The 55,670-nt window shown below is 65.1% G+C and carries 53 protein-coding genes and 1 pseudogene; 39 read left to right on the top strand and 15 right to left on the bottom strand.

Annotated features, from left to right (window positions below; genetic code table 11):
• Window positions 1-102 precede the first annotated feature (102 nt).
• Window positions 103-1,038 (bottom strand): carbohydrate kinase family protein, encoded by a 936-nt coding sequence (locus AC1DYM_RS17730; protein WP_477340562.1) that lies wholly within the window; start codon window positions 1,036-1,038, stop codon window positions 103-105.
• A 270-nt stretch (window positions 1,039-1,308) separates the two neighbouring features.
• Between AC1DYM_RS17730 and AC1DYM_RS17725 the strand changes: the two genes are divergently transcribed.
• The 18 genes from AC1DYM_RS17725 (at window position 1,309) to AC1DYM_RS17640 (ending at window position 24,290) form a co-directional block, all read left to right on the top strand.
• Complete coding sequence (locus tag AC1DYM_RS17725) at window positions 1,309-2,355, top strand: rod shape-determining protein (protein ID WP_036139600.1); 1,047 nt, start codon at window positions 1,309-1,311, stop codon at window positions 2,353-2,355.
• A gap of 41 nt (window positions 2,356-2,396) precedes the next feature.
• A complete protein-coding gene (mreC, locus tag AC1DYM_RS17720) occupies window positions 2,397-3,425 on the top strand; it encodes a rod shape-determining protein MreC (RefSeq protein ID WP_477340560.1) in 1,029 nt (342 codons plus the stop codon).
• A complete protein-coding gene (gene mreD, locus AC1DYM_RS17715; protein WP_063572784.1) occupies window positions 3,422-3,913 on the top strand; it encodes a rod shape-determining protein MreD in 492 nt (163 codons plus the stop codon). The genes mreC and mreD overlap by 4 nt, the downstream gene beginning before the upstream one ends.
• Window positions 3,910-5,931, top strand: coding sequence for a penicillin-binding protein 2 (gene mrdA, locus AC1DYM_RS17710; protein ID WP_477340558.1), 2,022 nt, complete (start codon window positions 3,910-3,912; stop codon window positions 5,929-5,931). The genes mreD and mrdA overlap by 4 nt, the downstream gene beginning before the upstream one ends.
• Before the next feature lie 2 nt (window positions 5,932-5,933).
• The gene (rodA, locus tag AC1DYM_RS17705) at window positions 5,934-7,049 is read left to right on the top strand and encodes a rod shape-determining protein RodA (RefSeq protein WP_046967880.1); all 1,116 of its coding nucleotides are present in this window, start codon (window positions 5,934-5,936) and stop codon (window positions 7,047-7,049) included.
• Between the two features lie 62 nt (window positions 7,050-7,111).
• On the top strand, window positions 7,112-8,143 hold the full coding sequence (gene mltB / locus AC1DYM_RS17700; protein ID WP_477340556.1) for a lytic murein transglycosylase B: 1,032 nt from the start codon (window positions 7,112-7,114) through the stop codon (window positions 8,141-8,143).
• A complete protein-coding gene (locus tag AC1DYM_RS17695; RefSeq protein ID WP_477340554.1) occupies window positions 8,140-9,546 on the top strand; it encodes a septal ring lytic transglycosylase RlpA family protein in 1,407 nt (468 codons plus the stop codon). Before mltB ends, AC1DYM_RS17695 begins: the two co-directional genes overlap by 4 nt.
• A 37-nt stretch (window positions 9,547-9,583) precedes the next feature.
• A complete protein-coding gene (locus AC1DYM_RS17690) occupies window positions 9,584-10,807 on the top strand; it encodes a D-alanyl-D-alanine carboxypeptidase family protein (RefSeq protein ID WP_477340552.1) in 1,224 nt (407 codons plus the stop codon).
• A gap of 12 nt (window positions 10,808-10,819) precedes the next feature.
• A complete protein-coding gene (locus AC1DYM_RS17685; protein ID WP_046967883.1) occupies window positions 10,820-11,110 on the top strand; it encodes a DUF493 family protein in 291 nt (96 codons plus the stop codon).
• A 95-nt stretch (window positions 11,111-11,205) separates the two neighbouring features.
• Entirely contained in the window at window positions 11,206-11,874 is a 669-nt protein-coding gene (gene lipB, locus AC1DYM_RS17680) for a lipoyl(octanoyl) transferase LipB (protein ID WP_046967884.1), read from the top strand.
• A gap of 13 nt (window positions 11,875-11,887) precedes the next feature.
• Window positions 11,888-12,886 carry a lipoyl synthase gene (lipA, locus tag AC1DYM_RS17675; RefSeq protein ID WP_477340549.1) on the top strand — a complete coding sequence of 333 codons (999 nt, stop codon included), beginning with the start codon at window positions 11,888-11,890 and terminating at the stop codon, window positions 12,884-12,886.
• A 31-nt stretch (window positions 12,887-12,917) separates the two neighbouring features.
• Window positions 12,918-15,233: a carboxy terminal-processing peptidase gene (locus AC1DYM_RS17670; RefSeq protein ID WP_477340547.1), complete on the top strand. Its 2,316-nt coding sequence runs from the start codon at window positions 12,918-12,920 to the stop codon at window positions 15,231-15,233.
• 112 nt (window positions 15,234-15,345) lie between these two features.
• The gene (locus AC1DYM_RS17665) at window positions 15,346-16,194 is read left to right on the top strand and encodes a mechanosensitive ion channel family protein (protein WP_477340545.1); all 849 of its coding nucleotides are present in this window, start codon (window positions 15,346-15,348) and stop codon (window positions 16,192-16,194) included.
• A 270-nt stretch (window positions 16,195-16,464) separates the two neighbouring features.
• The gene (gene aceF / locus AC1DYM_RS17660; protein ID WP_477340543.1) at window positions 16,465-18,165 is read left to right on the top strand and encodes a dihydrolipoyllysine-residue acetyltransferase; all 1,701 of its coding nucleotides are present in this window, start codon (window positions 16,465-16,467) and stop codon (window positions 18,163-18,165) included.
• A gap of 15 nt (window positions 18,166-18,180) precedes the next feature.
• A complete protein-coding gene (gene lpdA, locus AC1DYM_RS17655; protein WP_477340541.1) occupies window positions 18,181-20,028 on the top strand; it encodes a dihydrolipoyl dehydrogenase in 1,848 nt (615 codons plus the stop codon).
• A gap of 62 nt (window positions 20,029-20,090) precedes the next feature.
• Window positions 20,091-20,549: an REP-associated tyrosine transposase gene (locus AC1DYM_RS17650; RefSeq protein ID WP_477340539.1), complete on the top strand. Its 459-nt coding sequence runs from the start codon at window positions 20,091-20,093 to the stop codon at window positions 20,547-20,549.
• Between the two features lie 194 nt (window positions 20,550-20,743).
• Window positions 20,744-22,072 (top strand): APC family permease, encoded by a 1,329-nt coding sequence (locus tag AC1DYM_RS17645; protein ID WP_477340537.1) that lies wholly within the window; start codon window positions 20,744-20,746, stop codon window positions 22,070-22,072.
• Between the two features lie 118 nt (window positions 22,073-22,190).
• Window positions 22,191-24,290, top strand: a complete 2,100-nt coding sequence (locus AC1DYM_RS17640; protein WP_477340535.1) for a beta-agarase — start codon at window positions 22,191-22,193, stop codon at window positions 24,288-24,290.
• Here the strand turns inward: AC1DYM_RS17640 and AC1DYM_RS17635 are convergent.
• The 4 genes from AC1DYM_RS17635 to AC1DYM_RS17620 all read right to left on the bottom strand — a co-directional run bounded on the left by AC1DYM_RS17635 (window position 24,273) and on the right by AC1DYM_RS17620 (window position 26,382).
• Window positions 24,273-24,455 carry a DUF2061 domain-containing protein gene (locus tag AC1DYM_RS17635; protein ID WP_477340533.1) on the bottom strand — a complete coding sequence of 61 codons (183 nt, stop codon included), beginning with the start codon at window positions 24,453-24,455 and terminating at the stop codon, window positions 24,273-24,275. The genes AC1DYM_RS17640 and AC1DYM_RS17635 overlap by 18 nt on opposite strands.
• A gap of 107 nt (window positions 24,456-24,562) precedes the next feature.
• Window positions 24,563-24,973: a hypothetical protein gene (locus AC1DYM_RS17630; RefSeq protein ID WP_477340531.1), complete on the bottom strand. Its 411-nt coding sequence runs from the start codon at window positions 24,971-24,973 to the stop codon at window positions 24,563-24,565.
• 10 nt (window positions 24,974-24,983) lie between these two features.
• Window positions 24,984-25,451, bottom strand: coding sequence for an Mpo1 family 2-hydroxy fatty acid dioxygenase (locus AC1DYM_RS17625; protein WP_477340529.1), 468 nt, complete (start codon window positions 25,449-25,451; stop codon window positions 24,984-24,986).
• A 34-nt stretch (window positions 25,452-25,485) separates the two neighbouring features.
• Entirely contained in the window at window positions 25,486-26,382 is an 897-nt protein-coding gene (locus AC1DYM_RS17620) for a phosphoribosylaminoimidazolesuccinocarboxamide synthase (protein WP_477340527.1), read from the bottom strand.
• Between the two features lie 219 nt (window positions 26,383-26,601).
• Between AC1DYM_RS17620 and AC1DYM_RS17615 the strand changes: the two genes are divergently transcribed.
• From AC1DYM_RS17615 to AC1DYM_RS17570, 10 genes are all read left to right on the top strand, one after another.
• A complete protein-coding gene (locus AC1DYM_RS17615; RefSeq protein WP_046967895.1) occupies window positions 26,602-26,913 on the top strand; it encodes a c-type cytochrome in 312 nt (103 codons plus the stop codon).
• Window positions 26,910-27,725, top strand: coding sequence for a co-chaperone DjlA (gene djlA / locus AC1DYM_RS17610; RefSeq protein ID WP_477340524.1), 816 nt, complete (start codon window positions 26,910-26,912; stop codon window positions 27,723-27,725). The genes AC1DYM_RS17615 and djlA overlap by 4 nt, the downstream gene beginning before the upstream one ends.
• Before the next feature lie 224 nt (window positions 27,726-27,949).
• Window positions 27,950-28,624 carry a ribulose-phosphate 3-epimerase gene (rpe, locus tag AC1DYM_RS17605; RefSeq protein WP_063573953.1) on the top strand — a complete coding sequence of 225 codons (675 nt, stop codon included), beginning with the start codon at window positions 27,950-27,952 and terminating at the stop codon, window positions 28,622-28,624.
• A gap of 88 nt (window positions 28,625-28,712) precedes the next feature.
• A complete protein-coding gene (locus AC1DYM_RS17600) occupies window positions 28,713-29,459 on the top strand; it encodes a hypothetical protein (protein ID WP_477340522.1) in 747 nt (248 codons plus the stop codon).
• 43 nt (window positions 29,460-29,502) lie between these two features.
• Window positions 29,503-30,282: a hypothetical protein gene (locus AC1DYM_RS17595; RefSeq protein WP_477340520.1), complete on the top strand. Its 780-nt coding sequence runs from the start codon at window positions 29,503-29,505 to the stop codon at window positions 30,280-30,282.
• 621 nt (window positions 30,283-30,903) lie between these two features.
• On the top strand, window positions 30,904-31,593 hold the full coding sequence (pdsR, locus tag AC1DYM_RS17590) for a proteobacterial dedicated sortase system response regulator (RefSeq protein WP_325469320.1): 690 nt from the start codon (window positions 30,904-30,906) through the stop codon (window positions 31,591-31,593).
• Window positions 31,594-31,713: 120 nt separating this feature from the next.
• Window positions 31,714-33,711 carry an ATP-binding protein gene (locus tag AC1DYM_RS17585; protein ID WP_477340517.1) on the top strand — a complete coding sequence of 666 codons (1,998 nt, stop codon included), beginning with the start codon at window positions 31,714-31,716 and terminating at the stop codon, window positions 33,709-33,711.
• Between the two features lie 151 nt (window positions 33,712-33,862).
• Window positions 33,863-35,338, top strand: coding sequence for an anthranilate synthase component I (gene trpE / locus AC1DYM_RS17580; RefSeq protein ID WP_477340515.1), 1,476 nt, complete (start codon window positions 33,863-33,865; stop codon window positions 35,336-35,338).
• 178 nt (window positions 35,339-35,516) lie between these two features.
• The gene (locus tag AC1DYM_RS17575) at window positions 35,517-36,191 is read left to right on the top strand and encodes a hypothetical protein (protein ID WP_477340513.1); all 675 of its coding nucleotides are present in this window, start codon (window positions 35,517-35,519) and stop codon (window positions 36,189-36,191) included.
• Window positions 36,192-36,414: 223 nt separating this feature from the next.
• The gene (locus tag AC1DYM_RS17570; RefSeq protein ID WP_046967901.1) at window positions 36,415-36,900 is read left to right on the top strand and encodes a DUF4019 domain-containing protein; all 486 of its coding nucleotides are present in this window, start codon (window positions 36,415-36,417) and stop codon (window positions 36,898-36,900) included.
• A gap of 94 nt (window positions 36,901-36,994) precedes the next feature.
• Here AC1DYM_RS17570 and AC1DYM_RS17565 read toward each other — a convergent pair whose 3' ends face one another.
• Window positions 36,995-37,594: a TetR/AcrR family transcriptional regulator gene (locus AC1DYM_RS17565; RefSeq protein WP_477340511.1), complete on the bottom strand. Its 600-nt coding sequence runs from the start codon at window positions 37,592-37,594 to the stop codon at window positions 36,995-36,997.
• A gap of 99 nt (window positions 37,595-37,693) precedes the next feature.
• Between AC1DYM_RS17565 and AC1DYM_RS17560 the strand changes: the two genes are divergently transcribed.
• Both AC1DYM_RS17560 and AC1DYM_RS17555 read left to right on the top strand, forming a co-directional pair.
• Window positions 37,694-38,455: an alpha/beta fold hydrolase gene (locus AC1DYM_RS17560; protein ID WP_477340509.1), complete on the top strand. Its 762-nt coding sequence runs from the start codon at window positions 37,694-37,696 to the stop codon at window positions 38,453-38,455.
• Between the two features lie 60 nt (window positions 38,456-38,515).
• Entirely contained in the window at window positions 38,516-39,562 is a 1,047-nt protein-coding gene (locus tag AC1DYM_RS17555) for an aldo/keto reductase (protein ID WP_477340507.1), read from the top strand.
• Between the two features lie 119 nt (window positions 39,563-39,681).
• Here AC1DYM_RS17555 and AC1DYM_RS17550 read toward each other — a convergent pair whose 3' ends face one another.
• Entirely contained in the window at window positions 39,682-40,680 is a 999-nt protein-coding gene (locus AC1DYM_RS17550) for an alpha/beta fold hydrolase (RefSeq protein ID WP_477340505.1), read from the bottom strand.
• A 151-nt stretch (window positions 40,681-40,831) separates the two neighbouring features.
• Here AC1DYM_RS17550 and AC1DYM_RS17545 point away from each other — a divergent pair, with 151 nt between their 5' ends.
• Window positions 40,832-41,182, top strand: a complete 351-nt coding sequence (locus AC1DYM_RS17545) for a hypothetical protein (protein WP_477340503.1) — start codon at window positions 40,832-40,834, stop codon at window positions 41,180-41,182.
• Between the two features lie 178 nt (window positions 41,183-41,360).
• On the opposite strand, the gene AC1DYM_RS17540 is transcribed toward AC1DYM_RS17545, so the two are convergent.
• The 4 genes from AC1DYM_RS17540 to AC1DYM_RS17525 all read right to left on the bottom strand — a co-directional run bounded on the left by AC1DYM_RS17540 (window position 41,361) and on the right by AC1DYM_RS17525 (window position 46,618).
• Window positions 41,361-42,737 (bottom strand): leucyl aminopeptidase family protein, encoded by a 1,377-nt coding sequence (locus AC1DYM_RS17540; RefSeq protein WP_477340501.1) that lies wholly within the window; start codon window positions 42,735-42,737, stop codon window positions 41,361-41,363.
• A 69-nt stretch (window positions 42,738-42,806) separates the two neighbouring features.
• A complete protein-coding gene (locus AC1DYM_RS17535; RefSeq protein ID WP_477340499.1) occupies window positions 42,807-43,505 on the bottom strand; it encodes an HAD family hydrolase in 699 nt (232 codons plus the stop codon).
• Window positions 43,506-43,510: 5 nt separating this feature from the next.
• Complete coding sequence (locus AC1DYM_RS17530; RefSeq protein ID WP_477340497.1) at window positions 43,511-45,007, bottom strand: LysM peptidoglycan-binding domain-containing protein; 1,497 nt, start codon at window positions 45,005-45,007, stop codon at window positions 43,511-43,513.
• Window positions 45,008-45,247: 240 nt separating this feature from the next.
• The gene (locus AC1DYM_RS17525) at window positions 45,248-46,618 is read right to left on the bottom strand and encodes a Do family serine endopeptidase (protein ID WP_477340495.1); all 1,371 of its coding nucleotides are present in this window, start codon (window positions 46,616-46,618) and stop codon (window positions 45,248-45,250) included.
• 364 nt (window positions 46,619-46,982) lie between these two features.
• On the opposite strand from AC1DYM_RS17525, the gene AC1DYM_RS17520 reads away from it, so the two are divergent.
• From AC1DYM_RS17520 to AC1DYM_RS17495, 6 genes and pseudogenes are all read left to right on the top strand, one after another.
• A complete protein-coding gene (locus AC1DYM_RS17520; protein WP_477340493.1) occupies window positions 46,983-49,130 on the top strand; it encodes an adenosylcobalamin-dependent ribonucleoside-diphosphate reductase in 2,148 nt (715 codons plus the stop codon).
• A gap of 20 nt (window positions 49,131-49,150) precedes the next feature.
• Entirely contained in the window at window positions 49,151-50,302 is a 1,152-nt protein-coding gene (locus AC1DYM_RS17515; RefSeq protein ID WP_477340492.1) for a hypothetical protein, read from the top strand.
• A gap of 58 nt (window positions 50,303-50,360) precedes the next feature.
• Window positions 50,361-51,140: a TSCPD domain-containing protein gene (locus tag AC1DYM_RS17510; protein ID WP_477340490.1), complete on the top strand. Its 780-nt coding sequence runs from the start codon at window positions 50,361-50,363 to the stop codon at window positions 51,138-51,140.
• Between the two features lie 205 nt (window positions 51,141-51,345).
• Window positions 51,346-51,468, top strand: a pseudogene (locus tag AC1DYM_RS17505) (hypothetical protein); the annotation flags it as partial.
• Window positions 51,469-52,092, top strand: coding sequence for a restriction endonuclease (locus AC1DYM_RS17500; protein ID WP_477340564.1), 624 nt, complete (start codon window positions 51,469-51,471; stop codon window positions 52,090-52,092).
• A 24-nt stretch (window positions 52,093-52,116) separates the two neighbouring features.
• Window positions 52,117-52,266, top strand: coding sequence for an EAL domain-containing protein (locus tag AC1DYM_RS17495; RefSeq protein WP_477340488.1), 150 nt, complete (start codon window positions 52,117-52,119; stop codon window positions 52,264-52,266).
• Window positions 52,267-52,548: 282 nt separating this feature from the next.
• On the opposite strand, the gene AC1DYM_RS17490 is transcribed toward AC1DYM_RS17495, so the two are convergent.
• Window positions 52,549-52,713, bottom strand: a complete 165-nt coding sequence (locus tag AC1DYM_RS17490) for a Na+/H+ antiporter NhaA (RefSeq protein ID WP_477340486.1) — start codon at window positions 52,711-52,713, stop codon at window positions 52,549-52,551.
• Between the two features lie 206 nt (window positions 52,714-52,919).
• Between AC1DYM_RS17490 and AC1DYM_RS17485 the strand changes: the two genes are divergently transcribed.
• Window positions 52,920-53,099: a DUF3606 domain-containing protein gene (locus AC1DYM_RS17485; RefSeq protein ID WP_477340484.1), complete on the top strand. Its 180-nt coding sequence runs from the start codon at window positions 52,920-52,922 to the stop codon at window positions 53,097-53,099.
• Here AC1DYM_RS17485 and AC1DYM_RS17480 read toward each other — a convergent pair.
• A complete protein-coding gene (locus AC1DYM_RS17480) occupies window positions 53,077-53,325 on the bottom strand; it encodes a hypothetical protein (RefSeq protein ID WP_477340482.1) in 249 nt (82 codons plus the stop codon). The two genes, AC1DYM_RS17485 and AC1DYM_RS17480, sit on opposite strands and share 23 nt — an antisense overlap.
• 330 nt (window positions 53,326-53,655) lie before the next feature.
• Here AC1DYM_RS17480 and AC1DYM_RS17475 point away from each other — a divergent pair, with 330 nt between their 5' ends.
• On the top strand, window positions 53,656-53,856 hold the full coding sequence (locus AC1DYM_RS17475; RefSeq protein WP_477340481.1) for a hypothetical protein: 201 nt from the start codon (window positions 53,656-53,658) through the stop codon (window positions 53,854-53,856).
• Window positions 53,857-54,352: 496 nt separating this feature from the next.
• On the opposite strand, the gene AC1DYM_RS17470 is transcribed toward AC1DYM_RS17475, so the two are convergent.
• Window positions 54,353-54,619, bottom strand: coding sequence for a hypothetical protein (locus AC1DYM_RS17470; RefSeq protein ID WP_477340479.1), 267 nt, complete (start codon window positions 54,617-54,619; stop codon window positions 54,353-54,355).
• Between the two features lie 32 nt (window positions 54,620-54,651).
• On the bottom strand, window positions 54,652-55,011 hold the full coding sequence (locus tag AC1DYM_RS17465; RefSeq protein WP_477340477.1) for a hypothetical protein: 360 nt from the start codon (window positions 55,009-55,011) through the stop codon (window positions 54,652-54,654).
• Window positions 55,012-55,670: the final 659 nt, after the last annotated feature.

The raw sequence follows: 55,670 nt of genomic DNA, 5'->3' as shown, positions 1-55,670 counted from the left end.
GGCAGCAGGCGGTCAACGCGACGATGGGTTTCAAGCCGCGTAAATAAGGCAACAAAAAAAGGGGCGGCGCATTCAATGCGCCGCCCCTTTTTTTAAGGGTCTTCAGGGCAGGTCGTAACCGAACTGGTCCTTGAACTCCGTGGCGAACTGCTCGTACGTGAAGTACTGATTCTGCGTGCCCGGATGCTCGACCTTCAGCGCGCCCATGAGCGACGCCATGTTGCCGATGGTCTTCCAGTCGTAGTTCTTCATGATGCCGAAGATGAGGCCGGCGCGGTAGGCGTCGCCGCAACCGGTCGGATCGACGACCTTGCGCTCGCGTGCCGGCGGCACCGTGATGATCTCGCCGCCAACGTGGATCAGCGAACCGCGCGGACCCTGCGTGATGATGTACGCGGTGACCTTGGAGGCGATCTCGTCGGCGCTCCAGCCGGTGCGCTGCTGCAGCAGCTGCGACTCGTAGTCGTTGACGATGACGTACGTCGACTTCTCGATCATCGAGCGGAACTCGTCGCCGTTGAACAGCGGCATCGCCTGGCCCGGATCGAAGATGAAGGGCACGCCGCGTGCGGCGAACTCTTCCACGTGCTGCAACATCGCTTCGCGACCGTCCGGTGCGACGATGCCGAACGAGTAGTCCGGGATGTCACGCACATGGTTCTCGTGCGCGCTGGACATCGCACCCGGATGGAAGGCGGTGATCTGGTTGTTGTCCAGGTCGGTGGTGATGAAGCACTGCGGGGTGAACTGGTCGTCGAACTGACGCACGCCGTCCAGGCGGATGTCGAACTTCTCCAGGTGCGCGCGGTACGGCGCGAAGTCCTGGCCGACGGTGGCGACCGGCATCGGCGAACCGCCGAGCAACTTCAGGTTATAGGCGATGTTGCCGGCGCAGCCGCCGAACTCGCGACGCATGGCAGGCACCAGGAACGACACATTCAGGATATGGACCTGGTCCGGAATGATGTGGTTCTTGAACTGGTCCTGGAACACCATGATGGTGTCGTAGGCGAGCGATCCGCAGATAACGGCAGTCATGGCTTAGGTAACCCTGGAAGAAGTGTGGCGCGGCCGTGATGCGGCCGCAGCGGGCGCCGAACGCGACGGGTCCGGCAAACCGACGGATCGTACCCAAAATCGCGCCCGGAGGCGACTCCCCGAGTCGTACAGAATTACGGGAACAGGACAGAATCCCCACGCATCATCTGGACTTACAAGGCTTTCTTAACTTCTTCGCCCTTGCGTGGGGGAGTAGGCCAATCTAGACTCGCACGCTAACTTTTTCTTGCTACTGGCGTCCGCCGCATCATGTTTAAGAAGTTCCGCGGTCTCTTTTCGAACGACATTTCCATCGATCTCGGCACGGCCAACACGCTCATTTATGTGCGCGGCCAGGGAATCGTCCTCAACGAACCGTCGGTCGTCGCGATCCGCCAGGATCGGGGCCCGGGCGGTCCGCGTACCGTTGCCGCCGTCGGTGGCGATGCCAAGCGCATGCTCGGTCGTACCCCGGGCAATATCGCCACGGTCCGCCCGATGAAGGACGGCGTCATCGCCGACTTCACCATGACCGAAGCGATGCTGCAGCACTTCATCAAGCAGGTGCACCGCTCGCGCATGCTCCGTCCGAGCCCGCGCGTGCTGGTCTGCGTGCCCTGCGGCTCGACCCAGGTCGAGCGCCGCGCGATCAAGGAATCGGCCGAAGGCGCGGGTGCCCGCGACGTCTTCCTGATCGAGGAACCCATGGCAGCCGCCATCGGCGCCGGTATTCCGGTGCATGAGGCCCGCGGCTCGATGGTTCTGGATATCGGTGGCGGTACCTCCGAAGTCGCAGTCATCTCGCTGAACGGCATCGTCTACTCGCAGTCGGTCCGCGTCGGTGGCGATCGCTTCGACGAAGCCATCATCAACTACGTGCGCCGCAACCACGGCACGCTGATCGGCGAGTCCACCGCCGAGCGGATCAAGCTCGAAGTCGGTTGCGCCTTCCCGCAGAGCGAAGTCCGTGAGATGGAAATCTCCGGCCGTAACCTCGCCGAGGGCGTGCCGCGCATGTTCACGATCAACTCCAACGAAGTGCTGGAAGCCCTCCACGAGCCGCTCTCGGGCATCGTGGCAGCGGTCAAGGCGGCGCTGGAGCAGACCCCGCCGGAGCTCTGCTCCGACGTGGCCGAGCGCGGCATCGTACTCACCGGTGGCGGCGCGTTGCTGCGCGATCTGGATCGTCTCATCTCCGAGGAAACCGGCCTGCACGTGCAGGTGGCCGATGACCCGCTCACCTGCGTCGCCCGTGGTGGCGGCAAGGCGCTGGAGATGATCGACCAGCACGGCAGCGACTTCTTCGCGTTCGAATGATGGCCGCGCGCGACGGCGCGCTGGCCGGAACGCGCTGAGCCATGGCCCTCAATCGCGACGATCAGTCGCCGCTGTTCGCGCCCGGTGTGGCGGGGACCCTGCGCCTGATCGTCTATCTCGCGCTCGCCTGTGTGCTCATGGTGCTCGATCACCGCGGCGGCTGGCTCGGTAACGTCCGTTACGGGCTGTCCATCGTGGTCGAACCGATCTACCGGATCGCCGGTCTGCCGTCGCAGGGTTTCCAGGCGGCGACGGTGGCGTTCGCCGATCGCCAACGCCTGACCGAGGCCAACCAGCGCCTGCGGGAAGACCTGCTGCTGGCCAACGCCAAGCTCAACCGCATGGCCTCGGTGGCCGAGCAGAACCAGCGTCTCAAGGAACTGCTGGACACCCAGCACAGCCTCTCGCTCAACGTGCAGCTCGCGCGCCTCATCGGCGTGGATCTGGGTACGTTCCGTCACCGGATCGTGCTCAACGTCGGTGCGCGCGACAAGGTGCAGGCCGGGCAGGTCGTGATCGATGCGCGCGGCGTGATGGGCCAGATCGTCGAAGTGATGCCGACCACCTCGGTGGCCATGTTGATCACCGATCCGAACCACGCGATCCCCGTCACCATCGAGCGCACCGGCCTGCGCACGGTGGCTTATGGCTCGCGCGGCGGCGACATGCTCGTGCTGCCCAATATTCCCGTCTCCGCCGATGTGCAGTCCGGCGACAAGCTGGTCACCTCGGGGCTGGGCGGACGCTTCCCGCCGGGGTTCCCGGTGGGCGAGATCCGCGACGTGGCGCAGACGGCCTCGGGGACGTTCCTGTCCGCGCAGGCGAAGCCGGCCGCCGATCTGGATCGCAGCGAGGATGTGCTCCTGCTGCACGATCTGGCCGAGCAGGACGGTCCGCCGCCACTCGCGCCGAATGCCGGTCCGCCGGCCGGCCTCGCGCCGGACCCGAATGCGCCGCCGACCGCACCCGTCGCGCCGACCCTGCCCAAGGTGACCTCGCCGACGGCAACGCCGGTGCCCGCGCGCGCCAGCTCGTCCACGGGTAACTCGCCGACGGGGACGACGCCATGAACAAGCTGCGTGTCCGCCAGCTGTGGTTCGCGGCGACGTTGTTGCTGTCGCTGTTCCTCATGCTGATTCCGCTGCCGGGACCGCTGACGCCGTTCAAGCCCTACTGGCCGGCGCTGATCCTGCTCTACTGGTGCCTGCAGTCGGGCGATCGCGTCACGCTTGGTCTCGCCTTCTGCCTGGGCGTGGGTGCCGATCTCTTTGACGGCGTGCTGCTCGGCGAACAGGCGCTGCGCCTCACGGCCATGGTCTTCATCGCGCTACGCTTCCGCTCGCGGCTGCGCTTCTTCCCCATGTGGCAACAGTCGCTGGCCGTGCTCGGCCTGCTGTTGAACGATCGCGTGCTCTTGCTGCTGATCCGCGTGTTCGCCGGCGATCCGCTGCCGCCCCCGGAATACTGGATCTCGCCGCTCGTGGGCGCGGTGCTGTGGCCGTTCGTCTTCCTGATCCTCGACGACCTGCGCGCACGCCTGCGCATCCACGACACATGAGCCGGCGGCGCGCCTCGATCAAGGAGGTTCGCGGCGAAGTGGCGCTGTTCCGTCGGCGCGCCCTGGCCGGGTTCTTCCTGCTCCTGCTCGGCCTGATGGCGGTGTGCAGCCGCTACGTCTACCTGCAGGTGTTCCATCACGACGAGTTCGTGACGCGCTCCGAGCAGAACCGCGTGAAGCCGCGGTCGATCCCACCGGCGCGTGGGCTCATCTACGACCGCAACGGCGTATTGCTCGCCGATAACGTCCCCGCGTTCCGTCTCGAGGTCACCCCCGAGCAGGTCGCCGACATGGACCAGATGCTGCAGAACCTCAGCGCGGTGGTCCCGATCAGCGACGACGACATCACCACGTTCAAGAAGCAGGTGAAGCTCGGCCGCCGTTTCGAAGGCATTCCGCTCAAGCTCAAGCTCACCGAGGACGAGATCGGCCGCTTCGCCGTGAATCGCTGGCGATTCCCCGGCGTGGACGTGGTGCCGTATCTCACGCGGCGCTATCCGCTGGGTGGTGCGCTGGCGCATGTCATCGGCTATGTGAGCCGTATCGACGTGGATGACCTGGACCGGATGGACGATGACGAGGAGGCCAGCTACAAGGGCACCACGCACATCGGTCGCATCGGCATCGAGCGCTCATACGAGAAACTGCTGCACGGCGAGCCGGGCTACGAGCTGGTCGAAGTCAACGCCGATGGACGCACCCAGGCGGTGCTCGACACCACACCGCCGACCCCGGGCAAGAATATTTACCTGAGCATCGACGTGCGGCTGCAGAAGGCGGCACTGGATGCGATGGCGGGGCGTTCGGGCGCGGCGATCGCCATCGACCCGCGCAACGGCCAGGTGCTCGCCTTTGCCAGCGTGCCCGACTTCGACCCCAACCTGTTCGTCAACGGAATCAGTTCGGTCGACTACAAGTCGTTGATGACGGCGCCGGACAAACCGCTTTACAACCGCGCGCTTCGTGGCGTGTATCCGCCAGGCTCCACGGTGAAGCCGTTCCTTGCGCTCGGTGGCCTGACCATGGGCATTCGCCGGCCGTCGGATACCGTGCTGTCCACCGGTGAGTTCTGCATTCCGGGGCAGAGCCGCTGCTATCGCGATGACAAGCGTGGCGGCGATGGCACGGTGAACATGGTCCGCGCCATCCAAATGTCCACCAACACCTATTTTTATCGCCTCGCACTCGACATGGGCATTGACCGCCTTGCCTCGTGGATGGGTGGGTTGGGCTTCGGCAAGAAGACCGGCATCGACCTCACCGGAGAAGTGGAAGGCGTATTGCCGTCGCGCGAATGGAAGGCCGCGCGTAGCAAGGCGGGGTGGTTTCCGGGTGAAACGATTATCTCCGGCATCGGCCAGGGTTACTGGGCGGTGACACCGATCCAGCTGGCCCACGCGCTCGCCACGTTCGCTGGCAAAGGCGTCCCTTACGCGCCGCACCTGCTGATGGATACCCAGGATGGCGTGGACAGCGCGCGCGTGCCGCAATCGTTCCCGCCTACCGGCCCGTCGGTGATCCGTCGATCGGCGGATTGGGACACCGTGAACGAGGGCATGGTGGCGGTGATCAATTCGACCGGAGGCACCGGCAACAAAGCGAAGCTAGGCATGGGCTTCCCCTATATCATCGCTGGCAAGAGCGGCACGGCCGAGCGTTTCTCGCGAAAGTCCGACGCCTATGACACCAACAAGAACACGGCGTACCTGGCGACGCGCCATCGCGCACTGTTCATCGCCTACACGCCGGCGGAAGCGCCGAGAATCGCGGTGACCGTGGTGCTCGAGGCGGGTGCGTGGGGTGCGGCGGATTCCGGCCCGATCGCCCGCAAGATCCTCGATCAGTGGGTCGTCGACGAAGGCGGCGAGCGTCCGACCGCCTTGCCGCCGGGCCCGATCACCCTGTCCGACGCACCGGCCGAGGCGGCGCCCGCCAGCGCGAGTTCGGTGCAGGGCACGCAGCCAGCCGCGCCGACCAGCAGCGAGTTGCCGCCCGACGACAACGGCGAGGACCAGTAAGCATGTTCGCCAACCTCACCGTCCGCCTCAAACGCTTCGGCCTGCGCCTGCTCACGCGGCCGCGCCTCGATCTGCCCCTGCTGCTGGCGCTGTTCCTGCTCGCCTGCGCGGGCCTGGCGACGCTTTACAGCGCCGGCAATGCCAACCTCTCGCTGGTCGGCGGTCAGGCCGCACGCTTCGTGCTGGGCGCCGTGTTGCTGGTGGTGATCTCGCGTATCCCGCCGCCCGTGCTGCGCTCGTGGACGCCGTGGCTCTACATGGGCAGCACGGCGTTGCTCGTGGTCGTCGCGGCGCTGGGCGAGGGCCGTGGTGCCTATCGCTGGCTGGACCTGGGCTTCATGCGCTTCCAGCCCTCCGAGCTGCTCAAGCTCACCATGCCGATGATGGTCGCCTGGTACCTGCATCCGCGGCAGCTGCCGCCGGGCTGGAAGGACATCATCGTGGTCGGCCTGATGATTGCCGTGCCGGCGGGATTGATCGCCGAGCAGCCCGACCTCGGCACCGCCTTGCTGGTCGCGGGGGCGGGCGCCTTCGCTCTGTTCCTCTCCGGCATGGCCTGGTGGCGCATCGGCCTGCTGGTGGGCGGCGCGGGCGCGGCGATTCCGGTGGCCTGGCAGTTCCTGCACGAATACCAGCGCAATCGCGTACGCACGCTGCTCGATCCCGAGTCGGATCCGCTGGGCAACGGCTGGCACATCATCCAGTCGAAGATCGCGGTGGGCTCCGGTGGCGTGTTCGGCAAGGGCTGGCAGCACGGCACGCAGTCGCGCCTGGAATTCCTGCCCGAGCACACGACCGACTTCATCTTCGCCGTGTTTTCAGAGGAATTCGGCCTGGTCGGCGTCATCGCGATCATGCTGCTCTATGCCTTCATCATCGGCCGCTGCCTGTGGATCGCGATGAACGCGCGCGACACCTATTCGCGCCTGCTCGCCGGCGCCATCGGCATGAGCTTCTTCGTCTACGTGGCGGTGAACGGCGGCATGGTCGCGGGCATCCTGCCGGTGGTGGGCGTGCCGATGCCGCTGATCAGTTACGGCGGCACGTCCGCGGTGTCGCTGCTCACGGGCTTCGGCGTGCTCATGTCGATCCACGCCAATCGCAAGCTCCACGATTGATGCCTGAACGCTTCCCGACGCGCGGCCCTGTGACGCCATTCCTGCGTGCTACGCTTCGGCGCATGGATGAAGTTCTTACCGCGCGCCGCGCACGAATCGCACGTTTATCCCCGCGCCTCGCTGGCGCGATGATCGCCTTCCCCCTGATGTTCGCCCCCGCGGTGTTCGCTGAAACCCATCCGGGCCAGGAACAACTCGTGCGTGAAGTGGCGAAAGACACGGGCAAGAGCAAGGCCTCGCTGAACGCGATCCTCGACGGCGCGAAGATGCAGCAGTCCATCATCGACGCGATGAACCGCCCGGCCGAAGGCAAGCCGTGGCGGGATTACCGACCGATTTTCCTGACCGAACAGCGCATCCAGGCCGGCGCAGACTTCTACCAGACGCATCGCGCCCTGCTCGATGCCATCGGCAAGAAGTACGGCGTGCCGCCGGAATACATCGTCGCCATCGTCGGCGTGGAAACCTTCTACGGTAAGAACACCGGCAAGTACAAAGTGCTCGATGCGCTGACCACGCTCGCCTTTTACTACCCCAAGCGCGCGCCGTTCTTCCGTGAGCAGCTGAAAACCCTGCTGGAACTGCCGCCGAACCACCTCGCCGGACCGCTGGACACGCTCACAGGCTCCTACGCGGGTGCGCAGGGCTGGGGTCAGTTCATGCCCTCCTCGATCCGCGACTGGGGCGTCGATTACGACGGCGACGGCAAGATCGACATGAAGGGCTCGATGGGCGACATCTTCGCCAGCGTGGCCAATTATTTCTCCGAGCACGGCTGGGAGACCGGTGGTCCGCTCGCCGTGCGTGCCCAGCCCGATGCCCGTGTCCGCGATCCGGACGTGCCGAAGGACTGGCGCCCCGTGGCACCGGTGGAAACCTTCGTCGCGCAGGGTTTCGCGCCGTTGCAGCACCTGAATCCGGGGCGTGACGCGCAGCTGGTGCGCCTCGACGGTCCCGCCGGCCCCGAGTACTGGTTCGTCTTCCAGAATTTCTACGTCATCACCACGTACAACCGCAGCCCGATGTACGCCATGGCCGTGAACCAGCTGGCCCAGGCGATCCGCGAACGCACGCACGGATCCGTGGCACGATGACGCCGGCGGCCGCGATAACCCTGTGGGAGCCGCTTCAGCGGCGAAGGGTGCTCGCGAGTCGCGTGATCGTCATCGGCCTGCTCGCTCTTGTCCTCGCCGCCTGCGGCGGCTCGAAAAACGCCCGCCCCTCATCGCGCGGCAGCAGCGGCTCGTCGTCGTCCTCGCGCGGCAGCAGTGGCGGACGCGACGACATCAGCAAGTCGCAGTCGTCGCGCTATCGCTCCAGCTCGGACAGCGTGCCGACCGAGATTCCGGACGTCAGCAAGCTGCCCGAGCCGGTGCCGAAGGTCGAGCCGCGAGCCCTCTACGGCAACAAGAGCCCGTACTCGGTGCTCGGCCAGACCTACAACGTGCTGCCCACGCCGCGTGGCTATGTGGAGCGCGGCATCGCCTCGTTCTACGGCAACAAATTCCATGGCTACAAGACCTCGAGCCTCGAGGAATACGACATGTACCAGTTCTCGGCGGCACACAAGACGCTGCCGCTGCCGAGCTACGCGCGTGTCACCAACCTCGAGAACGGCAAGAGCGTGATCGTCCGTATCAACGATCGCGGCCCCTTCCATGAGAACCGCATCATCGACCTGTCCTTCGCGGCCGCGGTGAAGCTGGGCGTATGGCCGAAGGGCACGGGCCTGGTCGAAGTGCGCGCGATCGATCCGAGCGAAGCGAACAGCGATCGCGGCGCGCCTTATGTGAATACCGCACCGAAACCGGCGCCGGTCACCGCGCCGGTGCCGCCGCCGCGTCCGGCCTATGCGTCGGCGCCGCCGTCGGCACGGACGGCGCCGACGCCCGACATGGCGACGTCGTCGCCCTCGACGTCGTCGCGATTTGCCACGGCAGGCGCTGTCGCCACGGCACCGGTGATCGCCTCCGGGTCGCGCGCGCCGAGCGYCGCCATCTCGGCCCCGGTCGGCAGCGTGCCGGTCCGCGCCACGCCGAATGCGGGCGCGCAGGCAGGCACGGCGGCCAACGGCGAGGGTAACGACGGTCCCGTACCCGGGATGACGGGCGTGTCCGCCGCCGAGGCCTTGCCGCCGTTGCCAGGGCAAAAAGCGGGATCGGCGCCAGCGCCCGCATCCCCAGGCACGCCGTCAGGCAATGGCCAGACCCCGCGCCTCAGCACGCCAGCCCAGGGCCCCACCATCGCCTCCGTGCCCGGCAAACCCACGATTTACCTCCAGGTCGGCGCGTTTTCCGACGTGGCGAACGCCAACCGCGTGGCCGACCAGCTGAACAAAGCGGGTCTGGGCCCTGTCAGTGTTATCGAGACCGCCGTCGCCGGTCGCAGTGTGCGTCGTGTGCGTGTTGGCCCCCTGGCCGACGTCGACACCGCCGACCGCGTGACCGACCAGATCTCCGGCATGGGCCTGCCCCGGCCGTCGGTCGCGGTAGACTGACCTTCTTTTTTGTTGCTTTGACTGGATCGCTGAAACGATGAAGCTCTTCCCTCGCTCCCTGTTCGCTTTCGCCGCCGCAGCGCTCGTCGCCGGCGTCACCGTGGCGCAGCAGACCCCGCCGCATCCCGCACCCGTTCCGCGCCCGGTCGTTCCCGAGGCGCCGGTGCCGCCGCCGCCGGACGTGGAGGGCAAGAGCTGGGTGCTGATGGATTACAACACCGGGCAGATCATCGCCTCGAAGGATCCGGACGTGCAGTTGGAGCCGGCCTCGATCACCAAGATCATGACCGACTACGTTGTCTCGGCCGAACTGGGCAACGGCAAGATCCACAATTCCGATCCGGTCACGATCAGCGAGAACGCGTGGCGTGGCGGCGGTGCGAGCACCGACGGCTCGACCAGCTTCCTCAAGCTCAACAGCCAGGTGCCGCTGAAAGACCTGCTGTACGGCATGATCATCCAGTCCGGCAACGACGCCGCCATCGCGCTGGCCGAGCACACCGCAGGCTCCGAACCGGCCTTCGCCAACCTGATGAACGCGTATGCCAAGCAGTTGGGCATGACGCATTCGCAGTTCCAGAATGCGTCGGGCTACCCGGTCTCGAACCATTACACGACAGCCCGCGACATCGCGATCCTCTCGCGCGCGCTGATCCACGACTTCCCCGAGGATTACGCGATCTCGGCCGTGAAGGAGTTCGAGTGGAACGGCATCAAGCAGCACAACCGTAACCTGCTGCTGTGGCGCGACAACACCGTCGACGGCATCAAGACCGGCCACACCGCCGCTGCCGGCTACTGCCTGGCCGCTTCGGCCAAGCAGGGCGATGCCCGCATGATCGCCATCATCATGGGCGCCAACAGCGAGAAGGGCCGCGCCGATGCCGCGCTGGCGCTGCTCAACTACGGTTTCCGCTTCTACGAATCGCACAAGCTCTACGAAGCCAACAAGCCGCTCGCCACGCCGAAGCTGTGGAAGGGCGCCGAGAACACCATCCCGCTCGGTGTCGCCGAAGACGCACTGGTCTCGGTCAAGCGTGGCGACTACGACAAGCTCAAGGCCAACCTCGACATCCCGGCGACCCTGATCGCGCCCTTCAAGAAGGGCCAGCAGGTCGGCACGCTGCGCGTCACGCTCGACGGCCAGCCGGTGCTCACCACGCCCCTGGTGGCCCTGAACGATGCACCGGAAGGCGGTTTCTTCTCGCGCCTCTGGGACACGATCATGCTGTGGTTCCACAGCGACAGCGACAAGAAGTAAGAGGACGGCACGATGCGTGAGATCGACTTCAGCGATGCGCAGAAAGACGGCAAGGGCTTCCAGTTCCCGGGCGAGTTCGAGATCACGGCCATCGGCAGCGCCACGGCCGGCCTCGACAAGCACGTCCCGGCGCTGCTCCATGCCATCGGCCTGGAAGTGCTCCACGAGACTCTGACGACCAAGCTCACCCCGGCCGGCAACTACCAGTCGGTCACCGTGAGCTTCGTCGCACCGAGCCGTGAGAAGTACCTGGAGGCGCACAGCACCTTGCGGGCCGACGAGAACATCCGCTTCACGATGTGACGCCTGCTCTTGGTAGGAGCCGATGAATCGGCTCCTACCTTGTATCGCTGCGGGCCCGCCCACAACTCCTCGACATCCCCTCCGACCCGATCCCGATGACCCTCCCGCTCAACGTCCGCCGGCTGGGGCGCGTCCCCTACGAATCCACCTGGAAGGCCATGAGCGCCTTCACCGACAACCGCACCGACGACACCGTCGACGAGCTGTGGCTGCTGGAGCACGACCCGGTGTTCACCCTGGGCCAGGCGGGCAAGGAAGAGCACGTGCTGGCGGCAGGGGACATCCCCGTGGTCCGCGTGGATCGCGGCGGCCAGGTGACCTATCACGGTCCCGGCCAGATCGTGGCCTACCCGATGATCGACCTGCGCCGTGTCGGCGTGGGCGTGCGCGAGCTGGTCAACCGGATCGAGCAGGCCATCATCGACACCATGGGCGAGTGGAATATCGGCGCCGAACGCCTCGAGGGCGCCCCGGGCGTCTACGTGGCGGGCGCCAAGGTCGCGGCCCTCGGGCTGCGCATCCGCCGGGGCTGCAGCTTCCACGGGCTGGCCTTCAACGTGGATATGGACCTCGAGCCCTACCACCGCATCAATCCCTGCGGCTACAAGGGTTTGGAGGTCACCCAGGTGTTAGACTTGGGCGGTCCGTCACGGTTGGCGGACGTGGAAGACGTCTTGGTACAGGAATTCTGCAAGCAGTTTGGCTTCCACGCCGTGTCAGCCGAACCCTCCCTCCCCGAACTCCCGACCCGCATTGCGGTCTGAGGTCGTAGCCGTTATGAGCCAAACCTCCACTTCCCCTTCCCGCAGCATCCCCATCGCCGTCGTCGACAAGCCGGGCGAGAAGATGCTTGGTAACGACAAGATCGCGCTCAATCGCGCGAACTTCGATACCGACGTGCCCACGCTGCGCAAACCCAGCTGGATCCGCGTGCGTCTGCCCCAGGGCAACGCCGTGCAGCAGCTGAAGGCGCGCCTGCGCGAGAACTCGCTGGTCACGGTCTGCGAAGAAGCGTCCTGCCCGAACATCCACGAGTGCTTCTCCAAGGGCACCGCCACGTTCATGATCCTCGGCGAGGTCTGCACCCGCCGCTGCTCGTTCTGCGACGTGGCCCACGGCCGGCCGCAGCCGCCGGATCCGCTCGAGCCGGCGCGTCTGGCCGAGACCATCCGCGACATGCGCCTGAAGTACGTGGTGATCACCTCGGTGGATCGCGACGACCTGCGCGACGGCGGTGCCGAGCATTTCGCCTCGTGCATCCGTGCCGTGCGCCACGCCAGCCCGAACATCCGCATCGAGATCCTCACCCCGGATTTCCGTGGCAAGGGCCGTATGGAGCGCGCGCTGGAAGTCATGAAGGACTTCCCGCCGGACGTCTTCAACCACAACCTCGAGACGGTGCCGCACCTGTATCGCGAAGTCCGTCCGGGCGCCGACTACCAGTGGTCGCTGGACCTTCTCAAGCGGTTCAAGGCACAGCATCCCGACGTCCCGACCAAGTCCGGCATCATGCTCGGCCTGGGTGAGACGATGGAGCAGGTGCTCGAGACCATGCGCGATCTACGGAACCATGACGTCGACATGATCACCATCGGCCAGTACCTGCAGCCGACGGCGCATCACCACCCGGTGGTCCGTTACTGGACGCCGGACGAATTCGAGGCGCTGCGCGTCGCCGGTGAAGAGATGGGCTTCGGCCATGTCGCTTCCGGCCCGTTGGTGCGATCCTCCTACCATGCCGACCTGATGGCTCACGCCGCCGGCGTCGTCGAATAAACGCCCCAAAGCAATCCGAGGCTTCGACTACATGACCCTTCGCCCCGCGTTCGCCCTCCTGCTGGCCCTTTCCGCCGCGGGTGCCCAGGCACAGACAGCCGCCCCGCAGCCGGGTGCGGCCGCGCCGGCGACGAAGGCCGCGACACCGCAGCCCAAGGATGCGTCCGAAGCAGCGACCTCGCCGGAGCCGCAGCGCAAGGAGTCGAGCCTGCCGTTGAAGCCGACCGCCGCCGAGGCCCAGGCCTCGCAGCTGTCGGCGCGCTTCCTCACGCGCTTCCATTACCAGGCCCAGCCGCTCGACGACGCCATGTCGGCCAAGATCTACAAGGCCTACTTCGACGCGCTTGATAGCGAGAAAGTCTTCTTCACCCAGGAAGACATGGACAAGTTCGCGCCGCTGAAGACGCAGTTCGACGACGCGATCTGGAACCAGGACCTCACCGGTCCGTTCTCGGTGTTCAACCTCTACATCACGCGCGCCGTGGATCGCATGAACTACGCGCGTGGCCTGCTGAAGAAGGGCTTCGACTTCAGCAGCAACGAAAGCTTCAACTTCGACCGCAAGAAAGCCGCGATCCCGAAGAACCAGGCCGAGCTCGACGACGTCTGGCGCAAGCGCACCATGAACGACTGGCTGCGCCTGAAGCTAGCCGGCAAGAGCGACGACGACATCCGCAAGACGCTCGACAAGCGCTACGCGACGTACATCAGCCGCGTACGCCAGCTCGACGACGAAGACGCGACGCAGGCCTTCATGACCGCGTACGCCAACTCCACCGACCCGCATACCGATTACCTCGGTCCCCGCGCCGCCGACGCCTTCGACATCGCCATGCGCCTGTCGCTGGAAGGTATCGGCGCGGTCCTGCAGGCACGCGACGACTACACCACCATCCGCGAACTTGTTCCGGGCGGCCCGGCGAGCAAGTCCGGCAAGATGAAGGCGGGCGATCGCATCGTCGCCATCGGCCAGGGTGAAACCGGTCCCATGGTCGACGTGGTCGGCTGGCGCCAGGACGACGTGGTCAAGCTCATCCGCGGCAAGAAGGACACCACGGTCCGCATCGAGATCCTTCCGGCCGATGCCGGCGTGGACGGCAAGCACGACATCGTGACGCTGGTCCGCAAGAAGGTCACGATGGAAGAGCAGGCCGCCAAGTCCAAGGTCATCGACGTGAAGGACGGCGACGTCACCCGCAAGATCGGCGTGATCGACCTGCCCACGTTCTACCAGGACTTCGGTGCGCGCCGCGCCGGCGACACCAACTTCAAGAGCGCCACCCGCGACGTCGCCAAGCTCCTCACCGAGCTCAAGGCACAAAAGGTCGAGGGCGTGGTCATCGATCTGCGCAACAACGGCGGCGGTTCGCTGTCCGAAGCCACCGAGCTCACCGGTCTGTTCATCGACACCGGTCCGGTCGTGCAGGTGCGTGACGCGCGTGGCCAGATCGACGCGCAGGGCGACGACGCCCCGGGCATGTCGTGGGACGGTCCGATGGCCGTACTGGTCAATCGTGGGTCGGCCTCGGCCTCGGAGATCTTCGCCGCGGCGATCCAGGATTACGGCCGCGGCGTCATCATCGGCGAGCCGACCTTCGGCAAGGGCACCGTGCAGAACCTGGTCGACCTCGACAAGTTCGGCAAGTCCGTCACCGGTGAGACCGCCAAGTACGGCGAGCTCAAGATGACCATCGCCGAATTCATCCGCATCAACGGCGACAGCACGCAGCTGCGCGGTGTCACGCCGGACGTCATGTTCCCGCAGAACGGTGATGCGAAGGAATTCGGCGAGTCGACCTACGACAACGCGCTGCCGTGGCGTCACATCGATCCGGCCGACTATAAGCCGGTCGCCGACCTCAAGCCGATCTTCGGTCCGCTCAATGCCAAGCACGAGGCGCGCGTCGCCAACTCGCCGGCATGGAAGCTCATGCTCGACGAAATGGCCGAGTACAAGAAGCTCCGCGACAAGACCGACATCTCGCTGAACTTCGCCGCACGCCAGGCCGAGCGCAAGCAGTACGATGCGCTGCAGACGGACTTCCGGAACCGTCGCAAGGCGATCTTCGGCGGTGCGACCGACGCGGCCGACGACGCCAACAACGGCGACGACGGCCTCAACGCCAACGAGCGCAGCCTGAAGACCGAGATCAAGGCGGAAGCCGATGCGAAGAAGGCGAAGGACACGCCGCTCGAGGAAGCCGCCCATATCGTCGGCGACGAGGTGTCGCTGATCAAGGCGGACCCGAAGGTCGCAGCGCAGGTCCTTCCGTACGGCGGTCGCAAGATCGACAGCCCGCAAACCGCACAGGTGCCGCAGAGCCCACCGGCCTCCACCACCCCGTAAAAAAAGCCCGCCACTGGCGGGCTTTTTTTTGGCCCGTCTTTTTGTGGGAGCCGCTTCAGCGGCGATGGGTGCTAGCCTCACTGCCGAACAAAAAACGCAGGAGGCATAGCCCATGAACGATTTCCTCGACCAGCTCGGCATCCACGCGGCCACGCGCGCCTTGATCGTCACCTATTCCATCCGCATCGGCCTGGCGTTGCTGCTGCTGTTGATCGGCTTCTGGATCGCCGCACGTGTCGCCAACCTCGGCCGTCGTGCCCTGGAGCGCGCTCGCGTCGACGTGACGCTGGCGATGTTCCTGCGCAACATCATCTACGGCATCCTCATCGCGCTGCTGATGATCCAGGTGCTCGGCATGGCCGGGATTCCCACGGCCTCGTTCATCGCGGCGATCGGCGCTGCCGGCCTCGCCATCGGCCTGGCCCTCAACAGCTCGCTGTCCAACCTCGCCTGGGGCGTGCTGCTGATCCTGTTCCGTCCCTTCCGTGTCGGTGACCACGTCACCATCGGCGGCGTGGAAGGCGACGTGCAGAGCGTCAACCTCATGCACACCTACCTGATCACGCCGGACAATCGCCAGGCGGTCCTGCCGAACGCCAAGGTCGGCGGCGACGCGATCATCAACTTCAATGTCCGCGGCACGCGGCGTTTCGAAATCAAGGTCGGCATCGGCTACAACGACGATATCGGCAAGGCGATGCAGACCGTGCGGGACCTGTTCGCCGCCGACGCACGCATCCTCAAGGATCCGGCGCCGGGCGTCTGGACCGAGGCGCTCGGCGATTCGAGCGTCAATCTGGTCATCCGCGGCTGGTCTGCCACCGGCGATCTCTGGGAAACGCAGACCACCCTGATCCGCAGCATCAAGGAGCGCTTCGACGAGGCCGGCATCACCATCCCCTACCCGCAGAGCGAGATCCGCCTGGTGCGCGCGCCGGTCGCCCAGGATCCAGCATCCTGAAGCCGGCTCTCGGTAGGAGCCGATTTATCGGCGAACGGGTGCTTGCGACAAACTGCCCCGCTGCCGCGGCATCGCCGATGAATCGGCTCCTACCGGGGCTGGTCGTCGGCGGGGCGGTTTGGTTCTAGCTGAAATACTGGCAAACAACCGTTTGAATCGTGGGAAACGCCGCGTGAGGGATTACAATCGACCGGTTGCGCCGTCCAGCGGCGCCCGTCCTTCCCCCGCCGGTGGGTTTGCCGCCCGCCGACGCCTGTTCTAGGAGTTCCTATGGCCGACGTCAAAGAAGCCCGTGTCCCCGATATCGGTGGCAGTGCGGTCCCCGTCATTGAAATCATGGTCAAGGTCGGCGATCGCGTCGAGAAAGACCAGAGCCTGGTGACGCTCGAATCCGACAAGGCCACGATGGAAGTGCCGGCGCCGTTTGCTGGCGTCATCAAGGAACTGAAGGTCAAGGTTGGCGATGAAGTCGACGAAGGCCACGTGATCGCCCTGGTCGAAGCCGAGGGCGACGCCCCGGCCGCCGCCGCACCGAAGGCGGAAGCGCCCAAGGCCGAGGCACCGAAGGCCGCTGCGCCCGAGGCAGCCGCCCCGGCGCCTGCTCCGGCTGCCGCCAAGGCGCCGTCGGCGTCGAAGTCCTCCGGCCCGGTGAACGTCACCGTGCCCGACATCGGCGGCAAGCCGGTGCCCATCATCGAGCTCATGGTCAAGGTTGGCGACACCGTCACCAAGGACCAGAGCCTGATGACGCTCGAATCGGACAAGGCCACGATGGACATTCCCGCGCCGGCCGCCGGCGTGATCAAGGAACTGAAGGTCAAGGTCGGTGACGAGGTCAACGATGGCGACCTGATCGCCGTGCTGGAAGGTGAGGGCGGCGATGCCGCCGACGCGTCGCCGGCGCCCGCCGCCGAGAAGCCGGCCGCCGCCGCTCAGGCCGACGCGCCCACGCGCGACACCGCTCCCGCACCGGCTGCCGCGACCGAAGCGCCGGTCGGTGGTGCTCCGCGCACGCCGCCGGTGTCCTTCGACGCCAGCGTCATCATGCCGGGCAACGCGCCTTACGCCAGCCCGGCCATCCGCGCGTTCGCTCGCGAGCTCGGCGTGGACGTGGCCCAGGTCAAGGGCAGCGGCCGTGGTGGTCGCATCCAGCGCGAAGACATCTCCGGTTACGTCAAGCAGGTCATGACCTCGGGCGTGTCGACGTCCGCCGGTGGCAGTGTTGCCGTGGGTGGCGGTCTCAGTCTCCTGCCGTGGCCAAAGATCGACTTCTCGAAGTTCGGCGAGGTGGAAGAAAAGCCGCTGGGCCGCATCCCGAAGATCTCCGCCGCGAACCTCGCCCGCAACTGGGCGATGATCCCGCACGTCACCCAGTTCGAAGACGCCGACATCACCGAGCTCGAAGCCTTCCGCAAGAAGCTCGGCGAGGAGAACAAGGACGTCAAGGTCTCGCCGCTGGTCTTCCAGATCAAGGCCGTCGTCGCTGCGCTGAAGAAATTCCCGCAGTTCAACGCCTCGCTCGACGCCGCCGGTGAAACGCTCACGCTGAAGAAGTACTTCAACGTCGGCATCGCCGTGGATACGCCGGACGGCCTCGTCGTCCCGGTCATCCGCGATGCGGACAAGAAGGGCCTGCTCGAACTCGCCGCCGAACTGAGCGAGATCTCGAAGAAGGCGCGCGACAAGAAGCTGACCGCGGCCGACATGCAGGGCGGTTGCTTCTCGATCTCCTCGCTCGGCGGTATCGGTGGCACGGCGTTCACGCCGATCGTCAACGCGCCGGAAGTCGCGATCCTCGGCGTGTCCAAGGCGGCGATGAAGCCGGTCTGGAACGGCAAGGAATTCGCGCCGCGCCTGATCCTGCCGCTGTCGCTGTCGTACGACCATCGCGTCATCGACGGTGCGCTCGCTGCACGCTTCGCCGTGTTCCTCGCCACCCAGCTCGGCGACATCCGTCGCCTGCTGCTCTGACGGAGGCGCATCGCCATGGCAAACACGATTGAACTGAAAGTCCCCGACCTCGGCGGCTCGCACGATGTGCCGGTCATCGAGATCCTGGTGAAGGTGGGCGACACCGTCGCGAAAGACCAGAGCCTGGTCACGCTCGAGTCCGACAAGGCGACGATGGACGTGCCCGCCTCGCAGGCCGGCACGATCGTCGAGATCAAGGTCAAGATCGGCGACGTACTCAACGACGGCAGCGTGATCGCGCTGATCGAGGCCGAGGCTGGCGCTTCGGYGTCGGCGTCGGCTGAGAAGCCGGCTGGCGACAAGGCCGCGGCTCCGGCCGCTGCGAAGCCGGCCGCTGCGTCTGCCGCTTCGACACCTGCAACGCCGTCGACGACCGTGTCGGAAGCCCCGGCTCCCGCCCCGGTCGCGACGTCGGCTGCCCCCAAGGCCGCTGCCGATTCCGGCCGCAAGGCCGACATCGAGTGCCAGCTCGTCGTCCTCGGCTCCGGCCCTGGCGGCTACACGGCGGCCTTCCGCGGCGCGGACATCGGCCTGGATACCGTCCTGGTCGAGCGCTACGCGATCCTCGGTGGTGTCTGCCTCAACGTCGGCTGCATTCCGTCGAAGGCCCTGCTGCACGCCGCGGCCGTGATCGACGAGGCGGAAGCCATCGCCGCGCACGGCATCACCTTCGGCAAGCCGACCATCGACCTGGACAAGCTGCGCTCGTTCAAGGAAAAGGTCGTCGGCAAGCTCACCGGCGGCCTCGCCCAGATGGCGAAGGCGCGCAAGGTTCGCACTGTCACCGGCGTCGGCACCTTCATCTCGCCCAACGAAATGGAAGTCCAGACGGCTGAGGGCACCAAGCTCATCCGCTTCCAGAACGCGATCATCGCGGCAGGCTCCCAGTCGGTGAAGCTGCCGTCGTTCCCCTGGGACGACGAGCGCGTGATCGACTCGACCGGCGCGCTCGAACTGCGTGACGTGCCGAAGACGATGCTCGTCGTCGGCGGCGGCATCATTGGCCTGGAAATGGCCACGGTGTACGCGCGTCTCGGCTCCGAGGTCACGGTCGTCGAACTCGCCGACCAGCTCATGCCGGGTGCGGATCTCGACCTGGTCAAGCCGCTGCAGGCGCGTATCGCCAAGCGTTACAAGGGCATCCACCTCAAGACCAAGGTCGTCGAGGCCAAGGCCACCAAGGCGGGTATCGAAGTCACCTTCGACGGCGAGAGCATCCCGGAGACCAAGGTGTTCGACCGCGTCCTCGTTTCCGTCGGCCGCTCGCCCAACGGCAACAAGGTCGGCGCCGACAAGGCGGGCGTCGAAGTGACCGATCGCGGCTTCATTCCGGTCGATCGCCAGATGCGCACCAACGTCAAGCACATCTTCGCCATCGGCGACCTCGTCGGTCAGCCCATGCTGGCGCACAAGGCCACGCACGAAGCCAAGGTCGCCGCGGAAGCCGCAGCCGGCGAGAAGAGCTTCTTCGACGCGCGCGTGATCCCGTCGGTGGCGTACACCGATCCGGAAATCGCCTGGGTCGGCGTGACCGAGCGCGAAGCGAAGGAAAAGGGCCTGAAGATCGGCGTCGGCAAGTTCCCCTGGGCAGCCTCCGGCCGCGCCATCGGCATCGACCGCACCGAAGGTTTCACCAAGCTCCTGTTCGATGAAGAGACCCACCGCATCGTCGGCGCGGGCATCGTCGGCGTGCACGCCGGTGACCTCATCTCCGAACTCGCGCTCGCCATCGAAATGGGTGCCGAAGCCGGCGACATCGGCCGCACCGTCCACCCGCACCCCACGCTCGGCGAATCCGTCGGCATGGCGGCGGAGGTGTACGAAGGCACGATCACGGATCTCTACATTCCGAAGAAGAAGTAACCCACCGACACCCGCGTTGCCCACCGGCAGCGCGGGTGATTGTGGTGCGGCATCGTGGGGCGATGCATATATCACCCCACTCGCGCGATGTCCGCGCCGGACGCGTGTCCGAACCCGGTCGGATCTACCTGATCACGGCGGTCGCCTGGAACCGGGCTCCTCTGTTCCGCGATATCGCTCTCGCGCGGCGTGTCTCGCGCATCTCTCATTCCCCTGCGACATGGAAAGACGCCACCTGCCTGGCGTGGATCTTGATGCCCGATCACTGGCATGGACTCATCGAACTTCACGACGGCGATCTCTCGCGTGTCGTCGGCCGTTACAAGGCCATGGTTTCCAGCTCGATCAAGCGATCGACGGGGCGCACGTCGCCGGTCTGGCAGAAGTCGTTTCATGACAGGGCGCTGCGCCGAGACGACGATGTGAAAGCAGCAGCGCGTTACATAGTCGCCAATCCATTGCGAGCCGGTCTGGTGACACGAGTGGGTGACTATCCCTACTGGAACGCAACCTGGCTCTAGCGCTTTACTGTGGGAGCCGCTTTAGCGGCGATAGGGTGCTTGCAACAAACCGGCCCGCTGTCGCGGGATCGCCGATGAATCGGCTCCCACATTCGCCGATGAATCGGCTCCCACAGGAACCGCCCCCAGACCGAGCGTCAGAAAAACCGCACGCGCGCTCCCACAAGGCCCTGCTCTTATGGCATCGTCCGGGGATGTCCGCTCCTCAGCCTGCTCACTACCTCCGTCGCCTCGGCATCTGGGATGCCGCGATGATCGTCATTGGCGGTGTCATCGGCGCGGGTATTTTCCGTACGCCAGCCACCGTCGCGCAGCTGACCAGTTCGGGCGGGGAAGTCATCCTGCTCTGGACGCTGGGCGGCCTGCTCACCCTGGCGGGCGTACTGTGTTACGCGGAGCTCGGCGCGCGGCGGCCGCAGGCGGGCGGTACCTACGTTTACCTGCGTGAGGCCTTCGGTCAGTTGCCGGCCTTCCTGTTCGGCTGGACCATGGCGCTGATCAACTATCCCGGTAGCGTGGCCGCGGTGGCGACCACCTTCGCCGATTACGCGTGTCGCGCGATGGGCCTGCCGCATGAATGGGTGAAGCCGCTGGCGGTCGGTGCGATCAGTTTCATCGTCGCGGTGAACCTGTTCGGTATCCGTGCCGGCGCCTGGGTGCAGAACATCTTCACCGTGCTCAAACTCGGCGCGGTGGCCTTGCTCATCGTGGTCGGTCTCTTCCTGGCGAAGGGTCATCTTGGCGCGGCCTTCGCCGCCGATCCGACGCATGACGTGCCGGCAAGCACGATCATCGGGGCGCTGCTTCCGGCCATGTTCGCCTACGGTGGCTTCCATTACCTCAACGATCTCGCCGGTGAAGTACGCAACCCGCAGCGCACCCTGCCGCGTGCGCTGGGGCTGGGCATGGCCAGCGTCGTCATCTGCTACGTGCTGGTGAACATCGCCTACATGGCGGGGCTCGGTCACGCCGGGCTCGCGGCGAGCACCGCTCCCGCGGCCGACCTCATGCGTCGCGTGTTCGGCGAGTCGGGCGCCACGATCATTGCCGTCGGTATCGCCTGCTCGACCTTCGGCTACTGCAGCATTGCCATCGCCGGTGGCGCGCGCGTGCTTCAGGTGATGAGCGCGGACGGCATGTTCTTCAAGCCGATCGCGCGCATCGAGCCACGCACCGGTGCACCGCAGTTCGCGCTGGTCGCGCTGGGTGGCTGGGCGATCGTGCTGCTGGTGTCCGGTAGCTTCAACGCGCTGCTCAACTACACGACGGTGGGCGAGTGGTTGTCGCACGCGTTCGGTATCGCGACGATCTTCTGGTATCGCAAGAAATTGAAGTCGGAGCCGTCGCCGTACCTGGTGCCGGGGTATCCGGTGTTGCCCCTGGTGTTTACGGTAACGGTGTTGTGCGTGATTGGCGCGACGGCGATTACGGAGCCGGGGGATGCGGGGATGAGTCTGGTGATCATCGCGCTGGGCGTGCCGGTTTATTATTTTTGGCGGAAGCGGTTGGGGCGGGCGGTTTAAGAGCGATCGCCGATGAATCGGCTCCCACAGGGGGCAACGAGCATCGCCGATGAATCGGCTCCTACCGGGGTGAGGGGGTGTCGCTGAATCGACGCCTGCGACGTGGCAGGATCGGGGGATGCGATCATTTCTTTCGTTCTTCCTTGTCGGTGCCACCATGACGGCGCAGGCCGCGACGGTGGATCTCGCTCATCCGGATGCCGTGCGGATCACGCCCAAGGGGGCGACGCTGGATCCCACCGTGCGCAAGGCGGCGGATGGGAGTGAGCTGGTTGCGGTGACCTTCCAGCCGTCACCATCGCCATCACTCGTGATCGCACCGAAGCAGGGCAGCTGGAACTGGCCGGCAGGTGGCGCGCTCCGATTGCGCGTGCAGAACGGCATGCCCTGGCCGGTCACGCTGATGGTCGATATCGCCTCGAACGGCAAGCACACCACGGCCACCGTCGGCGTGCCGCCGGGTCCGCCACAAACGGTGTCCGTGTCATTGAAGCCGACGTCGCCACGCGCGTTCGGCATGCAGGTCGGTCCGCCGATGCCGTATGACGAAGGCAAGGAAAAGCGCCTCGTCGCCACCGCCGTCGAAGGCAACGTCGATAGCAACGCCATCACGTCGGTCACGCTGTCGATGCCGCAGCCCGGCGCGGCGCAGACGCTGTTGTTCGGCAAGCTCGAAAGCGCGGCCAATGACGATGATCTGCGCCGTGCATACACAGCCCTTGTCGACCGTTACGGGCAGTACACCCGCAGCACGTGGCCAGAGAAGATCGACAGCGATGCTGCGCTCAAGCAGCGCGCGAATGCTCTGCCGCCCGCCACCGACATCAAGAACCTCGACAAGTACGGCGGCCGCACCGACCTCGCGGCACTGCAAGCGACCGGCTGGTTCCACACCCAGAAGCAGGGCGGTCGCTGGTGGCTCGTGACCCCGGAAGGCCATGCGTTCTTCTCACTCGGCGTCAATGCCGTGAACATGACCGACGGGCGCACCTACGTGCAGGGTCGCGAGTTCATGTTCGCCGATCCGACCGTGGCCAACGGCGCGTTCGGTGGCACGTCGGACAGTCGCAGCGATGCCGGCTCACAGCGCGACAACGGCATGAACCACGGTCGCTGGTGGGACGTCTATGCGAGCAACGTCGCGCTCAGCCTTGGCGAACATCCCGAAGCCGCGTGGCGCAAGCGCACGGTCGATCGCCTGAAGGCCTGGCGCTTCAACACGCTCGGCAACTGGAGCGATCCGGGGTTCGCGAGCGACCATCGCATGGCTTACACCGTGCCGATCCTCATCCATGGTGACTTCAACACGGTCAGCACCGGCTACGACTACTGGGGTCGCATGCCCGATCCCTTCGATCCGCGTTTCATCAAGGCGACGGAAGCCGCCGTCGCTGCCGCCACGAAGAGCGTGCGCGACGATCCCTGGCTGCTCGGCTACTTCGCCGATAACGAACTCGCGTGGGCGGGGCAGGGGCCGCAAGGGCGCTGGGCGCTCGCTGTCGGCAGTCTCGCGCAAGGGCCGGAGAGTCCGGCGAAGCAGGCTTTCCTCGCTTACCTGAAGAAGACCCACGGCGACGTGGCGAGCTTCGCTAAGGCCTGGGGCGTGGAGGCGACATCGTGGGACCAGGTTGCCGCGAAAGGCTTCAAGGCGCCGGACCCGAACGAGCCGCACCCAGCGATCGCCGTCGACGACATCGCCTTCCTCAAGCTTTACGCGGGGCAGTACTTCCGCACGGTGGCGGAGACGCTGAAGAAGGCCGACCCGCATCATCTCTTCCTCGGCGGAAGGCTGGCCGTCCGCACGCCAGAAACCGAAGAGGCGAGTGCGACCTACGCCGACGTCACCAGTATCAATACCTACACGGACCTGCCCGAGCACGGCTTCGACGTGGCGGCGTTTCGCAAGCTCGACAAGCCGGTGATGATCACCGAGTTCCACTTCGGCTCAGCCGACCGTGGGCCGTTCGGCAACGGTGTCGCGGCTGTAGGGAGTGAGGACGAGCGAGGCAAGGCCTACGCGCGCTTCGTGAATGCCGCGGTCGCATCGGGCGTCATCGTCGGCACGCACTGGTTCCAGTACGTCGACCAGCCAGTGACCGGTCGCATCCTCGATGGCGAGAACTCGCATATCGGGCTGGTCGGCATCACCGACATCCCGTTCGAGGGTTTCACGCGTGCCGTCACCGACGCGAACGCAGGCTCAGGCGGCGGGCGCTAGCTGCAGGCCGTTGCGGGTTTCGCGGGCCACGTCACGGCCGAAGGCGAAGGCCAGCGGCTCGGCGATACCGACGAGGGTGCTGAGCGCCACGTTCTGGTTCACCGCGTAGCTCATCGAAAAGGCGATGCTGAAATGCGTCGCCGCGTACTTGATCTTCCTGGCCATGGCCGGACTCTCCAATAAGAATGACTCTCATTATGGGGATCGCTGCCCCTGAGTCCAACTGATGAATCGCATCGGATCGATAGGGATTTCCTATCGACGACGATGCGTTATCGGCGAATCGTCGTCCCGATCACCATCGCCACGACCATCACGATCGCGACGGCCATGCAGGCGCTGGTCGGCTTGACCCGGCGGGCGTCGATGCGCGGCACCAGCCGCCAGATGAGAAAGGCGCCGACCAGCATGTCCAGGACCAGCGAGGCGCGCATCCAGGGCAGGACGAAAATCGACTGCCCAGGTGCCTGGCCATGCTGCGCGGCGATCACCAGGCCGCCCGTGAGCACCGCGACGAGGGCCCAGATCAGGCTGGCCATGTACGCCCGGTTGAACACCACCGGCGTCTTCTCGAGAAAGCGCAAGGCGATCCAGACGATCAGGGCAGGGATGACGGCGGCGGCGCTGGAGTAGATCACCCACCAGATAGCGGCGGAGAGGAAGGTCAGGAGAGGTTGGGTCACGTGGTTTCCGTCAGTACGCCGGGCCGAAACGGCCGAGTGCCTTGCTCATCAGCCACGCCGGGCCGATCAGAAGGTACTGCAGGTCGGTCAGGAACGAGGGCCGGCGGCCTTCGATCTTGTGACCGATGAACTGGCCGATCCAGGCCACCACGAACACACCGATCGCGAGCCAGAGCAGGCCACTGCTGCCGATGCTGCGGTAGAGCGAATCGGTGATCAGCGCCAGCGACAGGAAGGCGCCGGCCATGGCCAGGCCGATCCGGCGCGACAGCCGGTAGTAGTAAAAGCAGAAGGCCAGGAACATGGCCAGCACCGACCACAGGCCCGGACGGCCGAGCCAGCCCGGCACGGGAATCAGCCAGACCAGGGCGACCACGGTCCAGGTGATCGCCGGCACGCAGATCCAGTGGATCAGCCGATTTGTCGGGTTCTGATGATCGGCTGCGTAGTTGTCGAACCAGGTGGCTGCGTCGCGCATGGTCGTACCCCCGTAAGAACCGTCTGACGAGAGCTTAGTCCAGTCGGATGCCGGCCAGCTTGTCCAGCGCTTCGGCGTACTTCGCCGCGGTGCCGTCGATGACGTCTTTGGGCACCTTCGGTGCGGGCGGCGTCTTGTTCCAGCCGATCTGCTCGAGGTAGTCGCGGACGAACTGCTTGTCGTAGCTGGGCGGGCTGATGCCTACCTGGTAGTCGTCGGCCGGCCAGAAGCGCGAGGAATCCGGGGTCAGCATCTCGTCCATGATGTGCAGCACACCGTTCTCGTCTGTACCGAATTCGAACTTGGTGTCGGCGATGATCACGCCGCGCTCGGCGGCGTAGGCCGCGGCCCAGGCGTAGATCTCCAGTGTCGCCTTGCGCACGGCGTTGGCCATGTCTTCGCCGACCAGGGCAACGACGGCGTCGAAACTGACGTTCTCGTCGTGGTCGCCGACAGCGGCCTTGGTCGACGGGGTGAAGATCGGCTCCGGCAGCTTGGCGGCCATGGCCAGGCCTTCGGGCAGCTTGATGCCGCAGATGTCTCCGGTGGCCTTATAGGACTTCCAACCCGACCCGATGATGTAGCCGCGGGCGATCGCTTCGACCGGCACCGGCTTCAGGCGTTTGGTGATCACGGCGCGCTTTGCGTAAAGCGCTGCATCCACACCGGCCGGCAGCACCGAGGCGACGTCTTCGCCGGTCAGGTGGTTCGGCATGATGTGGGCGGTCTTGGCGAACCAGAAGTTGGAGATCTGCGTGAGCATCTCGCCCTTGCCCGGAATCGGGTCGGGCAGCACCACGTCGAACGCCGAGAGACGGTCCGTGGCGACCATGAGCAGGCGATTGCCCGGCAGGGCATACACGTCGCGGACCTTGCCGCGATGGATGAGGTCCAGGCCAGGCAGGTCGGATTGGCTCAGGGTCGTAGGCACGGCAGGACTCCGGGGTAGGGCGGTTCGAGCCGTCTATTGTAACGAGGCCAGGCTCGGTAGGAGCCGATTCATCGGCGAACGGGTACTCGCGGTAACCTGGCCCGCTGCCGCGGGATCGCCGATGAATCGGCTCCTACCCCGAAGCGGTGCGACCCGCCCCGCGGGGCCTGTGGCATTTGGCCTGCTAGAATTTACGGTTACTGCCCCCATTGCCCTGCCATGCGAATCCTGACGACCGCGGCACTTGCCCTGGCCTTATCCGCCCCTGTCCTCGCCACGCCGCCTGCGAAGCCGGCGCGCCTGGGTCTGTGCGCGGCATGCCATGGCGAAGACGGCATGGCACGCATTCCCGGCGCACCCAACCTGGCCGGGCAGAAACTCGACTACCTGCGTGAAGCCCTGCGCCAGTACCGCGACGGCCGCCGCGACATCCCCGTGATGCGCGCCGCCACCGGCCCACTCACCGATGCGGAACTGGACCAGCTGGCCCAGTGGTTCTCCGCGCAAACCCCATCCAGAGCGGCTCCATGAATTTTACCGGTACCTTCATCGGCATCGTCGCGGGCATCTGGTTGACCCACAACCTGCTCGGCGCCCTCATCGGCGGCGCCCTCGGCTTCATGTTCGACGCCAGTCGCCAGCAGAGCCAGCGCCGACGCGCACCGGCGCAAGGCGGCTACATCTCGCCGCTGTTCGCGCTGATCGGTGCGGTGGCGAAGGCCGACGGACGCATCTCCGAAGCCGAGATCGCCATTGCGGAACGCCTGATGGCGCGCATGGGCCTGGACCAGGAGCAGCGCACGGTCGCCGTCGACGCCTTCAACGAGGGCAAGCAGCCCGAGTTCAACGCGGCCGAAGTGATCGACGAACTCCGTCAGTGGGTCGGCCATCGCCGCGACCATGCCTTCCCCGTGATCGACGTGGTCATCGAGACGGTGCTCGCGGAGGGCAACCCGTCGCCGGAAAAAATGGCGATCCTGCGCCAGCTCGCCTTCGCCCTGCGCGTCAGCGACATGGAGCTGATGGCGCTCATGGCGATGAAGGGCTACGCCTGGAACGCCAACGCCGGCGGTCGCTCGTACGGCGGCAGCCAGGGTCGCACCGGCGGTGGCTACGTGCCGCCGCAGCGCAGTGCGCAGGGCCCGGACCCGTACGCGGTGCTCGGCATCCAGCGCGACACCGACGACCGCGGCATCAAGCGCGCGTACCGCAAGCTGATTTCCGAACACCACCCGGATCGCCTCGGCGACCTCCCTGACGACATGCGTCGCCGCGCCGAGTCGCGGGCCAGCGAAATCAATGCGGCCTACGAGCGGATCAAGGCGGAGCGCGGGTTTAAATAACCGAGCAAGGTGCTGCGACTTGCCGGCTCGGTAGGAGCCGATTCATCGGCGATGGGTGCTAGCGAAATCGCTGGCATCCACTAGAAATACACAGGCCACTGGATCAGGCTTGTAGAGGACCCATGTCCTATCGGTGACTGGCCCGCTGCCGCGGGATCGCCGATGCATTCGGCTCCTACACAGAGCTCGCCAGCCTGTGTCCCACCACTAAAACGGTATCGATCATGTCCAAGCAATCTCCCGTTATCGCCCCGTCCATTCTCTCGGCCGACTTTGCCCGCCTGGGTGAGGACACGCGCAAGGTGCTCGACGCCGGGGCGCAGTGGGTGCATTTCGACGTGATGGACAACCACTACGTGCCCAACCTCACCATCGGGCCGATGGTGCTCAAGGCGCTGCGCGATTACGGCATCACCGAGCACATCGACGTGCACCTGATGGTCAAGCCGGTGGACCGCATCGTGCCGGACTTCGCCAAGGCCGGCGCGCGGAGCATCAGCTTCCACCCGGAAGCCAGCGAGCACGTGGACCGCACCATCCAGCTGATCCAGGGCGAGGGCTGCGAAGCCGGCCTGGTGTTCAATCCGGCCACGCCGCTGTCCTGGCTCGACTTCGTCATGGACAAGATCGACATGGTGCTGATCATGTCGGTGAACCCGGGCTTCGGTGGCCAGAAGTTCATTCCCTCGGCGCTGGAGAAAATCCGCCAGGTGCGCGAGCGCATCGACGCCAGCGGCCGCAAGATCCGCCTCGAAGTGGACGGTGGCGTCACCCCGGACAACATCGGCGCCATCTCGGCGGCCGGTGCCGACACCTTCGTTGCCGGCTCGGCCATCTTCAATGCCCCGGACTACGCCGACGTGATCCGCCGCATGCACGCGGCCATCGACGGCAAGTAAGTGGGATAAAAAAGACTTCACGAATAAAAAGCGAACCGGGTGGTACTGTAATCAGGACTCGGGGTGGGTCACGGTCGAGGATCTACGTATGAAGACGTTGTCCGTACTGACTCTTGCAGCGGCCCTCGCTGTATCGGCGTTCGCCACCCAGGCCGCCGACCGCCCGGTTCCCTTGCCCGACCAGCAAAAAAAAGTCTCCGATTCGTTGCAGCCGTGTCCGGGTGGCCTCGAGCGCTTTCTTCCCGGCGAATACTATTTCTGTGCGGCGGCCCGCGACTTCTGGAGCGGCCACGAAGGTCTCGCCCGCGAGAACCTGAAAGATGCTGCCCGATGGGCGAGCAAGCCGGCGCAATACGCGCTCGGCATCATGTATTTCAACGGCGATCACGCGCAGAAAAACCGTCCCTTGGGTCTGGCCTGGCTGGCGCTGGCCGCCGAGCGCCACGATCCCGCCTACGAGCCCGGGTTCGTCTCCGCCTACCAGCACGCCACGCCGGACGAGATCGCCCAGGCCAACGCGTACTGGCAGGAGATGAAGCCGGTCTACGCCGATGCCGTCGCCGGCCCGCGTGCCGAGCGCCAGTTCAATCGCGCGTACAAGGAACTCGAATGGGCTGCCAACTTTGGCGGCAGCGTCTTCATCGATGGCGTGTTCATGCCGACGTCGGCCATGGCGTCGGCGGATAACCTGCCATTGCAGAGCGGCTTCAGCGTCGGCCGCCTGCTCCAGTCGCAGAAGGCCATGTACTTCTACGGTTACGAAAGCCACGTGTTCGTCGGCGATGCGGTCCTAGTGCCGGTCAGTCAGATCGACACGCGCAAGCGCGACGAGTGATTCCGTAAGAAAGGGCTCATTCGGAGCCGCATGGGAGAAAGCTTTGAAATACGTCTATACCGTCGCACTTGCCGCGCTGTGCGCGATCACTGGCCCGGTGTTCGCCAAGGACACCGCCTCCGCCTCATCGGAAGATGCCAAGGCACAGCTCAGGCATACCATCCAGGGCTGCGCGCAGGGCCTGGAGCGTTTGCTTCCCGGCAACTACTACTTCTGCGCCGCCGCGCGCGACCTGGGCCAGGGCCATAACGCACGCTCGCGCGAGCGCTTGCGGGATGCGGCCTACTGGGCAAGCAAGCCGGCGCAGTACGCGCTCGGCCTGATGTACTTCAACGGCGACGAAGGCCCGCAGAACCGTCCCCTCGGCATCGCCTGGCTGGCGCTGGCCGACGAGCGGCACGACCCGCGTTTCGAAGGGGCCTTCGTCCAGGCGTATCAACAGGCCTCGCCGGCCGAGCGCGCCGCGGCGAACACCTACTGGCTGTCACTCAAGGAGGAGTACAGCGACGCCATCGCCGGACGGCGGGCGCGGCTTCGCTACACCAACGAGATGCGCAACATCGAGGCCGCCGCGATGTTCGGCGGCTCGATCTTCATCGACGGGCTCACGCCGTCCGATGGTCCCGGGTTCGGCCAGTTCAACAGCGGGGAGACCTCGCGCGTCTCCGGGTCCCACGGGTTTGCCATTAACCGGACCCTGGCGAAAGATGGCGAGGCGTTCTTCCGCGGCATGGCCGGCACGGTCACTGTCGGCGAGGCGACGCCGACCAATCTCGTGCCAATCGGCCAGCTGGCCGCCGGGAAAGCCCCGGCGGCCGACTGACGGGCCCATTCCCGACTGACAGGCCAACGCCGCTTCGGGTAGGAGCCGATTTATCGGCGATTGGGTGCTAGCGACATCCTGGCCCGCTGCCGCGGGATCGCCGATAAATCGGCTCCTACCAAGCTATTAGAGCGGAAGCCACTCGGGGTCGGGTTCGCCCGCCCCGGCGGCTGGCACACTTCCGTGCGCACCAGCCGCGCCAAGGCCTTCCATGGCCGGTTCCACGAAGTCGTCGAATAGATCCATGAGGAGTCTCCCGTCAGTGCATGCCGAACAGGATGCCGAGGGCGAGCGCGCCGAGGGCGAGTGCCACGCGGAGCGGCTCGAAGTCGCGTTCCAGTTCGCTGTTATCGGCGTCGGGTTTGGTTTTCATGGTTCAGGTCCTCGGCGCCGGATCGGCGCGCCGTCATGGCTAGTTGAACGCCGCGGGCGGCGGGCGGAGCGTCCGGGTTCGGGCAATCCGCAGGCTGTTTGTGGCAAATCCCGGGCAAACAAAATGTGTAGGCGGGGGCCGGGCAGGGGTGCGAGATAGGGCAAGACGCGGGCAATCGCCGCCGGGGCCTTGCGGACGGGCCGGCTGCATAGGAACCTGCGCTGGCAAATCACCTCAACGGAATGCCCATGGCCCGCAGCATCGCCATCGTCGAAGACGAACCCCTCATCCGCGCCAACTATGTCGAGGCGCTCAACCGCTTCGGCTACGAGGCCCGCGGCTACGGCTCACGCGGGGAGGCCTCGATGGCCTTCGCCATGCGTCTGCCGGAACTGGTCATCATCGACATCGGCCTGGGCGACGAGCCCGAAGGCGGCTTCGACCTCTGCCGCGAGCTCCGCGCGAAGTCGGCCACGCTGCCGATCATCTTCCTCACTGCGCGTGACTCGGATTTCGACGTCATCTCCGGCCTGCGCCTGGGTGCCGACGACTACCTGTCCAAGGACACCAGCCTGCACCAGCTCGCGGCGCGCATCGCGGCGTTGTTCCGTCGCATCGAATCGTTGAAGACGCCCGCGTCCAGCGAGACGGTGATCGAGCACGGCCCGCTGAAGCTCGAGTCCGAGCGCATGCGCATCCTGTGGAACGGCATCGAGATCCCGCTCACCGTCACCGAATTCTGGATGGTGCATACGCTGGTGCGTTTCCCCGGCCACGTGAAGAATCGCGACCAGCTGATGCGCGAAGCGGAGCTGGTGGTCGACGACGCGACGATCACCTCGCACATCAAGCGCATCCGCAAGAAGTTCATCGCGCTGGCGCCGGAGTTCGACGCGATCGAGACCGTCCACGGCGTGGGCTATCGCTGGACCTCCTGACCCGATGACTGCTCTCGGTAGGAGCCGATTCATCGGCGAACCCGCGGCAGCGGGCCAGGGTGACGCAAGCACCCTTTCGCCGATGAATCGGCTCCTACCAAAGCAGCAGCGCTTTTACGCATGAGTCTCCGCCAGAAACTCCTCCTCGTCGCCCTGTGCACCCTGGCCCTTCCCGTGGCCGGGTGGCTCTACGTGCGCCAGATGGAGACGCTGCTGCGCGAAGGACAGGCGCAGGCGCTGGTCGCATCGGCGCGCGCGCTCGCGCGCAGCCTCGTCGTGGTCGACGCACCGCTGCCGCCGGCTGGCAACGCCTGGTATGTGCAGCACACGCCCAGCGCCATCACGATGGACGGCTATGCGGACGACTGGGCCTCGCTGAGCCCCTGGGCGCAGACGCTCGGCAAGAACGCACGCGTGATGCTCGCCGAGGACGATCACTGGCTGTACTTCTACATCGACGTGCGCGCCACGCATCGCCGTCGCGCGGATGCGGACGATCGCCTCGCGCTCAGCGCCGACCACCTCATCGTCTCCATCGCCAGTGGCGACGATGCGCAGCGTTACCTCATGGCCAGCGCCGCGCCGGGGGCGACCACCGCCATCGCGCTCGACCCCGAGGCCGGCGTGTTGCCCGACCGCATCAACGCGCAATGGCAGGAAGACGGTAGCGGTTTCCGCGCGGAATTCCGTTTGCCGCGCGGGCTGCGGCTCGACCATTTCGGCGTTGGCGTGCATATCGCCGCCGAGGGCGACAACGAACCCCTCACCGCCGAAACCCGACCGGTGCTCGACTTCTCCGTACCCCTGTCGCAGGAGCTGGCGCGCCTGGCCCCCGATGGCGTGCGCGTGCGCGTCCTCTCGCCCGATGCCTGGCTGGTCGCGCAGAGCGGCAAGCTCGATCTGCCCGATCTTCCCGCCGCCGAGCGACCGGGCTGGTTCGCCTCGCTGGTGTATCGCTCGCTGTTGGCGACGCGGCTGGACGACGAAGGTGGCTGGGCCGAAGACGCCCCGCGGATCGATCTGCCGGAAGTACGCGAAGCGTTGCTCGGCAAACCCGCCACCGCGTGGCGCGCGGGCGAATCGCGCGGCAGCGTCGTGCTCGCCGCGGCCTTGCCGATCCAGGGCGGCGGCAAACTGCACGGCGTGGTGTTGCTGGAACAGCCCAGTCGCGCCGTGCCGCTGCTAGCGAATCGCGCTCTTTTCGGCCTGCTGCTGACCAGCTTCGCCGTGTTGTTGATCGCCGGTGGCGTGCTGCTGTTGTTCGCCACGCGGCTGACCTTCCGCCTGCGACGCTTGCGCAATGCCGCCGAGCGGGCGCAGGACAACGACGGTCGTCTGGATGGCCCCTTCCCGCTGATCGATGCCACCGACGAACTGGGCGACCTCGCGCGGAGTTTCGCGCGGTTGTTCGAGGTGGTCGGCGGTTACACGGACTACTTGCGCACGCTGGCGTCCAAGCTATCGCACGAACTGAATACACCGCTGGCGATCGTAAAGTCCTCGCTGGACAACCTCGATCATGCTGGTCTTCCGCCCGAAGCCGAGCCCTACCTCGCCCGTGCGCGCGACGGTGTCGCCCGCCTCGGTGCGCTGGTTCGCGCGATGAGCGAAGCCAGCCGCATGGAGCGCGCCATCGCCTCGGCCGAAGCGGAAGACGTGAATCTCGCCGATATCGTGCGTGGCTGCGCGGACGGCTATCGCGGCCTGGCCGGCGATCGCACGCTCGAAGCCGTGCTGCCGCCGGGCCCCGTGCCGATGCACGTCTCGCCGGAGCTGATCGCGCAGGCATTGGACAAGTTGTTCGACAACGCCCTGTCGTTCACCCCGCCGGGCGGCTGGCTGCGCATCACCCTCAGTCCCACGGCGGAAGGTGCCGATGTCGAACTGGCCAATGAAGGGCCGTCACTGCCAGCCGCGATGCAGGGCCGCCTGTTCGACTCCCTGGTCAGCCTGCGCGACAAGGCCACCCCGGGCGACGCACCGCACCTGGGCCTGGGCCTCTACGTGGTCCGCCTGGTCGCCGAGCGTCACCAGGGCAGCGCCAGCGCAAGGAATATCGAAGGCGGCGTGGCCTTTACGCTGCATCTCAAGGGCCTGCCCCGCCAACGCCTGGCCTGACCCCATGCTCAGGTAGGAGCCGATTCATCGGCGAACCCGCGGCAGCGGGCATGGTTACCGCAAGCACCCCATCGCCGATAAATCGGCTCCTACCAAGAATGGCTGCGCAGCTTACAATCGGCTATTCACCCCACCCGATTCGACGCCCCGAATGATTTCCCGCGAACAATTCGACGCCTACGCCGCGCAGGGCCATACGCGCATTCCGCTGGTGCGCGAGGTCTTCTCCGACCTCGACACGCCGCTGTCGGTGTACCTGAAGCTGGCCGATGGCCCGTACACCTTCCTCTTCGAATCGGTCGAGGGCGGCGCCACGTGGGGACGCCACTCCATCATCGGCCTGCCGGCGCGGCGCGTGTATCGCCTGCGTGGCCACGAGCTGGAAGTGGAAGAGAGCGGTGAGGTGATCGAGCGTCGTCATCTGGACGATCCGCTCGCCGAGATCGAAGTGCTGCGCAAGCAATACGACGTGCCGAAGCTGCCCGGCCTGCCGGACTTCACCGGTGGCCTGGTCGGTTACTTCGGTTTCGAAACCATCGGCTACATCGAAAAGCGCCTGGCCCAGTGGGACAAACGCGACGAGATCGGCACGCCCGACGTCCTGCTGATGCTCGCCGACGAAGTGGCGGTGTTCGACAACCTGAAGGGTCGTCTGTACCTCATCGTCCACGCCGATCCGTCGAAGCCGCAGGCGTATGCCGATGCGTCGCGCCGCCTCGATGCGCTCGCTTTCCGCCTGCGCCAGGGTGGCGTGTCGTACCCGCAGATGCTGCAGCCGGCGGCGATCGACGAATCCGATTTCAAATCCTCGTTCACTCGCGAAGAGTACGAGAATGTGGTGCGCAAGGCGCAGGAATACATCCGCGCCGGCGACATTTTCCAGGTCGTGCCGTCGCAGCGTTTGAGCGTGAAGTTCAACGCGCGGCCCGTCGATGTCTATCGCGCCCTGCGCGCGATGAACCCCTCGCCGTACATGTTCTTCATCGACATGGGTCCGACCCAGATCGTCGGCTCGTCGCCGGAAATCCTCGTACGACTGAAGGCGGGTCGCGTCGTGCTGCGTCCCATCGCCGGCACGCGCCGTCGCGGTGCCGACGAAGCGGAAGACGTCGCGCTCGAAACCGAACTGCTCGCCGATCCGAAGGAGCGCGCCGAGCACCTCATGCTGATCGACCTCGGTCGCAACGACGTCGGTCGCGTGAGCAAGACCGGCTCGGTGGAGTTGTCCGAGTCCTTCGTGGTCGAGCGCTACTCGCACGTCATGCACATCGTGTCCCAGGTCGAGGGCGATATTCGCGAGGACCTCTCGTACATGGATGTCATCAAGGCGACGTTCCCGGCGGGTACGGTCAGCGGTGCACCGAAGATCCGCGCGTTGGAAATCATCCAGGAGCTCGAACCCTTCAAGCGCAACATCTACGCCGGCGCGATCGGCTGGCTCGGCTGGTGGGGCGACGCGGATACCGCCATCGCCATCCGCACCGCCGTGATCCAGGACGGCCGCCTGCACGTGCAGGCCGGCGGCGGCGTCGTCTACGACTCCGACCCGGCCGCCGAGTGGGAAGAGACCATGAACAAGGGTCGCGCACTGTTCCGCGCGGTCGCCCAGGCAGCAAAAGGCCTATAAGAGCTGCGCTCCAGCCGTTGTAGGAGCCGATTCATCGGCGAAAGGGTGCTCGCGGTATCCTAACTCCCGCTGCCGCGGGATCGCCGATAAATCGGCTCCTACAACGAGCTATCGCCGATAAATCGGCTCCTACAACGAGCTATCGCCGATGAATCGGCTCCCACACCGAATGAACTTCATGACCAGCACCCGCACCTTCATCGCCGCCGGAAGTATCGCCGTCATGGCCGCCACCTCGGCGCCGTCGGCGCAGGCGCGCGAACCGTTCACCGACGACGTTGCCTCGCGCACGCAGGCGCTGGCCCTGTTGGAAACGCTCAACGCCGACCTGCTCAGCCACCCCAGCGCGACGCTCACGCTGGAGCGCTGGTGCAGCGACCATGCGCTGGCCGGCGATGCGAAGATCCTCGCGCGTCAGGTGAAGGGTCAGGACAAGCCGCTGCCCGCCGACGATCGGCAGACCTTGGGCATCGGCCCGGACGAACCGGTGAAGTACCGTCGCGTGCAGCTGGCCTGCGGTGACCATGTCCTTTCCGAAGCGGACAACTGGTACGTCCCGTCCCGCCTTACCCCGGAAATGAACCAGATCCTCGACACCACCGACCAGCCGTTCGGCAAGGTCGTCCAGCCGCTGCACTTCCGCCGCCAGACGATCAGCGCGGACCTCCTGTGGTCACCCCTGCCCAAGGGCTGGGAGATGGCAGCGCCGCTGCCTCCAGCGACTAAGGGCCCCCTGGCGATCCCCCACGAACTACTGCGCCACCGCGCCGTCCTGTTCACCGAGGCCAACCAGCCTTTCAGCCTCGTGGTCGAGACCTACACCGCAGAAGTCCTGGCCTTCGGCCGGCGGTAACGCCCCTTCAGCCGCTTTCGGTAGGAGCCGATTCATCGGCGAACCCGCGGCAGCGGGCCAGGTTTTCGCAAGCACCCATTCGCCGATGAATCGGCTCCCACATAAATCGGCTCCTACCGGATCAGGGCAGGGGCTCGACCAACCGCCGTATTCCCTCCGGCCGACTTGGCAGGGGCACCCGGGCGCCTGAAGCTGGGTGCCACGATAAGGTGGGAGGCGGCCCATGGCCCCAGCGAGCGCCGTTGCACGAAAGATCCCCGCGCCGCGGCTGACGGGCACGAACGCGTACGGCGCGATGCTCACCGTCGCCCACGAGCCGCGCCTCGGCCCCCAGCCGAACTCCCTCGACAACGCGGTGGCCAACGCCACGCACTGGGTACAGCTGTCGAACGCACGCCGGCCTGATGCCATGTGGCTCGAAGCCGGCGCGATGATGCAACGTCTGGTACCGCGCGCGGAATGGGTTCGCTACATGCGGAAGATTCGCGTCGACCGCGGCGCGTTGACCGGACGGGAATGGTTCGAAGTCACGCGCGTTCGCGATCCCGTCGGCTTGCCTGCGGGCGATTACCTCAACGTGATCTTTATCGCGCAGTTCGCCCGGGCGGTGCTATTCGAGACCGTGTCCCTGGCGCCGGGCAGTGCAGGCTGGATGCCTGTCGGTTACGTCATCCGCCCCGTACAACGCGAGATTTCATTCGTGCAGTAGTCACTGTAGGAGCCGATTCATCGGCGAAGGGTGCTTGCGATAACCTTGCCCGCTGCCGCGGGATCGCCGATGAATCGGCTCCTACGTAGAGCAATTACCGGGCTGCAGTGCGGGCCGCGAAGGCCGCTGCGATCGCGTCGCGGGTGGCCAGTAGCACTTCATCCGACAACGCGAGATCGGTCTTGGCGACCGCACGCGACACCGCGATCGCGCCGATCTGCGCCGCTATCGACGCCACCGCCAGCTGACGCCTGACGTCCTCCGGCACCGTCTCGTCGATCGCGCCGGACATCATCGACACCTCTTCCTCGAACGCCTGCGCAAAGCTACGGCTGAGTGCCTCGCCCTGGCGTCCGACGTCGCTGGCCGATGCTGTCATCGGGCAGCTCGTGGTCAGGTCGTCTCGCTGGTGCGTGGTGTAGAGGCCGTCCAGGTATTCCTCGAACGAGGGATGCCGATCACCCGCCCAGGTACGCGCACGCTCCATCCGCTGGGCGAATCCATGCGAGAACGCCTCGGCTGCGAGCAGATCCTTCGAGGGGAAGTGGGCATAGAGGGCGCCGTGGGTGAGCCCGGCTTCCTTTGCCACTTCCGCCACGCCTACGCCATCGACGCCCTTCTCCCGGAACAGCCGGCTCGCCGCGGCGAGCAGGGCTTCGCGGTTCTCGGCCGATTTTTCCTTCGAAACACGCATTTCACACTCCTGAACCGTTCCGACGGCTTTGATTGCAACCGCCATGAAAAGAGAATAGATTGTAGTCGCAATCATAAACCATCACGAAGGAGATTGGCCATGTCGAAGCTTTCCACGCTGTTCGCCCTCGGTGCCCTGACGCTTGGCGTTGCAGGCACCCCCGCCGCCCAGGCGGCCCCGATCCATAACGTCGTCCTCGTGCACGGCGCCTTTGCCGACGGCTCCGGCTGGCGCGCGGTGTACGACTCGCTCGCCGCCAAGGGCTACAAGGTGTCGATCGTGCAGATTCCCGAAACCAGCCTCGCTGCCGACGTCGACGCCACCCAGCGCGTGATCGCCCAGCAGGATGGACCGACCGTGCTGGTCGGCCACAGCTGGGGCGGGCAGGTCATTACTGAAGCGGGCGCGGACCCGAAGGTGAAGTCGCTCGTGTACCTCGCCGCGCTCGTGCCCGATGTCGGTGAGAGCACCGCGACGCTCGAGACGATGGCGAAATACCCGGCGCCCAACGACGACGTCAAGAAGACCGCGGACGGCAAATTCTTCTACATGGACCCCACGAAGTTCCGCGAGAACTTCGCCGCGGATTCTTCCCCTGCACTGGCGGACTTCATGGCGCACTCGCAGGTGATCCTGTCGGTGGAAGCCTTCGGCACGCCCGCCAAGGCCGCGGCGTGGCACACCAAACCCTCCTGGGCCGTGCTGCCTGGCGCCGACAAGACCATCAACATGGACCTGCAGCGCTGGATGTACGAGCGCGCCAAGGCCAAGGTCACCACGGTGCCGGGTTCGAGCCACACCGTCTTCCTGTCGCATCCCGACGTGGTGGTGAAGGTCATCGAAGAAGCTGCCGGCAAGTAAGCCATCAGGCCCTCGCCCGAGGGGTGAGGGCCTTCTCGCCTAACAGAGGAACCGGACATCATGCGTTACAAGCTTTTTGGTAAGCACACAGGTTTGCGCGTCTCCGAGCTGGTGCTCGGGACCGGCAGCTTCGGCACGCGCTGGGGCCATGGCAGCGAGCCCGACGAGGCCAAGCGCATGCTCGATGCGTACGCCGACGCCGGCGGCAATTTCATCGATACCGCCGACAGCTATCAGTTCGGCGAGTCGGAGGAGATTCTCGGCAAGCTGCTGGTGGGTCGCCGCAACGAATTCGTCCTGGCCACCAAGTTCAGCCAGAGCGCCCAGGCTAATGCGGGCCTCCTGGTCACCGGCAACAGCCGCAAGGCCATGGTGGCCTCGCTCGAGGCAAGCCTGAAGCGACTCAACACCGATCACATCGATCTCTACTGGGTGCATTACGCCGACGGCGTGACGCCCATGGAGGAAATCGTCCGCGGTTTCGACGATCTCGTGCGCGCAGGCAAGATCCTCTACGCCGGCTTGTCCGACTTCCCCGCATGGCGCGTGTCACGCGCGGCAACCATCGCCGAGCTGCGCGGCAGCATCCCGATCGCCGGCCTGCAGGTCGAGCACAGCCTTGTCGAGCGCACCACCGAGCAGGAGCTGCTGCCGATGGGCGAGGCGCTCGGCCTGGGTGTGGTCGCCTGGTCGCCGCTGGGCGGCGGCATGCTTACCGGCAAATACCGTCAGGGTGAGCGTGGTCGAGCCGAAGGCTTTGGCGGCAGGGTCTTCCAGGCGGAAGACACGCAACAGCGCACGGCGATTCTCGATGCTGTCATCGCGACCGCGGATGAGCTGGGTGTCACGCCGGGCGAGGTGGCTATCGCGTGGGTGGCGGCCAAGGGAGCGCTTCCGATCATCGGCCCGCGCAACGTGGCGCAGCTTCAGGCGAATCTGGCGGCGGTGAAGGTCGTGCTATCGCCCGACCAGCTTGCGCGACTCGACGCCGTCAGTGCATTGCGACCGGTCTTCCCGCATTCACTGCTCGAGGATCCCGCCAACCGCGATCGCATCTTCAGCGGCAAGCTCGCGCAGTTCGTGCCGCCGCGCGAGCAAGTCGCCTGACCCGGAAGGCGCCCTGCTCTAGGTAGGAGCCGATTCATCGGCGATCCCCGCGGCAGCGGGGCAGGGTGTCGCAACCTGGTTATCGCCGATGAATCGGCTCCTACACAGAGCAAACCACGCTAGAGCGCCTGATCGAGCGCTTTGTAAAAACGCTCAGGCGCTTCAATCATCGGCGCATGCCCGAGCCCATCGAGCGGAATCAGCTTCGCACCGGGAATGGTCGCCGCCGCTTCCTTGCCCAGCTCGGCGTAATTGCCCAACGTCTCCCGCACCGACGACGGCGCCGCATCCTTGCCAATCGCCGTCTTGTCGGCCTGCCCGATGATCAACACGGTCGGCACCCGGATGTTCGGAAACTCATGCACCACGGGCTGCGAAAAGATCATGTCGTAAGTGAGCGCACCCGCCCAGGCGACCGCTTCACGGCCACTTCCTTCATACATCCCGGCCTGCATCACCGCCCAGCGGTCGTAGTCGGACTTCCACTTACCGTCGTAGTAGCTCTTCAACTGGTATGCGCGGATGGTCGCGTACGAAGTCTTCAACTCGCTCGCATACCACTCATCCACGCTGCGCCACGGCACGCCCTTGGCCTGCCAGTCTTCCAGGCCAAGCGGATCGACCAGCACCAGCTTCTCCACGCCTTGCGGATACATCAAGGCGTAGCGCGTGCCGATCATGCCGCCCATCGAATGCGCCACCACGGTGACCTTATCGACGCCGAGGCTGGCGAGGAGAGCATGCGTGTTCGCCGCCAGTTGCTGGATGCCGTACTGGTAACCGCGCGGCTTCGACGATTTGCAGAAACCGATCTGGTCGGGGATGACCACGCGATAGCCGGCGACACGCAGATGCTCGGCCGTCGCCTGCCAATACGGGCCGCAGAAGTTCTTGCCATGCAGGAGGACGACGGTGCGTCCGTCGGCCTTATCCGGCTTGAGGTCCATGTAGGCCATCTCGAGGGACTGACCCTGGCTCATCACCGGGAACATCGTGACGGGGTAGGGGTAGTCGACGTGTTCGAGTCGCGGGCCGAGGTCCTTGATCGTTGGCGTGTCGTCGGCGAGGAGGGGCGTGGCGATGCAGAGCAGGGCGAGGGCGATGAGCGTACGGCGCATGGGGAAGGCTCCGGTCAGTCAGATGCCGACGATACCGCAAGCACCCAATCGCCGATGAATCGGCTCCTACCGTATGCAGCCGCTGCTGCGATGAGTTCGTTCGCGCTTTTTTGCCATAATCGGGGCGTACGGGCTGAATCAGGGATTTCACATGAGCGAATTCGAACCGCCGTCGCGCGAATACACGCGCCCGCCGATGACGCGCGGCGTGGATCCGCAGCGCATGAACTGGCTTTGGCAGTTGATCCTGCAATCGACCGATCTGGATCCCGACGAGGTGCGTGAGGCGCTGGTCGCCAGCGGCCTGGCGGCGACATCGAAGCGGCTGCACAGCTGGCAGGTGAGCGATCGGGACGACGCGTATTTCCCTCTGTCGATCGCGGAGCTGGAGCGCAACCTGCGTGCGGTGGTGGCGTTGAAGAAGCAGCGCGCCGACGCGATCGACGCAGCGGCCGATGCGGTGGCGGCGGATCAGATCGCTGATAGCGCCCCCGAGACCTGAAGCGCGCCGTCATATAACGGCGCCGCCAAGCGCCGCTTTTGTAGGAGCCGATTCATCGGCGAAAACCAGATTGCCGTAACGTGTCAGGTTGCCGAGACCTGGCCCGCTGGCGCGGGATCGCCGATGAATCGGCTCCTACCAAAACGAAGAGCATGGCCCGCGTTAGCGGGCGTTCCGCTTAGGAATAGCGCTCGGACAGAAACCGGTAGAACGCACGCAGACCCTGCGCTTCACCACCACGCGGATGCGCCGGGCGATCCGTGTCGTTCCACGAATACGTATCCAAGTGCATCCAGTTCTGCGTCTCGGGGATGAAACGTTCGAGGTAGAGCGCCGCGGTGACGGCGCCGGCGTGGCGTGAGGGGCCGGCGTTGGCGAAGTCCGCCACGTACGACTCCAGCATGCGACGGTACGGGCGCCATAGCGGCAGGCGCCACAGGGGATCGCCGACGAGCTCCGCCGCGCCGATCACGTGGTCGGCGAGCTGGTCGCGGTTGGTGAAGAGGGCGGGCAGCTCGGGGCCGAGGGCGACACGCGCCGCACCGGTGAGCGTGGCGAAATCGACGATGAGATCCGGTGCCTGCTCGACCGCGTAGGCGATGGCGTCGCAGAGCACGAGGCGGCCTTCGGCGTCCGTGTTGTCGACCTCCACCGTCATGCCCGCACGCGTCTTGATGACGTCGCCCGGGCGCATCGCGTTACCGGCAATGGCGTTCTCGACCGCGGGAACCAGCAAGGTGAGGCGCACCGGCAGGCGCGCCTGCATGACCAGGCCGGCAAGCGCGATCGCGTGTGCCGCGCCGCCCATGTCCTTCTTCATCCAGCGCATGCCGTCGGCCGGCTTGATGTCCAGGCCGCCGGTGTCGAAGCACACGCCCTTGCCGATGATCACCAGCTTGGGATTGGAGTTTTTGCCCCAGGTCAGCTCGATCATGCGCGGCGGGCGATGGCTAGCACGGCCTACGGCATGGATGGTCGGGAAGTTCGCGGCGAGCAGTTCATCGCCGACCCATTCCTGCACCTTCGCCTTGTGTTCGTCGGCATGTGCACGGATAGCGGCGGAGAGATGTTCCGGGCCCATGTCTTCGGTGGGCGTGTTGACCAGGTCGCGGATCTGGTTGGTCGCGTCGATCACCGGCTGCACGGAACGGATCGTCGCGGCGTCGACCACCAGCTGTGCCGGCGGACGCGCACGCGTACGGTAACGATCGAAGCGGTACGCGCCGAGGGCCCAACCGAGCGCGAGCAGGTCGCGGTCTTCGACGACACCTTCTTCAGCCAGCTCGTACAGCCCTTCGGGCAAGCGCGAGGGCAGGGAGCCGAGGGCAGCGATGGGATCGGTGCGATCCACGCCGACGAGGATGCGAGAGATCGTTCCCTTGACGTCGGGCAGGACGAGGATCGCGCCCGGTGTCGCACGGAATGCCGTCGAGACCAACCACTGGCGATGCGCCGGACCGAGCCGCGCTTCAGCGGCGACCATGCCTGCCACATCGACGGTCTCGATGGGGATGGCGACACGTTTTCCGGTCTTGCGTTCGATCAGCGGCGACATCAGGCCTCCCGTGCCTCGCGGTCGTTGGCAACCGCGTCAATGGAATGGTGCAATCGGTAGGCCGCTATTCTAGCTGTCCGTCAGCGCCGACGCTTCCACCCAATCGGCTAAATGGGTCATGTCAGGGAATTCCAGGTCGGGCGCAGGTCCATGCGACCACGTCTCACCCGTGCGATTGAGCCAGACCGTGCGCAATCCGGCCTCGCGCGCACCCACCACATCGAGCAGGGGATCGTCGCCGACATGCAGGATCTCGGCCGGCGCGATGCCCAGGGCCTCGGCGGCCGCCAGGAAAATGCGGGCATCCGGCTTGGCCACGCCCAGTCCACCCGCGCTGAGACGCGTGTGGAAAAGATGGTGCAGGCCGATGATCTCCAGATCCGCATTGCCGTTGGAGATGCTGACGATCGGCACGCGGTGCGCGATGCGCTCCAGGGCCGGCAGGCTGTCGGGGTAGAGCTCCACGTTATTGCGAGCGGCGTAGTAGAGCCGCCACAGCTCATCCACCGGGGCATCGTCGATGCCGCAGTGCGCGAAGGCCGCGCGGATGGTCATCCGGCGCTGCTCGCTGAAGTCGTGGGAAAGATGGGTGTTGTCGCGGGCGATCTGCTCGCGAAGCTCACGCATGGCCTCGATCGGCCATGCGTTCGCGACATCGGGATGGTGTTGCCTGAGCCAGCGGTCGACGACGTGCTCGGCCTCGATCAGGGCCGGCAGAACCGGCCACAGGGTGTCGTCAAGGTCGAGCGAGACGGCGCGGACGGCCATGGGGCTCAGCGTGCGCTGACCTTGAGCACCTGACCGGCGTGGACGTTGTTGTCCTTCAGGCCGTTCATGGCGCGCAGCTGGTTCACGTCCACCGCGTTCTTTTTGGCGATCGAGTACAGCGTGTCACCGGCCGACACCTTGTAGGTGTGCGACGCGGCGGCGGGCTTCGACGCGGCCTTGGCAACAGCAGCCCTGGCTTCCGGCTTGGCGGCCGGGGCCGGCTTGGCCTCGGTCACCTTGGGCGTCGCGATCTTGTTCGACTTCTCGGAGCTGTCGATCGGGGCGGCCGGCTTCGCAGCCAGCTTGCCCTTCACCACCACGGCATCCGCCAGGACCTTGGCGAACTTGCCGCCGGCCTTGGCGTTGTCGGAGGCCGTGAAGGCTTCCGAGCGGACGCCGGAGAAGCCCATGTGCGCCGAGGTGCTGACGCTGGCGACGACCTTGGCGAACTGCGACGGCTCGGCAGCAGCAGCGGCGACCGAAGCCTTGGCCTCTTTCGCGGCCTTGCCGCCCTTGCCCTTGGCCTCGGCCTTGGCGACGGCGACTTCCTTCGCGGCCTCCGCCGGAGCGGCAGCGGCGACGGTCGGTGCGGTGGTCATCGCCTGGCCCACGTTGGCACGGGTGCCGACGGTGGACGCGATCGTGGCGCGGCGAGCAGCGTCGCCCGCAGCGAGCGAGGCGCCATCGGCGTACGGCACGAGGCTGTGCGAGCGGAGCAGGGAGCTACCGGTGCTCGAGGTCACGAAGGCAAGGAATTCCTTGATCTCGGCGGCCTTCGGATTGGTGTCGTTGGTGACCAGGTAGATCTCGGAGTACAGCACGTAAGCGCCGCTCGCGACGGTCGAGGCCGACGGCGTGACGCCATCGATCTGCAGGATCTTCACCTTCTTGTTCGAGGCCACGCCCGCAAGCGTCGTCGCGCCCAGGCCCTGCTTGTCGAGGGTCACGCCCTCTTCGAGCTTGGCCACGTTGACGTAGAGACGCGGTGCGGCGACGGGCTGGTTGCCGCGTCCGAACAGCAGGCGACGCATGCTGTATTCCACGCCATCGGCCGGGCTGGCCACGGCGTAGAGATTGATCGGCTGGTCGGCGCCGCCCAGGTCCTTCCAGTTGGTGATGTGCCCCATGTAGATCTCATGGAGCTGCTTGAGCGTGATGTTGCTCACCGGGTTGGACGGGTACGTGACCATCACCAGGGCGTCCCATGCCACCGGCGTGAAGGTCAACGACTGCTCGGCCGCGCCGACGGCGGGACGTGCGGAGCCGGCGATGTCCGCCGTGCCCTTGACCACGGCGTCGATACCGGAGGCCGTATTGAAGGGCTGCAGTTCGAACTTGCCCTTGCCGGATTTCTCCCAGGCCTTGGCGACGTCGATGACCACGCCGCGCGCGGTGGTGATATCGCCACGCCACACGAGGGCGGTATCGGCGGCGAAAAGGGTTGCAGAGGCGCTAAGGCCGATCAGCGTGGCGGTAAACAGTCGCGCAAGACGGAGAGACATGGACGGCAAGAACCTCGGGACGGAAGCGGGGTTGGGCATTGGGGCGCAATTGTGGGCTATTGAAGGCCTCGGCGCACCCTTTGACGTCAATCGGCATCCTGCCGGTGGGAAACAGAACGTAGGCTGTCGGGGGATTGTGGCATTGCGGCATTGAGAACTCGCCAAGAGCATGCCGATGAATCGGCTCCTACCGAGCAGGTTGCAGTGCTCTGGTAGGAGCCGATTCATCGGCGAACAGCCTCACAAAACCGCGTAATACACACTCCCATCACGAACCACCGTCAACAACAGCTGCCCCCCAGAAACCCCACCCCCCAACGGCAACCCCTTCACCGACACCACCTTCCTCTGCTGCACCCCCACCACCACATCCCCATCCTTCAACCCGGCCGAAGCCGCAGCGGACCCGCGTTTCACCCCACCCAACACCACACCAAACAAGCCACCCGCTTTCTGATCCGCCGTGAGATCGCTCAAGGTCACGCCCGCCAACCGCGGATCCACCTTCCCGCCATCCACCGACGCGATCGCAACGGCGGCAATCGTCGCCTCCACATCGCGAGACACACCCTCGCGCTGCACCGACAGCTTCACCTTCGCGCCCAACGGCAGCAGGCCTTCGGTGTTGCGCACATCCTGCGCCGAGCGCACCGGCTTCCCATCGATCGCGGTCAGCACGTCACCCGTCTGCAAGCCCGCGCCATCGGCCGGCGAGCCCTCATTGATACGCGTCACCACCGCGCCATTGCTGTCCTTCAGCCGCAGCGCCTGGGCGATGCGCGGCGTGATGTCCTGCACCTCCACGCCGAGGTTGCCGCGTCGCACCTTGCCGTAAGACAGCAGCTGCTTCATCACGCCCGTCGCCAGATCCGTCGGAATGGCGAAGCCGATGCCGACGTTGCCGCCGGACGGCGTGAAGATCATCGAGTTGATGCCGACCAGTTCGCCGCGCAGGTTCACCAGCGCGCCGCCGGAGTTGCCGGGGTTGATCGAGGCATCGGTCTGGATGAAGTTCTGGAAGCCCTTGCCGAGGCCGGAACGACCCAGCGCCGAGACCATCCCCGACGTCGCCGTCTGCCCAAGACCGAAGGGATCGCCCACGGCAACTACGAAATCGCCCACACGCAACGCGGAGGAATCCGCGATCGGCAAGGCCTGCAAGCGCTCGGCGGGTATCTGCAGCACCGCCACATCCGTCTCCGGATCGCTGCCGAGCAGCTTCGCCTTGAAGTCGCGACCATCCTGCAGCGTCACCGTGATATCGTCCGCGCCCCCCACGACATGGTGGTTGGTCAGCACGTAGCCCTTTTCGGCATCGATGACCACGCCCGAGCCCAGGCTCTGCTCCACACGTTCGCGCGGGACACCCTGGTTGCCGAACAACTGGCGGAACACTGGATCGTCGAAATACGGATTGCGCGTACGCACGCGGGTCTTCGTGGAGATGTTCACCACGGCCGGCGTCACCTTCGCCAGCATCGGTGCCAGTGAGGGCATCGGCTGACCGTCGATGGACGGCGGAAGGCCGGCAAACGCGGGCGAGGCCAGGGCAAAACCCAGGGCAGCGACCAGGGAAAAAATCTTAGTTCGCCGATATGCGCTGGCGGTCATGCAGGAACTCCTTGTTTGCTGGCTGAAACAGGCCAATCGACGCGTAAGACCGCCGTCTTCGCGCCGAGTTTCAAACCGTGAGACAGCGATCACGGACACTTTACTTCGGGCCTCTCCGGGATTAAGGTTCACTCCGGTCGTAACCACAACATCTTGTGTTCCCAGGCTGACTTGTTACCTAGCACTGGTGCTGTGGTTAAGCAGGTTCATGCTTCAAACCATCGTCGGCAAAGGTTTTTTCGAGGGGCCGACGTGGGGACACAGGATGGTCGGCAGAGGCTCCGGGGGGAGAGCTGTCGAGTGGTTGCGTCAACGCAAGCCAATAAAAGGCCTACAAGGGCCTAGACTCGAGGACGACACATACATGAGCACAGCACGTGCGCAAGCCATGGGGCTTGAGACCGCGGCCATTCCGCTTCAGCCTGCCTCATACGACATCTGGGACAAGAAGTACCGTCTGAAGGCCAAGTCGGGCGCGCCCGTCGACGGCTCGGTGGACGAAACCTACCAGCGCGTCGCCCGCGCCCTGTCCGATGTCGAGGCCACCGACGAGCTGCGCGCACACTGGTTCGAACGCTTCCTCTGGGCCCTGCGCCGCGGTGCCATTCCCGCTGGCCGCATCACGTCCAACGCTGGCGCGCTCGAGCACAAGCCGGCCACCTCCACGATCAACTGCACCGTCTCGGGCACCATCCACGACTCGATGGACGACATCCTCGAGAAGGTGCACGAAGCCGGTCTCACGCTGAAGGCCGGTTGCGGCATCGGCTACGAGTTCTCGACGCTGCGCCCGCGTGGCGCCTACGTCTCCGGCGCCGGCGCCCACACGTCGGGCCCGCTGTCGTTCATGGATATCTACGACAAGATGTGTTTCACCGTCTCGTCCGCCGGCGGTCGCCGCGGTGCGCAGATGGGCACGTTCGACATCGCGCATCCGGACGCCAAGGAATTCATCCGCGCCAAGCGCGAAGACGGTCGCCTGCGCCAGTTCAACCTGTCGCTGCTGATCACCGACGGCTTCATGGAAGCGGTCGAGACCGATCAGGACTGGCCGACGGTCTTCCCGGTGCACGTCAAGGAACAGCACGAGATCGACCTCAACGACGCGACCAAGGTGCTCTGGCGCGAGTGGCCGACCAAGCAGAACTACGTCACGCGCGAAGACGGCCTGGTCGCCTGCAAGATCTACGGTCACATCCGTGCGCGGCACCTGTGGGACATGATCATGGTCTCGACGTATGACTACGCCGAGCCCGGTTTCATCCTCATCGACCGCGTCAACGAGATGAACAACAACTGGTGGTGCGAGCACATCCGCGCGACCAACCCCTGCGGCGAGCAGCCGCTGCCGCCGTACGGCTCCTGCCTGCTCGGCTCGATCAACCTGACGATCTTCGTCCGCGATCCGTTCGGCCCCAAGGCCCGGTTCGACTGGGACGAGTACCGCGAAGTGGTCCGCGTGTTCACCCGCATGCTCGACAACGTGGTCGAGATCAACGGCCTGCCGCTCGCCCAGCAGCGCGAAGAGATCATCTCCAAGCGTCGCCACGGCATGGGCTTCCTCGGCCTGGGCTCCACGGTCACCATGCTGAAGATGCGCTACGGCAATGCCGATGCGGTCGCCTTCACCGAGGAAGTCTCGCGTGAGATGGCCGTCGCCGGCTGGGAAGTCGCCCTGGAGCTGGCCAAGGAAAAGGGCCCGGCGCCCGTCCTGGCACGCGAGTACGAAGTGACCGCCGAGATGCTGCGCAAGCGCCCGGAGATGGTGAAGGATGGCTGGAAGGTCGGCCAGAGCATCCGTGGCAGCGCGCTGCACGCGAAGTACTCCCGCTACATGCAGCGCGTGGCCGAAGTCGCCCCCGAGCTGATCGAAGCCCTGGCCGAGACCGGCGCGCGCTTCACCCACCACTCGTCGATCGCGCCCACCGGCACGATCTCGCTGAGCCTGGCCAACAATGCCTCCAACGGCATCGAGCCCAGCTTTGCGCACCACTATTCCCGCAATGTGATCCGCGAAGGCAAGAAGTCGAAGGAAAAGGTCGAGGTCTTCAGCTACGAGCTGCTGGCCTACCGCGCCCTCATCAATTCCGAGGCGCTGCCGTTCTCCGACGACCCGAAGACCCGCCTGCCGGATTACTTCGTCTCCGCCGACGACATCAGCCCGAAAGAACACGTAGACATCCAGGCGGCCTCGCAGAAGTGGATCGATTCCTCCATTTCCAAGACCGCGAACGTCCCGACGGATTATCCGTATGAGGACTTCAAGGACATCTATATGTATGCCCATAAGCAGGGTCTGAAGGGCTGCACGACGTTCCGTTTTAACCCCGCCGCGTTCCAGGGCGTGCTCGTAAAAGAAACCGACCTTGAGAACACCCTCTATCGCTTCGAATTGGAAGACGGTAGCGTTGTCGAACTGAAGGGTAACGAAGAGGTCGAATACGACGGTGAAATGCACACCGCCGCGAACCTCTTCGATGCTTTGAAGGAAGGCTATTACGGTAAGTTCTGACCCCGCGGAGAGGGAAAAACATGTCCAATGAAAACCAGGTTGTCGAGGGTGAGCTGCCCGATATCGACACCAATGACACCAGCGACACGCCCGAAGCGGAGACGAATGTCACCGCCGAAGTGACGCCGCCGGTCGTCGCCAAGCCGGTCGTCAAGAAGAAGCCGGTCGCCATCAAGACCGTCGAGCCGACCCCGGCTGCCGCTGAAGACGTGACGCCGGTTTCGGTCGATCACTACAGCGAGCCGGACTTCGTCAGCGGTCCCGACGACGTTTCGCCGGAACCGGTGAAGCCTGTCGTCAAGAAAGCTCGCAAGGCGCCGGTGAAGAAGGCTGCCGTTGTCGAGGTTGCCCCGGTGGCAAAGGCAACCCGCAAGGCGGCTCCGAAGGCTGTGGTTGCCGAGGTTGCACCGGTCAAGGCTGCGCCGAAGAAGGCTGCTGCGGCTGCCAAGAAGGCGCCGGCCAAGAAGGCCGCTGCTACCAAGGCTGCGCCGAAGAAGGCTGCCGGCAAGAAGGCTGCGACGAAGAAGGTCGCTGCCAAGAAGGCTGTCGCCAAGAAGGCCGTCAAGAAGGCCGTCAAGAAGGCTGCTGTGAAGAAGGTTGCCGCCAAGAAGGTTGCTGCTAAGAAGGCTCCGGCCAAGAAAGCAGCTGCCAAGAAGGCGCCGGCCAAGAAGACGGCCGTGAAGAAGGCAGCGGTCAAGAAGGTCGCCGCCAAGAAGGCGGTGAAGAAGGTTGCGGTCAAGAAGGCTGCCGCCAAGAAGGCCGTCAAGAAGGCACCGGTTCGCAAGGTGGCTTCCAAGAAAGTTGCTTCGAAGAAGGTCGCCAAGGTTGCCAAGAAGGTCTCGACCCGTAAGGCCGCTTCGACGGTCAAGAAGGTCAAGAAGGTTGCCCGCAAGGCAGCCGGTCGCGTCGTGAAGAAGGCCGCCGCTGTCCGCAAGACGGTCAAGAAGGCCGCCGGTCGCGTCGCCAAGCAGGTCTCGACGGCTCGCAAGGCCGTCAAGAAGGGCGTAGCCAAGGTAGCTCGCAAGAGCGCCGGCCGCGTCGCAGCAGTAAAGAAGACGGTCCGCAAGGCCGCCAGCAAGAAAGCCGCCCCCAAGGCGGTCAAGAGGTCCACTGCCAGCAAGACCGGTCGTACGTCGGCACGCAAGAGCGCCGTTCGTGGCCGTCGTAAGTAAGTAGCACCCATTCCGCCCGGCGCCTGGCGCCGGGCGGGATACCTATAAGAGAAGAGTCATGGCGATCAAGATCGAAAAGAAGATCAAGGGCTACAACGTCGTTAAGCCCGAGGACAAGGCCGCTCCGGCCCCCGCGCCCGTGCCGGTGAAAGAAGCCGCGCCCGTGGCCGAAGTCATCCAGATGCACGAAAGCCTGGAACGACCGGAGACCCTCGTCGGCAGCACGTACAAGATCAAGTCGCCGCTCTTCGAGCATGCGCTGTACGTCACCGTCAACGACATCGTCCTGAACGCCGGTACCAAGCACGAGCAGCGCCGTCCCTTCGAGCTCTTCATCAACTCGAAGAACATGGACCACTTCCAGTGGATCGTCGCGCTCACCCGAATTTTGTCCGCCGTCTTCCGCAAGGGTGGCGACGTGACGTTTATTGTTGAAGAGCTCAAGGCGGTTTTCGATCCGCGTGGCGGCTACTTCAAGGCCGGCGGCGTCTATATGCCGAGCATCGTCGCCGAGATCGGCGCGGTGGTTGAGCAGCATATGAAGTCGATCGGGCTGATCCACGATCCGGAGATGAGCGATGCGACTCGCGCGCTCATCGCCGAAAAGCGTGCCGCCTACGAGAAAGCTGCCAAACCCGCCGTTGCCACGGCCGCTCCTGTAGGAGCCGGCTCCGCCGGCGAAGCTCCTGCCTCCCAAGCCGCCGCAGAAGCCGCCCACATGAATGCCTCAGGCTTCCCCGCTGGCGCCACCCTCTGCGCTAAGTGCAATACGCAGGCGTTGGTGCTGATGGATGGGTGCCAGACTTGTTTGAATTGTGGGTATTCGAAGTGCGGGTGAGGCTTTCTGGACGAGCCTCAAGAAAGCTCATGTCCGGACGCCGAGAAAGTGAGATTTTGAGCCTATAAGGTGAGATTCAGGGCCGCGTGGCACGAGTTGTCGCGCTTGAACGCTTCCCGGACCACTTCCGGGGTGCGATCTCGAAAGTCCTTGTGCGACGCGTGCTCGATGCGGTGCTGCGGGGGGGGGAGCAGGTGACGATCGCTTCCAGAACTATCGAGCCCGGTTCACGGTCCTCGACGCTCCCACTGTGAGCCGGGCATGGATTGATAGCACCATCGACGGTCGACCTGACGATCGCTTAGCCCCCGAGGCTTGGAAGCGATGGATCAATAGCGGCCGCAGAACGCCACTTCYCGCGAACCGGTCGCTCGAATGGCGCACCATCCGCGAACAACTACCYCAGGATCAGGATGGAAAGGCAATAATCCAGACGCCACAGTCGCACTTCGCAGGGTGGCCCCACGCCTTCGAGCACTGGGCAGTCGCGAGCGCCAAGCTGATGATCCCCGAAATCGCAACGTCGGACGTGACTCGCCCATCGAGGGGTGGAGGCCGTGACGCGGTCGGTCAGATGCGTCTCTGTCGCGGAGCCAGCACCATCCTGGTTGACTTTGCTCTTGAAGCGAAGTGCTACACGAGGCGATCGGTCGGTTTCCGGGACATGTCTCGTCTGATCTCCCGCCTGCGACACCGCCAGTTCGGTGTTCTAGTAACGACGACTCACGTATCGGCATCCGCGACATTCGCCGACAATGCGAGCGATAGATGGGGGTGGTTTGCCATGCCACTTTTTCTAACGAGTTGTGTGTGGTTCGCACACGCCAAGATAGCCATCTATTCGCGGCTCCTAAACGTATCAGCACTACTCGCGTTTTTCCTCGGCTGCCTCTCTAACATGCTTGCGACGCTTGCATGTGTCTGCATCGCGTTCCGAGTAGTAGGGACGTAGTCCAAATTTGCACTGCGTGAGTACGTGCCGACCGGCCACAAAAGAGCCGCAAGGCGCATCGTTGCCCACATGATGGCGGTGTGCGACGAGCTCGGGATGCAGGTGATAGCCGAAGGTATCGAGACCGTTGAAGAGCACTCGGCGCTTCTGCGCATGACCGTGGCGCTGCACTAGGGGTTTCTGTTCGGCAGCCCGGCCACAGCTCTACGCCCGCTGAAGCCGTTCTCGCGGCGACCTAGGAACGGTTCTCTAGACCCGTCGCCTTTCTTGGGTGGCCGCTCTGCTGCATGGCTTGAGGACACTGGTCTGATGGGTCTCCCCGTCGGGGGACATCTCCAATACTCCCTCGGCAGGCTACGCGTATCGGTCACCGTCATCGTCGAGGTGGACGAGATCCTAGGTCTCGTAGTGAAAGCGCCAAGGCGGCAATGAGTGCGGATGTCTTCACAACCGTTCCTAGAGCGGCTCTCGCGAGGGAGGGCCATGGAGCGGGGGTCGAAGACGATAGGGACGACGCCGTATGGAAAAGGCCAGCGTCTCGATGAACAACGACATGATGAATCCGATGCCGCAAAGCCATGCGGTGGCGAACAGTTGCCCAAGGGTGGCATCTCGGGGCATCGGGTCCCGCCCTGATGGCCAGCGTGGCTGAGTACAACCACCGTCGTGTGCTCAGCACCCGCTTTTTTGTGCAACGTAGCCGATAAACGAGAGGATAGGTCCCGCCATATATGCGTATGTCCGGTGACGGCAACCCATAGGAATCTTGACTCTAAATTGCTGGGTGTAGGCGAGAATTGGGTCGGCCAGTCCACACGTGCAAAGTGATGAGTGATTCCGACGACCTGCCACGTATTTCTCGGATCGATATATCGGACGACGTTGACGTGCTTATTTGGGCTGTCGTCCTTTCGAGCACCTCAGAACTAGTCCGGGAAGCGGTCGAGATCGTCGGTTCGGATCCGGCGGCGGTGAGGGTCTACCTCAACCGTCGGCGGGAGCCGTGAAGGAGGTCAATGCCGCTCGTACGTGTGCGAGGGCGATGCTGCGCTCGAGTTCAACGACGCTGAACGGTTTGACCAGTTGCACCGCCTGGACCGGTGCACCGGCTGCGGACGCTATGGGGTCGGAAAGCATGACTACCACGCACATTCTCGGGTTCTCGTCGCGGGCATCCAGCAGGTAGGCGCCTTGCCGGCTCTCACCCGGCGCTGGAACCGCCGCCACAACCATGACGACCCTTCTGCCGATTGCCGCAGCAGCCCCTCCTTCGTGTGTGGCGGCCACGGCAACGTCGTACCCATGCTTACGAAGGACGTCCGCGACGGTCTCCGCAAGCATAGGCATTGGTTCAATAACGATTGCAACCGGGCGTGTCGACTTGGGCACCAACGGGGCTCACGTGAAATCTGCGTAGACGGTACTCTGGCACGACACGCCGCCGAGCGCGAGGTCTACAAGGCGCTCGTGAACTAACGTGGTAGCCTTCATGGGCAGCTGGGTATTGCATCCCCCCTTCTGGAATTAGCGTACCCATGGCATGCCCCTAGCGATTGAGCAGTCATGTCAGCCGACTTTCATTTGATCTGTGATGCCGAGCCCGTCGACGGCGGCTTCCTGCCGACGGTTAAAATCCTTGAGGGGTCGAGAGTGGCCTTGGCCTGGCGCGGCTCGTTCTCGTTTCCCCACCTTTCGCTCGCGCTCGTTTATGCCCATGATTATGGGGCAGTGGCGATCGAAGCGCTTAGGTCAGGCCAGCCGTAGCACACACTGCTGTTCGCTACGGAACCGGGCCCCCAGGACTGCAGATCGTTCAAGTGGATCTCGTCTTCCGTCCGGCAAGCCGCTGGGTCGCCCCAGGAACAAAGGCCACGAGCTTGTGGAACCGATCGACCTGACCTGACCAAAAAGGGCAGCAATCGCCACTTCACAAATTGGACAATATTCGGATATATCTTCCGCCAAACAGGCTCGGTGAGGATCGAGGGCAAGGGGTGTGGAAGAGGATATCTCGTGTAATTACGCTGTCGATCAGGCGCCGAGTGGTCTCGGCTTCGTTGCGTCGGTCGAAATCGTAAACCGTGCGGGGACGATCGTGCATCGATGGCGAGGTAAGTACCCTCGTCCGAGCCGGCCGACTGCCCTGGACGAGGCCATCGCGCATGTAAATGCGTGGGTCAGTATCGAGAGAAATAGCCGGCACGAAGAGTCAGTGCGCGTGAGCGCCAAGACCACAGGCGACCTTTAGAGGAACCGCCGCTTAGGCTTCGATCGCCTCGTGACCGAGGAGCTGATCGATAAGTTCTACGAGTGCCTGTCCGAGTCCGGGCGCGGGATCGCATCCCGGCGAGCCCAAGATGACGATGACTCGGGCCGCAGCAATTGACGCGAGGGCGTAGCTTGCCGTTCCTAGCCCGCTTGCGAGAACGTGGGCGCGGAACCGCGCTTCATCCATGTCGCCATCCGTCGCAGCGTCGCTGAGCGCCAACGCTTCGCCTGCAAGACCCGCAAGGGTTTTTCGAGACATGTCGATTTTTCTTATCTCAACGGGCGGCCGGTTTAACCGAGGCTAAGCCTTTCTTCACTGTCAACCAGATCGCCATCGTCGGCTGTGCGTACCGCCGAGCGTACGCCGGTATCAGCGTTGGGCGCAGGTGCGTCGGGCAGAGGCACGGCGACGGCATCGACCATCTGGAGGCGCCGAACCCTTGCGGCGATGTCTTTCTCTATTGCTTCAAGCGATTCCGACGAGCCAAGGATTTCAGCGGGCGGTTCACCCGTGTTCGAAAAGACGGCATGCCATATCCATTTGCCGTCTTGGGCGGTGGCGGTCGCCGTGACCTCGGCTGTGACGACGTGGCCGAGGCGATCGGCATTGTGCAATGTCATCCGTAAGGGTGCGGGAGGAGTCTTCATCATCAGGAATCGCGTCAGGCCGTTCAGAGGCCAGGGTGGATTCCCTGTGGACCATAGGCGTGCGTGCCGGGGCTCGTTCTCTCGGCCCAGCATGACAGACATTTGTATGTATTCCGTTAAGGCAGCCAGCCTTCCCATTGACGCGCTGTGCCGTTGAGCTAGGCCACGCTCAAGCTGCCACTGCGCGCTCCTCGCCACGGTGGCCGGTGCCGCCGGACTCAGGATCGCGGCTCCGAGGACGGAAGCTCCTTCGACCTACCAACGGTCACTCGGCGGCCCGTAAGGCTTCGCGTGGCCGCCGGGCCGTTTTAAACCACGGATGACGTCGCCGGTGTCGCCCAGGCGGTTCTGCCACAGCGATCATCCGGCCGGATATCGCTCTCCGCCCCAGACTGGCCCATAGAGCGGCGCAAGCCGAGTCAATGGTTTTCTGTGACGCTGCCTTGGACGACTCGGGGGCTCGTTCCAACCGTTCGGATCTCGCGATGCGGCAAAGACCTCTTCACGTGGCGCTGCACGTCGCCTTCTCAAGCCGCACCGCCGTCCCTATTTACGGGCGCGACGATGCCGAAGTGGCTTTCGCTGCCTTTAGGGCGATGCCGGGCTACCGTCGTTTGCTCGAGCGACCTGCCATGGATCCGGATACAGAACCTCCAGATGCT

The sequence above is a fragment of the Luteibacter sp. P1_D3 genome, from assembly GCF_056406135.1.
This window is presented reverse-complemented; position numbering and strand designations above follow the sequence as displayed.

What these genes read in the sequence shown, in the direction of transcription:
- AC1DYM_RS17730 (WP_477340562.1), bottom strand. Translation starts at nt 1,038, where the DNA reads ATGACTGCCGTTATCTGCGGATCGCTCGCCTACGACACCATCATGGTG.
- AC1DYM_RS17725 (WP_036139600.1), top strand. Translation starts at nt 1,309, where the DNA reads ATGTTTAAGAAGTTCCGCGGTCTCTTTTCGAACGACATTTCCATCGAT.
- mreC (WP_477340560.1), top strand. Translation starts at nt 2,397, where the DNA reads ATGGCCCTCAATCGCGACGATCAGTCGCCGCTGTTCGCGCCCGGTGTG.
- mreD (WP_063572784.1), top strand. Translation starts at nt 3,422, where the DNA reads ATGAACAAGCTGCGTGTCCGCCAGCTGTGGTTCGCGGCGACGTTGTTG.
- mrdA (WP_477340558.1), top strand. Translation starts at nt 3,910, where the DNA reads ATGAGCCGGCGGCGCGCCTCGATCAAGGAGGTTCGCGGCGAAGTGGCG.
- rodA (WP_046967880.1), top strand. Translation starts at nt 5,934, where the DNA reads ATGTTCGCCAACCTCACCGTCCGCCTCAAACGCTTCGGCCTGCGCCTG.
- mltB (WP_477340556.1), top strand. Translation starts at nt 7,112, where the DNA reads ATGGATGAAGTTCTTACCGCGCGCCGCGCACGAATCGCACGTTTATCC.
- AC1DYM_RS17690 (WP_477340552.1), top strand. Translation starts at nt 9,584, where the DNA reads ATGAAGCTCTTCCCTCGCTCCCTGTTCGCTTTCGCCGCCGCAGCGCTC.
- AC1DYM_RS17685 (WP_046967883.1), top strand. Translation starts at nt 10,820, where the DNA reads ATGCGTGAGATCGACTTCAGCGATGCGCAGAAAGACGGCAAGGGCTTC.
- lipB (WP_046967884.1), top strand. Translation starts at nt 11,206, where the DNA reads ATGACCCTCCCGCTCAACGTCCGCCGGCTGGGGCGCGTCCCCTACGAA.
- lipA (WP_477340549.1), top strand. Translation starts at nt 11,888, where the DNA reads ATGAGCCAAACCTCCACTTCCCCTTCCCGCAGCATCCCCATCGCCGTC.
- AC1DYM_RS17670 (WP_477340547.1), top strand. Translation starts at nt 12,918, where the DNA reads ATGACCCTTCGCCCCGCGTTCGCCCTCCTGCTGGCCCTTTCCGCCGCG.
- AC1DYM_RS17665 (WP_477340545.1), top strand. Translation starts at nt 15,346, where the DNA reads ATGAACGATTTCCTCGACCAGCTCGGCATCCACGCGGCCACGCGCGCC.
- aceF (WP_477340543.1), top strand. Translation starts at nt 16,465, where the DNA reads ATGGCCGACGTCAAAGAAGCCCGTGTCCCCGATATCGGTGGCAGTGCG.
- AC1DYM_RS17650 (WP_477340539.1), top strand. Translation starts at nt 20,091, where the DNA reads ATGCATATATCACCCCACTCGCGCGATGTCCGCGCCGGACGCGTGTCC.
- AC1DYM_RS17645 (WP_477340537.1), top strand. Translation starts at nt 20,744, where the DNA reads ATGTCCGCTCCTCAGCCTGCTCACTACCTCCGTCGCCTCGGCATCTGG.
- AC1DYM_RS17640 (WP_477340535.1), top strand. Translation starts at nt 22,191, where the DNA reads ATGCGATCATTTCTTTCGTTCTTCCTTGTCGGTGCCACCATGACGGCG.
- AC1DYM_RS17635 (WP_477340533.1), bottom strand. Translation starts at nt 24,455, where the DNA reads ATGGCCAGGAAGATCAAGTACGCGGCGACGCATTTCAGCATCGCCTTT.
- AC1DYM_RS17625 (WP_477340529.1), bottom strand. Translation starts at nt 25,451, where the DNA reads ATGCGCGACGCAGCCACCTGGTTCGACAACTACGCAGCCGATCATCAG.
- AC1DYM_RS17615 (WP_046967895.1), top strand. Translation starts at nt 26,602, where the DNA reads ATGCGAATCCTGACGACCGCGGCACTTGCCCTGGCCTTATCCGCCCCT.
- djlA (WP_477340524.1), top strand. Translation starts at nt 26,910, where the DNA reads ATGAATTTTACCGGTACCTTCATCGGCATCGTCGCGGGCATCTGGTTG.
- rpe (WP_063573953.1), top strand. Translation starts at nt 27,950, where the DNA reads ATGTCCAAGCAATCTCCCGTTATCGCCCCGTCCATTCTCTCGGCCGAC.
- AC1DYM_RS17600 (WP_477340522.1), top strand. Translation starts at nt 28,713, where the DNA reads ATGAAGACGTTGTCCGTACTGACTCTTGCAGCGGCCCTCGCTGTATCG.
- pdsR (WP_325469320.1), top strand. Translation starts at nt 30,904, where the DNA reads ATGGCCCGCAGCATCGCCATCGTCGAAGACGAACCCCTCATCCGCGCC.
- AC1DYM_RS17585 (WP_477340517.1), top strand. Translation starts at nt 31,714, where the DNA reads ATGAGTCTCCGCCAGAAACTCCTCCTCGTCGCCCTGTGCACCCTGGCC.
- trpE (WP_477340515.1), top strand. Translation starts at nt 33,863, where the DNA reads ATGATTTCCCGCGAACAATTCGACGCCTACGCCGCGCAGGGCCATACG.
- AC1DYM_RS17575 (WP_477340513.1), top strand. Translation starts at nt 35,517, where the DNA reads ATGACCAGCACCCGCACCTTCATCGCCGCCGGAAGTATCGCCGTCATG.
- AC1DYM_RS17570 (WP_046967901.1), top strand. Translation starts at nt 36,415, where the DNA reads ATGGCCCCAGCGAGCGCCGTTGCACGAAAGATCCCCGCGCCGCGGCTG.
- AC1DYM_RS17565 (WP_477340511.1), bottom strand. Translation starts at nt 37,594, where the DNA reads ATGCGTGTTTCGAAGGAAAAATCGGCCGAGAACCGCGAAGCCCTGCTC.
- AC1DYM_RS17560 (WP_477340509.1), top strand. Translation starts at nt 37,694, where the DNA reads ATGTCGAAGCTTTCCACGCTGTTCGCCCTCGGTGCCCTGACGCTTGGC.
- AC1DYM_RS17555 (WP_477340507.1), top strand. Translation starts at nt 38,516, where the DNA reads ATGCGTTACAAGCTTTTTGGTAAGCACACAGGTTTGCGCGTCTCCGAG.
- AC1DYM_RS17550 (WP_477340505.1), bottom strand. Translation starts at nt 40,680, where the DNA reads ATGCGCCGTACGCTCATCGCCCTCGCCCTGCTCTGCATCGCCACGCCC.
- AC1DYM_RS17545 (WP_477340503.1), top strand. Translation starts at nt 40,832, where the DNA reads ATGAGCGAATTCGAACCGCCGTCGCGCGAATACACGCGCCCGCCGATG.
- AC1DYM_RS17540 (WP_477340501.1), bottom strand. Translation starts at nt 42,737, where the DNA reads ATGTCGCCGCTGATCGAACGCAAGACCGGAAAACGTGTCGCCATCCCC.
- AC1DYM_RS17535 (WP_477340499.1), bottom strand. Translation starts at nt 43,505, where the DNA reads ATGGCCGTCCGCGCCGTCTCGCTCGACCTTGACGACACCCTGTGGCCG.
- AC1DYM_RS17530 (WP_477340497.1), bottom strand. Translation starts at nt 45,007, where the DNA reads ATGTCTCTCCGTCTTGCGCGACTGTTTACCGCCACGCTGATCGGCCTT.
- AC1DYM_RS17525 (WP_477340495.1), bottom strand. Translation starts at nt 46,618, where the DNA reads ATGACCGCCAGCGCATATCGGCGAACTAAGATTTTTTCCCTGGTCGCT.
- AC1DYM_RS17520 (WP_477340493.1), top strand. Translation starts at nt 46,983, where the DNA reads ATGAGCACAGCACGTGCGCAAGCCATGGGGCTTGAGACCGCGGCCATT.
- AC1DYM_RS17515 (WP_477340492.1), top strand. Translation starts at nt 49,151, where the DNA reads ATGTCCAATGAAAACCAGGTTGTCGAGGGTGAGCTGCCCGATATCGAC.
- AC1DYM_RS17510 (WP_477340490.1), top strand. Translation starts at nt 50,361, where the DNA reads ATGGCGATCAAGATCGAAAAGAAGATCAAGGGCTACAACGTCGTTAAG.
- AC1DYM_RS17490 (WP_477340486.1), bottom strand. Translation starts at nt 52,713, where the DNA reads ATGCCCCGAGATGCCACCCTTGGGCAACTGTTCGCCACCGCATGGCTT.
- AC1DYM_RS17485 (WP_477340484.1), top strand. Translation starts at nt 52,920, where the DNA reads ATGAGTGATTCCGACGACCTGCCACGTATTTCTCGGATCGATATATCG.
- AC1DYM_RS17480 (WP_477340482.1), bottom strand. Translation starts at nt 53,325, where the DNA reads ATGGTTGTGGCGGCGGTTCCAGCGCCGGGTGAGAGCCGGCAAGGCGCC.
- AC1DYM_RS17475 (WP_477340481.1), top strand. Translation starts at nt 53,656, where the DNA reads ATGTCAGCCGACTTTCATTTGATCTGTGATGCCGAGCCCGTCGACGGC.
- AC1DYM_RS17470 (WP_477340479.1), bottom strand. Translation starts at nt 54,619, where the DNA reads ATGTCTCGAAAAACCCTTGCGGGTCTTGCAGGCGAAGCGTTGGCGCTC.
- AC1DYM_RS17465 (WP_477340477.1), bottom strand. Translation starts at nt 55,011, where the DNA reads ATGATGAAGACTCCTCCCGCACCCTTACGGATGACATTGCACAATGCC.